The organism is Rhizobium sp. X9 (genome assembly GCF_018873185.1).
In the GTDB taxonomy this organism is placed as follows: Bacteria; Pseudomonadota; Alphaproteobacteria; order Rhizobiales; family Rhizobiaceae; genus Agrobacterium; species Agrobacterium oryzihabitans.
In genome coordinates this window covers 1197672-1252692 of sequence record NZ_CP071312.1, presented here as the reverse complement: position 1 = coordinate 1252692, position 55021 = coordinate 1197672, and the positions used below count along the sequence as shown (strand labels likewise).

Annotated in this window: 58 protein-coding genes and 2 pseudogenes (1 of these 60 running past the window's edge); 18 read left to right on the top strand and 42 right to left on the bottom strand. The window is 64.1% G+C overall.

Annotation, left to right across the window (positions count from 1 at the left end; all coding sequences use genetic code 11):
- From rbbA to ftsH, 3 genes are all read right to left on the bottom strand, one after another.
- Positions 1 to 466, bottom strand: the 5' end (the start) of a protein-coding gene (gene rbbA, locus JZY08_RS20685; RefSeq protein ID WP_112585236.1) for a ribosome-associated ATPase/putative transporter RbbA. Its footprint begins 2303 nt before the window's first position; 466 of the gene's 2769 nt are visible here — the first part of the coding sequence; the start codon lies at positions 464 to 466; the stop codon falls past the left edge of the window.
- Positions 456 to 1442: an HlyD family efflux transporter periplasmic adaptor subunit gene (locus tag JZY08_RS20680; RefSeq protein WP_112585234.1), complete on the bottom strand. Its 987-nt coding sequence runs from the start codon at positions 1440 to 1442 to the stop codon at positions 456 to 458. Before JZY08_RS20680 ends, rbbA begins: the two co-directional genes overlap by 11 nt.
- 63 nt (positions 1443 to 1505) lie before the next feature.
- On the bottom strand, positions 1506 to 3380 hold the full coding sequence (gene ftsH / locus JZY08_RS20675) for an ATP-dependent zinc metalloprotease FtsH (RefSeq protein WP_112585232.1): 1875 nt from the start codon (positions 3378 to 3380) through the stop codon (positions 1506 to 1508).
- A gap of 418 nt (positions 3381 to 3798) precedes the next feature.
- Between ftsH and JZY08_RS20670 the strand changes: the two genes are divergently transcribed.
- The 10 genes from JZY08_RS20670 (at position 3799) to cls (ending at position 18539) form a co-directional block, all read left to right on the top strand.
- On the top strand, positions 3799 to 4830 hold the full coding sequence (locus tag JZY08_RS20670; RefSeq protein WP_235864173.1) for a ribose-phosphate pyrophosphokinase: 1032 nt from the start codon (positions 3799 to 3801) through the stop codon (positions 4828 to 4830).
- A gap of 47 nt (positions 4831 to 4877) precedes the next feature.
- Entirely contained in the window at positions 4878 to 7265 is a 2388-nt protein-coding gene (locus JZY08_RS20665; RefSeq protein WP_216331576.1) for a xylulose 5-phosphate 3-epimerase, read from the top strand.
- Between the two features lie 8 nt (positions 7266 to 7273).
- Entirely contained in the window at positions 7274 to 8632 is a 1359-nt protein-coding gene (locus tag JZY08_RS20660) for an MBL fold metallo-hydrolase RNA specificity domain-containing protein (protein ID WP_112585940.1), read from the top strand.
- Positions 8629 to 10155: a thymidine phosphorylase family protein gene (locus tag JZY08_RS20655; protein WP_112585230.1), complete on the top strand. Its 1527-nt coding sequence runs from the start codon at positions 8629 to 8631 to the stop codon at positions 10153 to 10155. Before JZY08_RS20660 ends, JZY08_RS20655 begins: the two co-directional genes overlap by 4 nt.
- Positions 10152 to 10676 (top strand): cytochrome b/b6 domain-containing protein, encoded by a 525-nt coding sequence (locus tag JZY08_RS20650; protein ID WP_278025777.1) that lies wholly within the window; start codon positions 10152 to 10154, stop codon positions 10674 to 10676. Before JZY08_RS20655 ends, JZY08_RS20650 begins: the two co-directional genes overlap by 4 nt.
- Positions 10677 to 10719: 43 nt before the next feature.
- Positions 10720 to 11991: an MgtC/SapB family protein gene (locus tag JZY08_RS20645; protein WP_077546184.1), complete on the top strand. Its 1272-nt coding sequence runs from the start codon at positions 10720 to 10722 to the stop codon at positions 11989 to 11991.
- Positions 11992 to 12586: 595 nt separating this feature from the next.
- On the top strand, positions 12587 to 14101 hold the full coding sequence (locus tag JZY08_RS20640; protein ID WP_112585228.1) for a multicopper oxidase family protein: 1515 nt from the start codon (positions 12587 to 12589) through the stop codon (positions 14099 to 14101).
- 169 nt (positions 14102 to 14270) lie between these two features.
- Positions 14271 to 15311 carry a type II glyceraldehyde-3-phosphate dehydrogenase gene (locus tag JZY08_RS20635; RefSeq protein WP_077546182.1) on the top strand — a complete coding sequence of 347 codons (1041 nt, stop codon included), beginning with the start codon at positions 14271 to 14273 and terminating at the stop codon, positions 15309 to 15311.
- Positions 15312 to 15350: 39 nt separating this feature from the next.
- Positions 15351 to 16949, top strand: coding sequence for an AarF/UbiB family protein (locus tag JZY08_RS20630; protein WP_112585226.1), 1599 nt, complete (start codon positions 15351 to 15353; stop codon positions 16947 to 16949).
- Positions 16950 to 17102: 153 nt separating this feature from the next.
- Positions 17103 to 18539, top strand: coding sequence for a cardiolipin synthase (gene cls, locus JZY08_RS20625; RefSeq protein WP_112585224.1), 1437 nt, complete (start codon positions 17103 to 17105; stop codon positions 18537 to 18539).
- Between the two features lie 148 nt (positions 18540 to 18687).
- Here cls and JZY08_RS20620 read toward each other — a convergent pair whose 3' ends face one another.
- The 6 genes and pseudogenes from JZY08_RS20620 to JZY08_RS20595 all read right to left on the bottom strand — a co-directional run.
- On the bottom strand, positions 18688 to 19356 hold the full coding sequence (locus JZY08_RS20620; RefSeq protein WP_077546179.1) for a DUF6629 family protein: 669 nt from the start codon (positions 19354 to 19356) through the stop codon (positions 18688 to 18690).
- A 1-nt stretch (position 19357) separates the two neighbouring features.
- Entirely contained in the window at positions 19358 to 20368 is a 1011-nt protein-coding gene (locus JZY08_RS20615; RefSeq protein ID WP_050747022.1) for a hydroxyacid dehydrogenase, read from the bottom strand.
- On the bottom strand, positions 20365 to 21018 hold the full coding sequence (locus JZY08_RS20610; protein ID WP_112585223.1) for a CBS domain-containing protein: 654 nt from the start codon (positions 21016 to 21018) through the stop codon (positions 20365 to 20367). Before JZY08_RS20610 ends, JZY08_RS20615 begins: the two co-directional genes overlap by 4 nt.
- A gap of 12 nt (positions 21019 to 21030) precedes the next feature.
- Positions 21031 to 22725 carry an alpha-glucan family phosphorylase gene (glgP, locus tag JZY08_RS20605; protein ID WP_197284066.1) on the bottom strand — a complete coding sequence of 565 codons (1695 nt, stop codon included), beginning with the start codon at positions 22723 to 22725 and terminating at the stop codon, positions 21031 to 21033.
- 58 nt (positions 22726 to 22783) lie between these two features.
- Positions 22784 to 22987 (bottom strand): DUF2934 domain-containing protein, encoded by a 204-nt coding sequence (locus JZY08_RS20600; RefSeq protein WP_050747024.1) that lies wholly within the window; start codon positions 22985 to 22987, stop codon positions 22784 to 22786.
- A gap of 190 nt (positions 22988 to 23177) precedes the next feature.
- Positions 23178 to 23450: pseudogene (locus tag JZY08_RS20595) on the bottom strand (efflux RND transporter permease subunit); the annotation flags it as partial.
- Positions 23451 to 23723: 273 nt separating this feature from the next.
- On the opposite strand from JZY08_RS20595, the gene JZY08_RS20590 reads away from it, so the two are divergent.
- Together JZY08_RS20590 and JZY08_RS20585 are read left to right on the top strand one after the other, a co-directional pair.
- Positions 23724 to 24182: a DUF2933 domain-containing protein gene (locus JZY08_RS20590; protein WP_112585221.1), complete on the top strand. Its 459-nt coding sequence runs from the start codon at positions 23724 to 23726 to the stop codon at positions 24180 to 24182.
- A 36-nt stretch (positions 24183 to 24218) separates the two neighbouring features.
- Complete coding sequence (locus JZY08_RS20585) at positions 24219 to 25151, top strand: LysR family transcriptional regulator (protein WP_112585219.1); 933 nt, start codon at positions 24219 to 24221, stop codon at positions 25149 to 25151.
- A 70-nt stretch (positions 25152 to 25221) separates the two neighbouring features.
- Here the strand turns inward: JZY08_RS20585 and JZY08_RS20580 are convergent, their stop codons facing one another.
- On the bottom strand, positions 25222 to 25629 hold the full coding sequence (locus JZY08_RS20580; protein ID WP_112585217.1) for a DUF305 domain-containing protein: 408 nt from the start codon (positions 25627 to 25629) through the stop codon (positions 25222 to 25224).
- Between the two features lie 13 nt (positions 25630 to 25642).
- Positions 25643 to 25837: a heavy-metal-associated domain-containing protein gene (locus tag JZY08_RS20575; protein WP_077546174.1), complete on the bottom strand. Its 195-nt coding sequence runs from the start codon at positions 25835 to 25837 to the stop codon at positions 25643 to 25645.
- A 161-nt stretch (positions 25838 to 25998) separates the two neighbouring features.
- Between JZY08_RS20575 and JZY08_RS20570 the strand changes: the two genes are divergently transcribed.
- Together JZY08_RS20570 and cueR are read left to right on the top strand one after the other, a co-directional pair.
- Positions 25999 to 28503, top strand: a complete 2505-nt coding sequence (locus JZY08_RS20570; protein WP_142174936.1) for a heavy metal translocating P-type ATPase — start codon at positions 25999 to 26001, stop codon at positions 28501 to 28503.
- 54 nt (positions 28504 to 28557) lie between these two features.
- A complete protein-coding gene (gene cueR, locus JZY08_RS20565) occupies positions 28558 to 29007 on the top strand; it encodes a Cu(I)-responsive transcriptional regulator (protein WP_112585213.1) in 450 nt (149 codons plus the stop codon).
- 31 nt (positions 29008 to 29038) lie between these two features.
- On the opposite strand, the pseudogene JZY08_RS20560 reads toward cueR, so the two are convergent.
- Positions 29039 to 29692, bottom strand: a pseudogene (locus tag JZY08_RS20560) (type II glyceraldehyde-3-phosphate dehydrogenase); the annotation flags it as partial.
- Between the two features lie 71 nt (positions 29693 to 29763).
- Here JZY08_RS20560 and JZY08_RS20555 point away from each other — a divergent pair.
- Both JZY08_RS20555 and JZY08_RS20550 read left to right on the top strand, forming a co-directional pair.
- Complete coding sequence (locus JZY08_RS20555) at positions 29764 to 30039, top strand: metal-sensitive transcriptional regulator (protein ID WP_097136800.1); 276 nt, start codon at positions 29764 to 29766, stop codon at positions 30037 to 30039.
- A gap of 108 nt (positions 30040 to 30147) precedes the next feature.
- Positions 30148 to 30636, top strand: a complete 489-nt coding sequence (locus JZY08_RS20550; RefSeq protein WP_097136803.1) for a DUF305 domain-containing protein — start codon at positions 30148 to 30150, stop codon at positions 30634 to 30636.
- Between the two features lie 176 nt (positions 30637 to 30812).
- Here the strand turns inward: JZY08_RS20550 and JZY08_RS20545 are convergent, their stop codons facing one another.
- The 11 genes from JZY08_RS20545 to trbB all read right to left on the bottom strand — a co-directional run bounded on the left by JZY08_RS20545 (position 30813) and on the right by trbB (position 40552).
- Entirely contained in the window at positions 30813 to 31097 is a 285-nt protein-coding gene (locus JZY08_RS20545) for a DUF2274 domain-containing protein (protein ID WP_097136805.1), read from the bottom strand.
- Positions 31097 to 32200 carry a TrbI/VirB10 family protein gene (locus JZY08_RS20540; protein ID WP_112585938.1) on the bottom strand — a complete coding sequence of 368 codons (1104 nt, stop codon included), beginning with the start codon at positions 32198 to 32200 and terminating at the stop codon, positions 31097 to 31099. Before JZY08_RS20540 ends, JZY08_RS20545 begins: the two co-directional genes overlap by 1 nt.
- 68 nt (positions 32201 to 32268) lie before the next feature.
- Entirely contained in the window at positions 32269 to 33291 is a 1023-nt protein-coding gene (gene trbG, locus JZY08_RS20535; protein WP_112585211.1) for a P-type conjugative transfer protein TrbG, read from the bottom strand.
- Positions 33288 to 33977 carry a conjugal transfer protein TrbF gene (gene trbF / locus JZY08_RS20530; RefSeq protein WP_112585209.1) on the bottom strand — a complete coding sequence of 230 codons (690 nt, stop codon included), beginning with the start codon at positions 33975 to 33977 and terminating at the stop codon, positions 33288 to 33290. Before trbF ends, trbG begins: the two co-directional genes overlap by 4 nt.
- Positions 33974 to 35332: a P-type conjugative transfer protein TrbL gene (trbL, locus tag JZY08_RS20525; RefSeq protein WP_097136812.1), complete on the bottom strand. Its 1359-nt coding sequence runs from the start codon at positions 35330 to 35332 to the stop codon at positions 33974 to 33976. Before trbL ends, trbF begins: the two co-directional genes overlap by 4 nt.
- A gap of 3 nt (positions 35333 to 35335) precedes the next feature.
- Positions 35336 to 35623, bottom strand: coding sequence for a putative entry exclusion protein TrbK-alt (gene trbK-alt, locus JZY08_RS20520; protein ID WP_112585207.1), 288 nt, complete (start codon positions 35621 to 35623; stop codon positions 35336 to 35338).
- 20 nt (positions 35624 to 35643) lie between these two features.
- The gene (gene trbJ / locus JZY08_RS20515) at positions 35644 to 36420 is read right to left on the bottom strand and encodes a P-type conjugative transfer protein TrbJ (RefSeq protein ID WP_112585205.1); all 777 of its coding nucleotides are present in this window, start codon (positions 36418 to 36420) and stop codon (positions 35644 to 35646) included.
- Positions 36417 to 38936 carry a conjugal transfer protein TrbE gene (gene trbE, locus JZY08_RS20510; RefSeq protein WP_112585203.1) on the bottom strand — a complete coding sequence of 840 codons (2520 nt, stop codon included), beginning with the start codon at positions 38934 to 38936 and terminating at the stop codon, positions 36417 to 36419. The genes trbJ and trbE overlap by 4 nt, the downstream gene beginning before the upstream one ends.
- Before the next feature lie 10 nt (positions 38937 to 38946).
- Positions 38947 to 39228, bottom strand: coding sequence for a VirB3 family type IV secretion system protein (locus tag JZY08_RS20505; RefSeq protein WP_097136820.1), 282 nt, complete (start codon positions 39226 to 39228; stop codon positions 38947 to 38949).
- A complete protein-coding gene (locus JZY08_RS20500; RefSeq protein ID WP_009452106.1) occupies positions 39228 to 39557 on the bottom strand; it encodes a TrbC/VirB2 family protein in 330 nt (109 codons plus the stop codon). Before JZY08_RS20500 ends, JZY08_RS20505 begins: the two co-directional genes overlap by 1 nt.
- Positions 39554 to 40552 carry a P-type conjugative transfer ATPase TrbB gene (trbB, locus tag JZY08_RS20495; protein WP_009452107.1) on the bottom strand — a complete coding sequence of 333 codons (999 nt, stop codon included), beginning with the start codon at positions 40550 to 40552 and terminating at the stop codon, positions 39554 to 39556. Before trbB ends, JZY08_RS20500 begins: the two co-directional genes overlap by 4 nt.
- Positions 40553 to 40907: 355 nt before the next feature.
- Between trbB and JZY08_RS20490 the strand changes: the two genes are divergently transcribed.
- The gene (locus JZY08_RS20490; protein WP_112585201.1) at positions 40908 to 41558 is read left to right on the top strand and encodes a glutathione S-transferase family protein; all 651 of its coding nucleotides are present in this window, start codon (positions 40908 to 40910) and stop codon (positions 41556 to 41558) included.
- Positions 41555 to 41953, top strand: a complete 399-nt coding sequence (locus tag JZY08_RS20485) for a hypothetical protein (RefSeq protein ID WP_216331575.1) — start codon at positions 41555 to 41557, stop codon at positions 41951 to 41953. The genes JZY08_RS20490 and JZY08_RS20485 overlap by 4 nt, the downstream gene beginning before the upstream one ends.
- A gap of 46 nt (positions 41954 to 41999) precedes the next feature.
- Here the strand turns inward: JZY08_RS20485 and JZY08_RS20480 are convergent, their stop codons facing one another.
- The 19 genes from JZY08_RS20480 to JZY08_RS20395 form a co-directional block, all read right to left on the bottom strand.
- Positions 42000 to 42410 (bottom strand): type II toxin-antitoxin system VapC family toxin, encoded by a 411-nt coding sequence (locus JZY08_RS20480; protein ID WP_112585197.1) that lies wholly within the window; start codon positions 42408 to 42410, stop codon positions 42000 to 42002.
- Positions 42407 to 42667 (bottom strand): antitoxin, encoded by a 261-nt coding sequence (locus tag JZY08_RS20475; protein ID WP_112585195.1) that lies wholly within the window; start codon positions 42665 to 42667, stop codon positions 42407 to 42409. Before JZY08_RS20475 ends, JZY08_RS20480 begins: the two co-directional genes overlap by 4 nt.
- Before the next feature lie 61 nt (positions 42668 to 42728).
- Positions 42729 to 43154: a ribbon-helix-helix protein, CopG family gene (locus tag JZY08_RS20470; protein WP_112585193.1), complete on the bottom strand. Its 426-nt coding sequence runs from the start codon at positions 43152 to 43154 to the stop codon at positions 42729 to 42731.
- Between the two features lie 9 nt (positions 43155 to 43163).
- Positions 43164 to 45164 (bottom strand): conjugal transfer protein TraG, encoded by a 2001-nt coding sequence (locus JZY08_RS20465; protein ID WP_112585191.1) that lies wholly within the window; start codon positions 45162 to 45164, stop codon positions 43164 to 43166.
- A gap of 15 nt (positions 45165 to 45179) precedes the next feature.
- Positions 45180 to 46967 (bottom strand): DUF3363 domain-containing protein, encoded by a 1788-nt coding sequence (locus JZY08_RS20460; protein ID WP_112585936.1) that lies wholly within the window; start codon positions 46965 to 46967, stop codon positions 45180 to 45182.
- A 247-nt stretch (positions 46968 to 47214) separates the two neighbouring features.
- Complete coding sequence (locus JZY08_RS20455) at positions 47215 to 47982, bottom strand: lytic transglycosylase domain-containing protein (RefSeq protein ID WP_112585189.1); 768 nt, start codon at positions 47980 to 47982, stop codon at positions 47215 to 47217.
- Positions 47979 to 48320 carry a DUF736 domain-containing protein gene (locus JZY08_RS20450; RefSeq protein ID WP_112585187.1) on the bottom strand — a complete coding sequence of 114 codons (342 nt, stop codon included), beginning with the start codon at positions 48318 to 48320 and terminating at the stop codon, positions 47979 to 47981. The genes JZY08_RS20455 and JZY08_RS20450 overlap by 4 nt, the downstream gene beginning before the upstream one ends.
- A gap of 35 nt (positions 48321 to 48355) precedes the next feature.
- On the bottom strand, positions 48356 to 48916 hold the full coding sequence (locus JZY08_RS20445) for a S26 family signal peptidase (RefSeq protein ID WP_112585185.1): 561 nt from the start codon (positions 48914 to 48916) through the stop codon (positions 48356 to 48358).
- The gene (locus JZY08_RS20440; protein WP_097136836.1) at positions 48913 to 49431 is read right to left on the bottom strand and encodes a DUF2840 domain-containing protein; all 519 of its coding nucleotides are present in this window, start codon (positions 49429 to 49431) and stop codon (positions 48913 to 48915) included. Before JZY08_RS20440 ends, JZY08_RS20445 begins: the two co-directional genes overlap by 4 nt.
- A complete protein-coding gene (locus JZY08_RS20435) occupies positions 49428 to 49682 on the bottom strand; it encodes a hypothetical protein (protein WP_112585183.1) in 255 nt (84 codons plus the stop codon). The genes JZY08_RS20440 and JZY08_RS20435 overlap by 4 nt, the downstream gene beginning before the upstream one ends.
- The gene (locus JZY08_RS20430; RefSeq protein ID WP_112585181.1) at positions 49679 to 50437 is read right to left on the bottom strand and encodes a site-specific DNA-methyltransferase; all 759 of its coding nucleotides are present in this window, start codon (positions 50435 to 50437) and stop codon (positions 49679 to 49681) included. Before JZY08_RS20430 ends, JZY08_RS20435 begins: the two co-directional genes overlap by 4 nt.
- On the bottom strand, positions 50434 to 51087 hold the full coding sequence (gene parA, locus JZY08_RS20425; protein ID WP_112585179.1) for a ParA family partition ATPase: 654 nt from the start codon (positions 51085 to 51087) through the stop codon (positions 50434 to 50436). The genes JZY08_RS20430 and parA overlap by 4 nt, the downstream gene beginning before the upstream one ends.
- Positions 51084 to 52256: a replication initiator protein A gene (locus tag JZY08_RS20420; RefSeq protein WP_216331574.1), complete on the bottom strand. Its 1173-nt coding sequence runs from the start codon at positions 52254 to 52256 to the stop codon at positions 51084 to 51086. Before JZY08_RS20420 ends, parA begins: the two co-directional genes overlap by 4 nt.
- Positions 52257 to 52274: 18 nt before the next feature.
- Positions 52275 to 52556, bottom strand: a complete 282-nt coding sequence (locus JZY08_RS20415; RefSeq protein ID WP_112585175.1) for a helix-turn-helix domain-containing protein — start codon at positions 52554 to 52556, stop codon at positions 52275 to 52277.
- A gap of 141 nt (positions 52557 to 52697) precedes the next feature.
- Positions 52698 to 53204, bottom strand: coding sequence for a DUF2285 domain-containing protein (locus JZY08_RS20410; protein WP_112585173.1), 507 nt, complete (start codon positions 53202 to 53204; stop codon positions 52698 to 52700).
- A complete protein-coding gene (locus JZY08_RS27610; protein WP_112585171.1) occupies positions 53182 to 53469 on the bottom strand; it encodes a DUF6499 domain-containing protein in 288 nt (95 codons plus the stop codon). Before JZY08_RS27610 ends, JZY08_RS20410 begins: the two co-directional genes overlap by 23 nt.
- A gap of 107 nt (positions 53470 to 53576) precedes the next feature.
- A complete protein-coding gene (locus JZY08_RS20405) occupies positions 53577 to 53858 on the bottom strand; it encodes a DUF2285 domain-containing protein (RefSeq protein ID WP_112585169.1) in 282 nt (93 codons plus the stop codon).
- 99 nt (positions 53859 to 53957) lie between these two features.
- A complete protein-coding gene (locus JZY08_RS20400) occupies positions 53958 to 54206 on the bottom strand; it encodes a hypothetical protein (protein WP_112585167.1) in 249 nt (82 codons plus the stop codon).
- 199 nt (positions 54207 to 54405) lie between these two features.
- Complete coding sequence (locus JZY08_RS20395; protein ID WP_112585165.1) at positions 54406 to 54807, bottom strand: single-stranded DNA-binding protein; 402 nt, start codon at positions 54805 to 54807, stop codon at positions 54406 to 54408.
- Between the last annotated feature and the right edge of the window lie 214 nt (positions 54808 to 55021).

Sequence of the window (55021 nt, the reverse complement as noted above, 5' to 3'; positions counted from 1 at the left end):
AGCACAGCCCGAGCTTCTGCTTCATCCCGCCGGAGAGTTTCCCCGCCGGTCGTTCGGCGAAGGGAAACAGCCCCGTGACCCGCATGAGCTCGTCGATCCGTCGACGCCGACCATCGTCCGGCTGGGTGTAGAGCCGGGCGAAAAAGTCGATGTTCTCGTAGACCGACAAGGTCGGATAGAGATTGCGTCCGAGCCCTTGCGGCATATAGGCGATGCGGGGCGCGGCCTCGTTGCGGTGCGCCGCCGAAGCCATGTCGCCGCCCAGCACATTGACCGAACCGCGCTGAATGCGGCGAACCCCCGCGATCAAGCCGAGCAAGGTCGACTTGCCGACCCCATCCGGGCCGACGATGGCGAGCTTGCACCCGGGCAGAACGGTCAGAGCCAGATTGCGAAGAGCGATCACCTTCCCATAGGCATGCTGGACGCCCGACAGGCTGACGGCTGTGGCGGGCTCAGCCTCCATCGGGCAGCCTCGGCGCAAGTTCGGTCGGCCAAAGCGCGTCTGGGGTCACCGGAACATAGGCGTTGCCGGTCATCCCCGCCTTGACATAGCCGCGCTCGGAGGTGACCAGCGCCGGGTCGAGATGCAGCTTGACGCGATACATCAGCTTCTCGCGCTCGTTCGCCGTCTCCACGAATTTCGGTGTGAACTGCGCGTCGGCCGAAACGAACGACACGATCGCCGGCAAGACGTAGCCGCCTGGGCCGTCCAGCACGAGGCGGGCCTGCGAGCCCACCGCCACACGACCGGCGGAGGCCGTCGGAAGATAGATCGTCATATGGGCGTCCGAGAGGTCGAAGACCGTCAATATGCGCCCCCCGGCGCCGACGACCTCGCCGGTTCGGGCGAGACGGTACTCGACGCGGCCGGATACCGGGGCCTTCAACGTCATGTCGGCAATGGCGGCTTCGATCTGGCTGACCTGCGCCTCGGCAACCTCGACCGAGGCCTTGGCGTCCTCAACCGCGGCTTTAGCGGTCTGCAGAGACGCGCTTGAGATGTCGCGTTGCGCCGTGCGGCGATCGAGCTCGGCCTGGGTCGAAGTGTTCGTTCGCATGAGGTTGACGACCCGCTGGAGTTCGATTCGCGCAAGATTGAGTTCAGCCTCGCGCAGGGCAACACTCGCTTGCGCACTGGCGACGCTCTGATGGCTGCGATGGACGGCGGCGCGCGCGGCCGTCAACTGGGCCTGGATCTCGCTCGTATCGAGGCGGGCAAGCACGTCGCCCTTGTTGACGTTCGCGCCCTCGTCGACCAGGACTTCAGCCAGTCGCCCGGCATACTTGCTGGTGATGTCGACCCGCTCGACCTCGATCCTTCCATTCACTCGCGCCAGACCTGCTGGAACCCGGTTCTGCGTACCGAGCCAATAGACATAGCCGCCGGCCACAGCAGTGCCAACCAACACGGCGACGACTACAACGGATGATCTGCGCACCTTAGATTCCCTTAAACAGCGAGCGCCCGTCGAGCAGGCCTATCCGGCGATTTTCGATCCGCATCATTCGACCAGAGCGAGACCTGGCTTTCGCGGTGCCTCGCGCTCGAGACCCGTGGTCAGCTTGGCGAGCTCGTCGGGGCCGAGCGTCTCGCGCGCAAGAAGCTCGCGCGCACTGGTATCGAGCACGGATCGGTTGCGCTCGAGGATCGCGCGTGCCTTCTGGAAGGCGCTGTCAATCAGGTCTTTCACCATGTGATCGATGGCCTCGGCCGTCTCATCACTATAGGTGCGCGGCCGCCAGACCGGGGTCTGTCCGACGAGGAAGCTGCCGGTCTCCGGTTCATATGCGACCTGTCCGAGCTCCTTCGACATGCCGAACCGGACCACCATGTTGCGTGCGATGTCCGTCGCCTTGACGAGATCGTCCGCCGCGCCTGTCGAAATCTCGTCGAACACCAGGCTTTCGGCGGCCCGACCGCCAAGCAGCACCGCCATGCGATCCTGCAATTCGGACTGGCTCATGAGGAAGCGATCCTCGGTCGGCCGCTGGAGCGTGTAGCCGAGCGCAGCAATGCCGCGCGGGATGATCGAGACCTTCTGCACCACGTCGGTCTGGGGAAGCGCCATGGCGACGAGCGCATGCCCCATCTCGTGATTGGCGACGATCTGGCGCTCGCGTGGAATGAGAATCCGGCTTTTCTTCTCCAGGCCGGCGACGATACGTTCCACGGCCTGCGTGAAATCGTCGAGCACGGTGGCGCTCGCGCCGCGGCGCGTGGCCACAAGCGCGGCTTCGTTGACCAGATTGGCGAGATCGGCGCCAGTGAAGCCGGGCGTGAGCGCCGCGACCGCCGCGACGTCGAGTTCGGGCGCCACGCTGATCTTCTTCAGGTGCACGTTCAGTATGTCGATCCGGCCCTGACGATCGGGGCGGTCGACCAGAACCTGGCGATCGAAGCGACCTGCGCGCAGCAACGCGGGATCGAGAATCTCTGGCCGGTTCGTCGCGGCGAGAACGATAATGCCGACGCTCGGGTCGAAGCCGTCCATCTCGGCGAGCAGCTGATTGAGCGTCTGCTCCTTCTCGTCATGTCCACCGCCCGGCATATCGACGCCGCGGGCGCGACCGAGCGCATCGAGTTCGTCGATGAAGACGATGGCCGGGGCCTGCGCGCGCGCCTGCTGGAACAGGTCGCGCACGCGCGAAGCGCCGACGCCGACGAACATCTCGACGAATTCGGAACCGGTAATCGAAAAGAAGCGAACCCCCGATTCCCCGGCGACGGCACGCGCCAGAAGCGTCTTGCCGGTTCCGGGCGGACCGACGAGAAGCAGGCCCTTGGGAATGCGCGCGCCGAGCCGGCCATAGGTTGCCGGGTCCTTTAGGAAGCCGACGACTTCGGCGAGCTCCTGCTTGGCTTCATCGACGCCCGCCACATCGGCGAAGGTCACCTTTACAGACTTCTCGCCATAGACTTTCGCCCGGCTGCGCCCGATGCTCATCAGGCCGCCATGCTGTCCGGCCATCATCGGCCGCAGCAGGAATATCCAGATCAACACGAAAATCGCAGCCGGCATCAGCCAGGAGAGCAGGTTTTCGAAGAGGCCCGGCGCGGGTTTGCCGGAGAAGGAAATGTTGCTCTTGGTTAGCACGTCGGCGATCTGCGGATCGACGCGAACCGTGGAGAAATGCTGGGGCGCATCCTTCTCGATAGGCGGCTTGTAAGCGCCGGTGATCTCCGTCGGTCCGACCACCAGGTCGGCGACGCCGTCCCTTTCGATCAGGCTCTGGAACTCGCTGTACGGAATGACCTCGATGTGGCCTTGGCCGACAAGCAGATCCCGGATCAGCAGAACGGCAAAGAAGACCGCAATAAAATACAAGATGTCGAACTTGAAGACCCGCTTCGCGGGCGCTTTGTTCTCATTCTCCATGGGCCGCATTCCCGTACTTCTCTCGCGCGCGACGGCCAATGCGATTTATGTCATCAGCCAGGCGCGTTATGGATCGCCGCGTCTATTGAGCATCAGGATCGACAAGGTTCTCTGCTAAAAGTCACTTGAAGCCTGCTTGGTCGTCAAAATGCGCGCCTGGGAAGGCCGGAACTTTAACTCAGATCAAGATTGCGTCCGGAAAGGTGCTGGCCGGAGCCTTTATGCATCCCTTCGTGCATGACCGGAAATGCCGTTCGCACGCGAGGCCGAGTTGGCACGCAATGGCAAGAACTTAATCTCGATTAAAGAATCGAGCTTCCGTGCGGGCTTTATCTGAGACCTGTCTTCGCCTTTGGGCAAGAAATCATGAGCTGACCGCGCGTCGTGCTGCACGCCGGAACGAGACTGCGAAAGAACGATGATGGCCCCTGCCACAGCCCAGATGACTTCCGTCCCCGTCATCATTGCTCTCCCCGGCAATGAAGCATTTGCGCAAGCACTTGCGAACGCTGGCGCCGGCGAGCTGGGGGCGATCGAGACGCGCAGTTTCCCGGACGGCGAGAGCTATGTCCGCCTCGCGTGCGACGTCGCAGCAAAATCGGTTCTTCTGGTCTCGACGCTCGCTCGCCCCGATGAGGGCTTCCTCCGGCTCGTCTTTCTCGCTGACGCGGCCCGATCGCTCGGCGCCACCGCGGTGACGTTGATCGCTCCATATCTGGCCTATATGCGGCAGGATCGGCGTTTCCGGTCGGGTGAGGCCATCACCTCCCGAACCTTTGCGCGCCTGATCTCGTCCAGCTTCGACCGGCTCGTCACCGTCGATCCGCACCTGCACCGCTATCCGGCGCTGTCCGCGCTCTATGAAATCCCGGCGCTGACGCTGCATGCGGCGCCGCTCCTGGCGGAGTGGATCGCCGCGTCGGTTGCCGATCCGCTGATCATCGGTCCGGACGAGGAAAGCGAGCAATGGGTGTCGGCCATCGCCGCAAAGATCGGCGCGCCGCATGCGGTGCTGCGTAAGATCCGGCATGGCGACCGCGACGTCGAGATCGCGTTTCCCGACCTCTCCTCATCGAGCGGGCTGCAGCCCGTCCTGGTCGACGACATCGCCTCCTCCGGCAATACGCTCATCGAGGCGGCGCGAAAGCTGCCGCCGCTTGGATTCGCACGACCCGACGTCGCTGTCGTGCACGGCATCTTCGCCGGTGATTCCTATACGCGCCTGGCGCCGCTCTGCGGCAGGATCGTCTCCTCCGATTCGGTCAGTCATCCGAGCAACGCGATCGGGCTCGCCCGACTGGTCACGGATGCGCTGGCCATCGCCGACGCTCCCGATCCTGAACTCGTTCGTCATCGACGCCCGCCCGAGCCGCTCGACGACGTCGAACGCGCCGGCATCGATTCCTTTCCCGCCAGCGATCCTCCGTCGTGGACCGGCGGGGTTGAGTGATGCCATCGGCATCGGAAAGCAGACACATCCAGGAAAGGCAGCAGCGCATGGCCGCGACGACGTCCACAGCCTTCGAACACTCCCCAGCATTCGAACATTGGCGTGCCGGCTACGGCCCGATCACGCATAGCGACGAAACCGTCGAGCGCATTCGCGCTCTTGCGCAGTCGCCGAAGCAGAACCCGGACGCGCTTTACCGCCTGCTTGCCGCTGCCGACCGGCTGACCTCCGCCGCGATGTGGACGGTGGTTCACATGACCTATGCCAAGCGCGTCGACCTCTCCGGCGCGTCGCTGCCGCTAGAAGCCTTCAAAGCAACCCCTGAAGGCCATACCGGCGGTTCCCTGAACATGGTGCCGGCCTTTGTCGGCTACCTTGCCGCGAACACGCTCTCGGCCACCACCCGCTCCTGGGTGATGGGACAGGGCCATTGCGTCGCGGCGATCGAGGCGCTCAACGCGCTGACCGGCGACGTTTCGGATGCGCAGAAAGGGCGCTATGACCGGAGCGAGAAAGGGTTGTCCCGGCTCGCCGCCGACTTCTATTCCTATGCTATCAATGCCGAGGGCCGTCCGGCGGTGCCGATCGGCAGCCATGCCGGACCGAACACGGCCGGCGCCATTTCCGAGGGCGGATATCTCGGCTTCGCCGAGGTCCAGTACGTCCATGCCCCGCTACCCGGAGAGAGCCTGGTCGCTTTCGTGAGCGATGGCGCCTTCGAGGAGCAGCGCGGCTCGGACTGGACGGCGCGCTGGTGGCGAGCTGAGGATAGCGGTCTCGTCGTGCCGATCATGATCCTTAACGGCCGACGCATCGAGGAGCGGGCGCAGATTGCGCAGCAGGGCGGCGCCGATTGGCTCGCTGATCATCTCAGGCTCAACGGATTCGATCCGTTCGAGATCGACGGTCGCGATCCCGCGGCCTTCGTCTGGGCGATCCTGACGGCCGAGGAGCGCCTTGGCCGTTTTGCGGGCGATCCCGCCCGCGTCTATCCCGCTCCCATTCCCTACGCCATTGCCAATACCGTGAAAGGCTTCGGCTTTCCAGGCGCTGGCACGAACGCCGCGCACAATCTCCCGCTTGCCGGAAATCCGTCCCGCGACGAGGCCGCGCGAACTGCGTTCAACGAAGCGGCGCGGGTTCTGTTCGTCCCGCAGGAGGAGATCGCCGAGGCCGTTTCAGCAATTGCGATTCACCAGGAGCAGAAGCGTCCCCCGGAGAGCCGGCATCCGCTGGCGTCGCGCCGGCCGTCTGCGCCGAGCCTGCCGCAGCCGCAATGGACCGACAAAAGCGCGCCGGCCGATTGCGCCATGCATGCGCTCGACCGCTGGTTCGTGAGCCTTGTCAACGCAAATCCGTCGCACAGGGTGCGCGTCGGCAATCCGGACGAACTGCGCTCCAACCACATGGGTGCCACCCTTGACCGCCTCCGCCACCGCGTCAATACGCCCGAAGCCGGCGTCGCCGATGCCGTTGATGGCGCCGTGATCACCGCACTCAACGAGGAAGCGGTCGCCGCCGCGGCCCTTGCGAACAAAGGCGGGATCAACCTCATCGTCAGCTACGAAGCCTTCGCGATGAAGATGCTCGGTGGCCTGCGTCAGGAGATCATCTTCGCGCGCCACCAACGCACGGTGGGCCAGAGCCCGGGCTGGATTTCCGTGCCGCTTGTCGTCACCTCGCATACCTGGGAGAATTCCAAGAACGAGCAGTCGCATCAGGATCCGACCGTCGGCGAGGCGCTGCTCGGCGAGATGTCGGACACCGCGCGTGTGCTGTTTCCGGTAGACGCCAACAGCGCCGTCGCCACCATGGCCTCGGTGTTCGAGGGGCGCGGCCAGGTCGCCTGCGTGATCGTCTCAAAGCGCGACATGCCGCACCGCTTCGACGGCGCTGCCGCCGTCCGTTTCGTCGCCGACGGCGCTGCCCACATCGAGGGACAGGTTGACGGCGCCGAGCTGCAGATCGTTGCGATCGGCGCTTACCAGCTCGAAGAGGCGCTCAAGGCGGCGAACCGCCTGAAAGAGCATGGACGGCGGGTCGTGGTGACGGCGATCAACGAGCCCGGTCGCTTCAGGATCCCCCGCGATCCCATCGAGGCGCGTTTTGTGGCGTCCGACGAGGAGCTCGTGCGCCTCTTCCCGGTCGATGTCCCGCGCCTGATCGTCTCGCACACACGGCCCGAGCCGATGCTCGGCCTGCTGCGACGGCTCGACAGCGGTCCGAAACACACTGTGGCCCGCGGCTATATCAGCCGGGGCGGCACGCTGGATGTCGCGGGCCTGCTGTTCGCCAATCGCTGCAGTTGGGCGCATCTGATCGATGCCGCCGCACCTTTGGCTGGGTGGTCGCGCCGCGACTTCCTGACAGTCGCCGAACGCAATGCCATCGATGGGAAAGGCTCGCCCGCCGATCTCACCACTCCTACCAAATGAAGGACGCCATGCTGACACTTACGTCCCTCGGCGGCGCAGGCACCGTCACCGGCTCGAAACATCTGCTCACCAACGGCGACAAACGCATCCTGATCGACTGCGGTCTGTTTCAGGGCCTCAAGAACCTGCGCGAGTTAAACTGGGAACCGCTGCCGATCGACCCTTCGAGCATCGACGCCGTTATCCTGACGCACGCCCATCTTGACCATTCGGGCTACCTTCCCAAGCTTGTGCGCGACGGCTTCAAGGGAAAGATCTATGCGACGGCGGCAACGCGCGATGTGGCAGAGCTCATCCTCAAGGACAGCGGCCACCTGCAGGAGAAGGACGCCGAATACGCCAACAGAAAAGGCTTCTCGAAACACAAGCCGGCGCTCGCGCTCTACGGCATCCGGGATGCCGAGCGCAGCCTTGAATTCTTCTCGCCCGTGCCCTTCGACAAGCCGGTCAAGCTCCCGTTCGGCGCGACGCTGACTTTCCGTCATGCCGGGCACATCCTGGGCGCCGCCACCGCCGAGATCGAATGGGGCGGACGCCGTGTCGCCTTCTCCGGCGATCTCGGCCGCTATGACGATCCGGTTCTTCCCGATCCGGCCCCTGTACCGGAGGCGGACTATGTGTTGATCGAATCGACCTACGGCAACCGCATGCACGATCCTGCCGATCCCACCGAAGCGCTCGGCGCCGTCGTCGAGCGAACAGTCGCGCGCGGCGGGACGGTCGTCGTTCCCGCCTTCGCCGTGGGTCGCGCGCAATCGCTCCTTTACCATCTCTGGAAGCTCAAAAGTACTGGGCGCCTGGCGAAGGTGCCTGTCTATCTCGACAGCCCGATGGCAATCGACGCCACCGACCTCCTCCACGCCCACCGTGGGGACCACCGCCTGACCCCGGAGCAATGTAAGGAGGTCTGCGCGATTGCGACCTACACCCGCGACGTCGACGGCTCGAAGGGCATCACGGCAAGCCCGTATCCCAAGGTGGTTATCTCGGCGAGTGGCATGGCCACCGGCGGGCGCGTGCTTCATCATCTGAAGGCGTTCGCGCCGCATGCACGCAATACGATCCTGTTCTCCGGTTTCCAGGCGGCCGGCACCCGCGGTCGTGCTATGCTGCAAGGCGCGCAGGAGACCAAGATCCATGGTGAATGGATTCCCGTTCGCGCCGCGGTCGAGGAACTGTCAATGCTGTCGGCGCATGCTGATTCCAGCGAGCTGATGCGGTGGTTGTCGGGCTTCCGCCGACCGCCGTCCCGGGTCTTCATCGTGCACGGCGAAGACGAAGGCTCCGAAGCGCTGCGCGTTCGCATTGACCGGGAGCTCGGATGGGATGCCGTCGTTCCCCGCCAGAACCAGAAGTTCGATCTATGACGTTCGCCGACACGACAATTCCCGCTCAACCGACCCTGCGGGCGAGGCGCATCCGCCTGCACACGCAGCATCAGGCCGTCGTCGTCATGCGCACCGATTGCCACGTCTGCCGGTCGGAGGGTTTGTCGGCGCGCTCACAAGTCCTTGTCTCCAACGGCAGCGGCGAGGTTCAGGCGACGCTGTTCCAGGTCGACGGTGACGGTCTAATCGCCCTCGACGAAGTCGGCCTCTCCGAAACCGCCTGGGAGCGGCTTGGCCTTGCCGACGGTGACGCGGTCAGGGTCAGCCATGCACCCGCGATCGACTCGCTGGCGAGCGTGCGTCAGCGCATCTACGGCAATCGGCTCGATTCGCGCGCCTTCGCAGAAATCCTGCGCGACATGGTCGCCGGGCGTTACACGGAAGTCCACCTAGCCGCTTTCCTCACGGCCAGCGCCGCCCTCCCCCTCGACGAGAACGAAACTGCCGACCTGACCGGCGCCATGGTGGACGTCGGCGAGCGGATGCGCTGGGACGCGCCAATCGTGGTCGACAAGCATTGCGTCGGCGGCCTTCCCGGCAACAGGACAACCCCGATCGTGGTCGCGATCGTCGCCGCGAACGGCTTGCTCATGCCCAAGACCTCGTCACGCGCCATCACCTCTCCGGCCGGCACCGCCGACACGATGGAAACGCTGGCGCCGGTGGAGCTCGACATCGCGACATTGAGGCGCGTCGTCGAACGCGAAGGCGGCTGCATCGCCTGGGGCGGCGCTGTGCATCTGAGCCCCGCCGACGACATTTTCGTCCGCGTCGAGCGCGAGCTCGACGTCGACACCGAAGGCCAGCTGGTCGCCTCCGTGCTGTCCAAAAAGATAGCGGCGGGGTCTACCCACGTCGTGATCGACATTCCCGTCGGGCCGACCGCCAAGGTGCGCGGTGAGAACGCGGCCGCTCAGCTCGGCCTGCGTCTCAACGCTGTTGCCTCACGGTTCGGGCTCGCCACGACTTGCATCCAGACGGACGGCTCGCAGCCCGTCGGTCGCGGCATCGGGCCGGCACTAGAAGCGCTGGACGTGCTCGCCGTATTGCAGAACGCAGCGGACGCCCCTGACGACCTGCGCCGCCGGGCGGCGACGCTGGCCGGTGCCGCACTCGAGATCGGCGGCAAGGCCGAACGGGGAGAAGGCGTCGTCCGCGCGCTCGAAACGCTCTCAAGCGGGAGGGCCTGGTCGAAGTTCGAGGCGATCTGCCGGGCGCAGGGCGGCCCTCGTACGCCACCGCGGGCGCCCAATGTCTATCCCCTGCTCGCGCCGCATACCGGGCGCGTCGTTCACATAAACAACCGCAAACTCTCGCGGCTTGCCAAGCTCGCTGGCGCACCCGAATCGAAGGCGGCGGGCGTTCACATGGAGGTTCGGCTCGGCGACGACATCGATCGGGGCCAGCCCCTGCTTCATGTCCATGCCGAGACGACGGGCGAGCTCGCCTATGCGCTCGATTATGCCGCGCGCGCAGGCGACATCGTCGAGGTCGAGACTTGAGATGGCGGCGCCCGGGAGGACGCCACCGGCGGAGTCCGCCCGAGGAATTCCCACTCGCCCATCGTCTGATGCATTGGACCGTGCTTGTCCTTTGCCTCGTACAGGTGCCGACGGCCTGGGCAATCCAGCGCACGCATATGGCGCACCTGTTCATGAAACCGCGCCCCTTCGACCTGTTCCTGCATCAGGTCCATGCCTGGAGCGGCTGGGCAATCCTTGGTCTTGTACTGGCGCAACTGGTCATGCGCCTTGCCTATGGCAGACCGCCGCCTGCCCGAGGCATGTCGGTCGTCGAGCGCATCATTGCCGCCGTTATGCATGTCGCGCTCTACGCCGTCTTGATCGCGCTGCCGGTCACCGGCACGATCGCCATGTATGTCACGTTCCGGATTGCGCCGGTTCACAGCCTGCTGAGCTGGACGTTGCTCGTTCTTGTCCTCCTTCATGCCGCAGCGGCGCTCTGGCATCATTTCTGGCGCCGCGACGACGTCCTTTGGCGCATGATCCGGAAGCCGCGATGATGCCGACTTCGTTTCATGGCCGTCAGCCCGCGGGAAGCTGACAGTGGACCCGTTGATCGCCAGGTTGGGCTTGGCGCTCGCCATTGGCCTGCTGGTAGGTCTCGAGCGTGGCTGGCGCGAGCGCGACGCCCCGGATGGCGCGAGAACGGCCGGTATCCGCACCTATGCCATTACCGGTCTTCTTGGCGGCCTGTTCGCCGCGCTCGCCAAGAGCGTCGCGGCACCATCGGTGCTGATCGCAGGGCTGCTGGCCTTCACCGCGGTCTTTGCCTGGTACAAGAGCCGCGAAGCCATTCAGGATGCGGATTTCAGCGTGACCGGTGTTGTCGCGGCCCTGGGCGTGTTCGTGCTCGGAGCACTGGCGGTTGCGGGGGATCACCGCGCCGCTGCCGCCGGAGGCACCGCACTTGCCGTCCTCCTCGCCAGTCGCGATCTGCTGCATGGTCTTCTCAGGCGCCTCTCCTGGATCGAGTTGCGCGCCGCGCTGGTGCTGGCGGTGATGACGGCGATCATCCTGCCGCTCCTCCCTGCGCAGGCGATCGATCCGTGGGGCGGCTTCAATCCGCAACAGATCTGGCTCTTCACAGTGCTGACTGCTGCAATCTCGTTCCTCGGCTATATTGCCGTCCGCCTGTTCGGAACCACACGTGGAGTGCTGGTGGGCGGATTGGCGGGGGCAGTGGTATCATCGACGGCGGTGACGCTGGCGCTCGCGCGTACGGCAACCGCAGGCGGCAATCCTTGGCCGCTGGCCGGAGCCGCCACGCTCGCCGCCGCCGTCTCGGTGCTCCGTGTTGCCGGCATCGTCGCGATCGTCTCACCATCAGTGCTCGGCGTCGCAGGACTTGCCATTCTTGCCGCGGTTCTGACTTTCGTGATGTGCGGCGGGGTGTTTCTGTCGCGCGGTGCAGTTCCAACCGACGCTGGACAAATGCCACGCAACCCCTTCGAATTGTGGGCACTGCTGGCCTTTGCGATCCTGTTTGCTGTGGTTTCGACCATAAGTGCTGCAGTTTCGGTCGGGAACACTGGTGGCATGGTGGTCACGTCGGCGATCACCGGCACCTTCGATATCGACGTTGCCGTGCTGAGCGCATTGCGGCTCCTTGGTGTCTCGGCAGACAGAGAGACTGTGGGGCACGCCGTGCTGCTCGCCCTGACAACGAACGCGGCTGGACGGTTGGTTGTCGCGGCCGGGACGGGGCCGGTGCGTTTTTGGCTCCCGATCGCGGTCGCCACCATTACGGCAGTCGGCTTGGGCTTCCTCGTCTTCGCGACACTTCCGCATTTCGACTGGCCTGGTACGCCGTCGTGATTGGTCTCATCATGACGACAACACTATCTGGCTGGAACGGCTTTACAGCATCGGATTGGCATTGATCCCGATCAAACAGGAAAACTTCCTGATGCGCTAGAGTTGAATCGAGGTGATTTGAGGTGGCTCTGGTGGCGAACATTTGCGAACGATTGAGAACGGCTGTCGTGGCCGCGTTGGTATTCGCCTTTCTGACGGCGTCCTTGACGACTGCCCACACCTTGCCGTGTCCAGACCCGGCCAATACTCAAACCGTTTCGGCAAGCGCCAACGTGGACGGCGTTCTCGTGCATGCAGGTTATCATGGTAGCGGCAAGAGGACCGACAGAAGCCTCGATCAGTGCTGCCAAAAATACTGCCTCAAGTGCTTCAGCCTTGTGCCGCCTGCCGCCCTCTTCGATGGTGCCCCCGTGGTGAGGGATCATGCATTGCCGATCGAGACCCAATCGGCCGGCATTTCTGTCCATCCTTCCCACGGGCCTCCCCGAAGCTGATCTGACCGAAACGACCCGATCGCGCATTGGGTCGCCGACCAGCGTCCGAAAGACGCACCGATCAGCTTGCCTGCCGATGCAGGCCACATCAGGAGTGAACCATGAACAGACGTCGTTTTCTCACAACGATCATGACCGGGACCGCCGCCGTCGGCGCGGCTTCCGTCATCCGCCCCTTCGGCGCCCTGCCTCAGGCCTCGGCCGCCGCGCCACCGCTCAGGCTCGGAATTGCCAGCCGCACGATCGAGGTCAACGGCAAGGCAGCACGCGTGTTCGGATTGATGCAGCCTGACGGCAAGCAAGGGATCCAACTGGACGCTGGATCGAGTTTCGATGTCGAGCTTGCAAACGTGATCGATGAACCGACCATGATCCACTGGCACGGCCTGACGCCGCCCTGGAAGATGGACGGCGTGCCGGACAATCCGATGGCCCTAATCAAGGCAGGCGAGGTCGTGCGCTATACCTTCCCTGTCGGTGCCGGCGGCACGCACTGGATGCACGCGCACACGCTTCAGGAGCAGAACCTGCTTGCCGCGCCACTTGTCGTCCGCACCGCGGCCGACAGGGAACGGGATGAACAGAACGTCGTCATCCTCCTGCACGACTTTTCCTTTACGCCGGCCGAGGAACTGCTGGCCAGGCTCAAGAGCGGACAAGCCCACGACGCCCGGTCGAGTGTACCTGCGACAGGGCAAGGGAAAATGGCCGGAATGCCGATGATGGATCATTCCGCCATGGGGCACGGCAATATGGAGATGGATGGCATGAACAAGGGCGGCATGCCCGGAATGGACATGGGCACAATGGGGGCCATGGACCTCAACGACATCGATTATGATGCCTACCTGGCCAACGATCGAACGCTCGACGATCCCGAAGTCGTGCAAGTGGAAAAAGGCGGCCGCGTCCGCCTGCGCATTATCAATGGCGCGACTGCCACAGCCTTCACCATCGACACCGGCGTCGTGCAGGGAACGCTCGTTGCTGTCGACGGCCAGGAGGTCGAACCGGTCGACGGCAAAACATTCCCGATCAGCATGGGTCAACGCCTCGATATCCGCTTGGAACTGCCTCAAGGAGCCGGAACCTATCCTGTTCTGGCCCTGCGGGAAGGGGCAATGGAACGCACGGGCGTGATCCTCGCCACAGCCGGAGCCCCCATCCAGCGTATCGCTCCCATTGCCGAGGCCGACGGTCCGATCGTGGGCAATTCCCTCGAGCAGCGCCTGCGGGCCGTAAGGCCGCTGGCCGTTCGTCCGGCAGACAGACGTTTCGAGATCGCCCTGACCGGCCAGATGCAAAGCTATGTATGGGGCATGGACGGCGCCTCGGATATGCGCACGCGTCAAGGGGAGCGGATAGAGATCACGATGCGCAACGCATCCATGATGGCGCATCCGATGCACCTGCACGGTCATCATTTCCAGGTAACCAACGTGAACGGCACCGCAATCTCCGGGGCCGTGCGCGATACGGCGCTAGTGCCACCCGGCGAAACCCTGACCTTCGTCTTCGATGCCAGCAATCCGGGCAAGTGGCCGCTGCACTGCCATCACCTCTACCACATGGCGACCGGCATGATGGCCTACGTCACCTATGAGGATCTTGGCTAGAACCTGTCGTTGCCTGGTGCCGGAATCCGAGCCGGCACCACGACGACTGTGCATCCTTAACCTCGATCAAAGATGCAGCCGCCGAGCGCTGGCATACAAAATGGTGCTCTTTCCTCTTAAGGCGGCGGGAAGCGGCGCGATCGAACTTTCGTTTCTAAGGATTTCTGGAATGACACAGCACAGTTCCATCCGGGTTGCCGTGAACGGCTATGGCGTAATCGGCAAGCGGGTGGCCGACGCCGTGCGTCTTCAGGCTGATATGGAACTCGTCGGTGTCTGCGACATCGCGAGCGACTGGCGCCTGCGCCCGCTTGAAGAGAAGGCGATTCCGCTCTACGCGGCGTCCGATGAGACGGCTGGCCCGATGAGGGCATCCGGCTTGTCGGTCGCCGGTACGCTCGATGCGCTGCTCCAGACCGCGGACATCGTCGTCGACTGCACACCCAAGCGCGTCGCCGCAACCAACGTCGAGCGGTACCGGGCCCGCGGCATCAAGTTCATCGTCCATGGCGGCGAGAAACACGCCGTGACCGGACACTCTTTCGTCGCAGAAAGCTCCTTTGCGAGCGCGATCGGCCGCCAGTCGACGCGCGTTGTGTCCTGCAACACGACCTCCATCGTTCGCACGCTTTCCGTCTTGAAGCGGGCCGGCCTGCTCAAACGCGCGCGCGGCACGCTGCTGAGGCGCGCCACCGATCCGTGGGAAAGCCATGAAGGCGGGATCATGAACACGCTCGTGCCCGAGCCCGAGATCCCGAGTCATCAGGGACCAGACGCCCAGAGCGTCGACCCCGACCTCGACGTGGTGACCATGGCCGTCAAGGTTCCCGAGACGCTGGCGCATCTCCATTATTGGTCCGTCCAGATGACCCGGGCGGCCGAGAAGGAGGAGGTGCTCGGGGCTTTCGGCGCTTCGTCGCGGATCGCGCTGATCCGAACCACGGACGGGCTCACCGCGATCAATACCGTGAAGGAGCTGATGGCCGACCTCGGCCGACCGCACGACAATCTCTACGAGGTGGCGCTCTGGGAAGACATGCTGCGCACGGAAGGCGACGAGCTGTTCTACGCCTACATGGTCGACAACCAGGCGATCGTCATTCCCGAGACGATCGATGCCATCCGTGCCTTGACCGGCCTCGCATCGGGTGCCGACTCTTCAATCGCGCTGACGAACGCGTCGCTCGGCATCCGGCAGCGGTTGTTCTAACGCGATGCGCGGCGGCCGCCTATAACCGGGGTAAAGCGCGTGAGCTCGCGGTTTTTCAGGATCGTCGCCGCCGCAGTCTCATTGACTCTGCTCTATCTAGCCGAGCGGCGCCGCGGCGTCGCCGCCGATGCCTCGGCCCTGCCAGTTCGCCTACGCCAGACGCTCGATGAGCTCGGCGGAACCTTCATCAAGATCGGTCAGGCCCTCAGCATGCGGCCCGACCTGTTCCCGGAGGACTATCTCAGGCAACTGCGCGACCTGCGCGAGCGTGCCCGGCCATTTTCCTCGACAGAGGCCAGGGCGGAACTTGAGCGCGCCTTGCGCCGGCCGGTCGAACAGGTGTTCCAGACATTCGACAGCGAACCTTTCGCAGCCGCTTCGATCGCCCAGGTCCATCGCGCCACCCTGCCCGACGGCCAGGAGGTGATCGTCAAGATAAGGCGCCCGCACATGCGGGAGCGGATCGACAGCGACATGCGGATACTCGTTGCCGTTGCCCGGATCGCCGGCGCGGCGATCCCGAGCTTCCGCCGCCTGCAGCCCGAGCGCCTCGCCCGCGAAATGTGGGCCAATCTCCGGCGCGAGACTGACCTTCTCCAGGAAGCGCGAAACATTCGACGATTTTCTGATGCCTACAGGCAGCGCACCGACGTCTACGTGCCGGAAGCATTCGAAACGCTATCAAGCGAAGCAATCCTCGTCCAGGTCATGAGCCATGGCCGATCGATCGAGGATTCGGCCATATCGCAGGACGGTTCGCGGATCGCGGGCGTCCTGGTCGATTTCTATCTTGAGCAACTGCTGACGACCGGTCTGTTTCATGGCGATCCGCATCCCGGCAATCTCTTCGTTATGGAGGACGGCCGGATCTGCTTTCACGATTTCGGGCTCGTGGGCCATCTTGACCACACGACACGGCGCAATCTCGGGATCTTTCTCCAGGCGTTCGTTCACCAGGACGCCGGATGGATGCTCGACGCGGCCATCGCTCTTTCGCTGATCGACCGGCAGGCGGAACGCACGGCATTCGTGCAGGGTATCGAAGAAATCCTCAGCGACTATTCCTCGCTGCCGCTGAAGGACTGGTCTATCGCCGATGCTTTCCTCAGGGTGATGCGGCTCGGTGACGGCGCCCGCGTCGTCGTTCCCTATAACCTCATGGTTTTCGTCAGGGCGCTTTTTCTGATTGAGGGCTGCCTGCGCCGGCTCGATCCCAACTTCAATGTGCTGGATACGATCATTGCCAAAGGCGAGGCCGCGTTGGCGCACACGCTGGGCGGCAGGCCTGACCCGGCAGCCATGGCGCGTCTCAAAACCGAGCTGGCGCTCTCCGCAGAGGACCTGCCCTCGCTGTTGGCCTCCTGGCTTCATCGCGCCCATCAGGACGGCGGAGACCTAGCCCTTGGTGTGCGTGTCCATCAATCGGACGAAACCGAGCGGCGGCTCGACCGCCGGGCGGCTCTCGCGGCGCTGGCGCTTCTGTCGGCTGGAATGCTGGTCACGTCCGCGCTGTTGGCGCAAGCGCATATTGGACCTGAGGTGATAGGGCTGCCCGTCACGGCCCTGATCGGATTTATCGTGGCGATCTGGATCTGCATGCGCGTCCTGCGGTGGATTAACATACTGTGGCGACGATGAGCGCTGCGTCGGTGCGGGCGCACCTGCACCGCCGCGCGCAGCGGACGGGCGGAGATCACAGGACCGTGGAAGCCGAAGATCCTGGGATCGAACGAACGCTGCTACTCCACTCCTCAACCTTCGCGGAAAACATAGGCACACGGGACGACGGCGATGGCGCTTATTGGGAACGAAGCCTGGGCGATCGCCTACTTGGTAGTGGAATGGACAATCCGCATTGTCATGGTTTTTGTCGTGCCCTTTCGACGTTCGCCCGACGCCGCGCGCAGCTGGCTGCTGCTAATATTTTTCCTGCCCCTTCCTGCACTTGCGGTCTATCTTGTTATCGGCAGACCGACCTATCCCCGCTGGCGCAGGGAACGCTTCGCCAGATTGCCGGAGGTCCTGGTCGCGGCATCGAAAGAGATTGCCCATTCTCACTTCTGCCGCCGTCCCGACTTGCCAGGCTCGCTGGCGGGACCGGCGCTCCTGATTGAAACCCTCGGCCAGTTCCCCGCGCTTTCTGGCAACAACGTCGAACTTCTTTCCAATTATGAGGGTGTTATCGACCGCATGGTCGTCGACATCGATCATGCGGAACGAACTGTCCATCTCCTGTTCTACATATTCGCAGACGACCGGACGGGTCTGCGCGTAATAGAAGCATTGGAACGGGCGGTCCTGCGAGGTGTCACATGCAGGGTACTGATTGATGCCATCGGGTCCCGGCAATGGCGGCACCAGGTGACGAGGCTGCTAACCCGAGCAGGTGTGGACGTTCAATTCGCTCTGAAGGTGGGGATCTTTCGGCGCAGATCGGCGCGTGCCGACCTGCGTAATCACCGTAAGGTTGCCGTCATAGACAGCCGCATCGGCTATATCGGCTCCCAGAACATAACAAACGCCCTATCTGCCTCCAACATCGCAAACGAGGAGTTGGTCGCACGAGTTGTCGGCCCGATCACGACAGAGCTGCAAGCCGTCTTTGTCGCCGACTGGTTCATGGAAACGGAGGAGGAACTGGCGGTATCCGCCCTTTTTCCACACCATCATCCCGATGCCGGGGCCGTTGCACAGGTCCTTCCAAGCGGTCCTGACTACCCGAACGCAGGGATTGGCAATGTAATTGCGGCTCTGGTTCACGGCGCAAGCAAGCGTGTCGTGATCACGACGCCCTACTTCGTCCCGGACGAACCTCTCCTTCAAGCACTCAAAACCGCCGTGCTGCGTGGGGTGGAGGTGCGTTTGCTGGTCTCGCGTCTCACGGATCACATCCTGGTGAAATTGGCGCAGCAATCCTACTACTCCGAACTCCTCCAGGCCGGTGTCCAAGTGCATCTCTATGAGGAGGTCTTTCTGCACGCCAAGCATATGACGTTTGATGATGAGATCTCGCTGCTGGGTTCCAGCAATGTCGACATCCGCTCTTTTGTCCTAAACGCCGAGGTAAGCCTTATCGTTTTTGACAAGGGTGTCACGGAACAGTTGCGCCGTGAGCAAGTGCGCTGCTTCGACAACACCGCGACGCTCACGCTCGACGGTTGGGAAAAACGTCCAATGATCCACAAGATTGGCGAGAACCTGGCGCGGCTGGCGAGCCCTCTCCTGTGAACAGCATCAGCGGCTTCCAAATGGAGCAATCGAACGCAACGCGATGCCCCACTTCGGCTGCGGGTGCATATGGGCGTATTCGTCGTGCGGATCTTGCTCTACGCTCGCACTTGGCACGGCAAACGCCGGCAATGCGACCGTACAGCGATCACGCCAGTGCGGGCCTGGCTCGCCTGCGCCACATCAGCGCCAGGAGATAGAGGGAGATCACCGCACCGCCGAAGCAGAACACCGAGATATAGGCGTAGGAGAAGAACGCATAGGTGATGACGAGGACGCCGGCGACGAGCAGGCCGAAAATCTTGATCTCCCAGCCTCGCACCAGCAGGAAGGGCACGATGACGACAGCAACGTAGATCGCGTAGGTCACGGTCCGGGAGACGAGCCCGTCGAGCAGATTGATGTCCTGATAGCGAACTGCCCAACGCAGGAAGGTCGTTGCCAGCCAGCCGTCATGGACAAAGTACGGAATGAACTGCAGGCCGCCCAGCATCGCGCCCGCGATGACGAACAAAAGGATGAGGTTCCGGCGCCCACCGCCCTCCAGGAAGTAGGCCGACAGAGGTACCCAGATCGGCCAGGCAATCCAGGTGAAGAACATGTAGAGCAAGGAATACTGGCCGACGCGATGCGTGTTGCCTGCGTGGCCCTCGATCCAGATCAAACCCTCCACCAGTTGCTGCAGACCGAACAGAAGCGGAAGGGTTGCGATCATCAGATAGCGGCGATCTGCCCGCCAGGCCGACGCGCCCGCCACCGCGCCGCCCGGGATGAGGACGGCGGCGGCACCCAGACTGACCTCCGCGGAAAGGCACATCTCAGGCTACCCCTACCAGATTGACCGGGCGACCGGCCGCAAAGCCTTCGATGTTGGCAAGGGTGGTGTCGATGATACGTCGCAGCGCCGCGTCGGTGTTGTAGGCGTTGTGCGGCGTGACCAGAACGTTCGGAAAGCGCAGCAGCACGTGGTTGGCGACAAGCGCCTTGAGATCGACCGTATCGACCGCCATGTTCTGGCGGAAGATCTCGGCCTCCTCACGGATCAGCGGCTCCTGCGGCAGCACGTCGAGACCGGCCGCGCGCAACTTGCCGCTTGCCAGCGCCCGCACCAGCGCCTCCGTGTCGACCACATTGCCGCGCGCGGTATTGATGAGGATGGCGCCGTCCTTCATAACGTCGAACTGCCGTTCGCCGATCATCCCGACGGTGTCCGGTGATGATGGTACATGCAACGTCACCACATCGGCCTGCGCCAGGACCTCGTCGAGCGCGCCATAGGTGAAGCCCAGCCGTGTCGCGGCGGCAGCGTCCTCGACCTGATCGAAGGCGAGGACCTTCATGCCGAAGCCATGCGCGATCTCGATCGTGCGGCGGCCGATGCGCCCTGTTCCAACAACCGCAATGACCTTGTCCCGCAACTCAAGACCACGCATGCCGGCCATCGAGAAACCGCCGCGGCGGGTCAGCGCGACACTCTCGACGATGTTGCGCGCAAGCGCCAGCAGCAGCGCGAAGGCGTGCTCGGCGACCGTCGCATCCCCGTAATCCGGCACATTGGCAACGGCGATACTTCGCTCTCGACAGGCGGTCAGGTCGATATGATCGTATCCCGCCGAACGGGTCGCGATGAGTTTCAGATCGGGCAATCGATCGATGATGCCGGAATCAAGGCGGGACGCCACGAAAGGGCTGATCACCTCCGCGTCCTCGAATTCGCCGACCGTGGTGATATTCAGCGGAGCCGTCGTGCAGCGGACGTCGTGCCGGCGCATCAGTTTTGCGCAGGCTTTCTTCTCCCAATCCTCCGCTTCGAACAGAACAACCCTCATCGAGGCTCCTTCTCCACTGTCAAATCATCCTTAAACCCCGATCCCACGACACTGTCGACCACCATCCGCACGACGTCGATTTCCTCCTGCGAGCGCATGGTCCCTGCGACGTGCACCCGACCCGCGGCGACATGGAGTTCCGGCTGTCGGCGCAGCACGGCGCCCGCCTCCTCGAGGCGGGCGCGCAGAGCCCGCGAGACCGCCGCATCGCCCCTGATCTCCGCATCCGGTCCGCCCGCCGAAATGACCTTGAGCAGGTCCGCCCTGCTGACGATGCCCACCAGCCGTGCGTCGCGCAGCACCGGCAGACGCTTGATCCGGTTGAGGCCGAGCAGCATCGCCACTTGCGACAGCGGGGCATCCTCGTCGATGGACAAAACCGGGGCCGACATCAGCGCACCGACCTTCCAGCTGCGGCTCTTGACGTAGGCCCGCGCACGCTCTTGCACTCCGCCGTCACCGAGAGGTGTGCCGAGCTCGGAGCGCCGCAGCAGGTCGCCTTCCGTGACCATGCCGATCAAGGCTTGTGCGTCGTCGAGCACCGGCAGGCCGCTGACATGTTCGGTGAGCATGATCTGCGCGGCGTGCCAGACGCTGTGCTCCGGGCTGATGGTGACCAATCGCGTCGACATCACATCTTGCACACGCATCCTCGTCCCTCGTCAACGCAAATAGGCTTCGGTGACGTAGCGGCGCATCATCCGATGAGAATTGAAGGACGACCCGATCTTGCTGATGGCTTGCTTCATCATCCAGATCCAGCGTCCCCGGTCACCGTGATAGAGGGGAAGCACCACAGCCCGCAGCTTGTCATAGAGCGCTCCCGCATCGCTCGCCTCGGCACCATTGCTGGGGATCGACCAGCCCGTCACACTCTCGACACAGCCCTCGATCCACCAACCATCGAGGACGCTCAGGTTGAGCGCGCCGTTGAGGGCGGCCTTCATGCCGCTCGTGCCGGATGCTTCGAGCGGCGGCAGCGGCGTGTTCAACCAGACATCGCAACCGGCGACCAACGCGGCGGCAACGTCGAGATTGTACCCAGGCATGAATACCGCCGGGATCGTGCCTTCAAGTGCATCGATATGCGCCCCCAGCGCGCGTATCGCTTCCTGCCCGCCGCCATCGTTCGGATGCGCAAGGCCGGCCAGGACGATCTGGAAAGGTTGAGCGTTCGCGATCTCGCGCAAGCGCTCCATGTCGGAGAAGATGAGCTCGGGCCGCTTATAGGCGGTCATGCGCCGCGCATATCCGATCAGCGGCAGGTCGGGACGCAATTGCCTCCCCGTCGCCTGCGCGATCCGTGCCAGCAGATCATGCTTTGCGTCCCCGTGTGCCGACCACAAGGCGTTGTCGCCGATCTGATCGGCGAAGGCGAGGACCTCGGGCTCGTGCGCCCAGTTTGAGAATTGCTGCTCGAACAGTCTGGCAATGGCGCCATGCGTCCATCGATGGACATGAACGCCATTGGTGATCGAGGCGATCGTATAGCCTGGGAAGAGTTTGCGCGTCGTCTCCGCGTGCCGGCGGGCGACACCGTTGACATAGCCGCTGAGATTCAGCGCCAGATGCGTCATATTGAGCTGATCGGCGCCGGCGAGGTGCGCCAGGATATCGCGTTCAATGTAGTCGCCGAGCACGCGCTCAACGAGGTCATAGTCGAATTTGTCGAACCCGGCTTCCACAGGCGTGTGCGTCGTGAACACGCAGCGCTCGCGAACCGCCGAGACGTCGTAGCTGTCGATCGGATCGGACGCGTGAACGCCGTCTGGCCGCCGCGTTCCTTTTAGAAGGGGCAGGGTTAGCAGCGCTGCATGGCCTTCGTTGAGGTGATATTTCTCGATGCGGAAGCCGAGCGCACGCAGCACGCTCTGGCCGCCGACGCCGAGCACGATCTCCTGCTTCAGCCGATAGGCCTGGTCCCCACCATAAAGCGCATCGGTGATCCGGCGATCCTCCACGGCGTTCTCCGCGAGATCCGTGTCGAGCAGCAGCACCGGGATGACATGCCCCAGCTGGCATTCCAGCGCATAGAGCCAGGGGCGCACCCACACCGCACGTCCCTCGATTGACACAGCTACCATCTGCGGCAAGGCGGTCGCAAAGTCTTGGGGCGACCACGGATCAGCATGGCTGACCTGCGCATGACTGTTGTCGATCTCCTGCCGCGCATAACCCTGGCGGCTCACGAGCGTAACGAACACCATTGGTAGATCGAGATCAGCCGCCGAGCGCGCCGAGTCCCCGGCGAGCACACCCAGCCCGCCGCTGTAAGTATGCATCTCGGCGCGAAGCGCGATCTCCATCGAGAAATACGCAAAGCGCGTCCGCTGAACAGCCCGATCCAGAAAATCCAAGAGTACCCTCCCGGTGTGAGGAAGCCCGCTTGTCGGCGTCACTCGCGCGATCGACGGATTATTTCTTCTTCTTGGCAGAATCTGCGACCTCATCCGTCGCTTCGGGCTCGGCGCCCTCCCCCACGATCTCGGCTTCGGCGCGCAGCCAGTGCTCTAGGTCGTGACCTTTCGGACAACCCTCACGCACCCAGATTTCATAAGCTCGCAGCTCGATCTTGGGTCGAACAACGTCCTTCTCCAGAGTGGCCTGCGCTTCTGACATGATAGTGCTCCTTCTTCGATGTCGGACTTCTTTTTGCGCATGGCAGTGTGAGCCCGAGTTGGACAGCAATCGTTGATGGAGGTTAAAGATGACGTACTGGCCCCCCAACTCCTTAACTCCAATGCTGTGTTATTCACTGAAGGTATGAAATTAGGCTTGGACATCGGGAGCGCCATGCATAGAGCAGCTAGAAGATGATGATTAGTGTAACCGGCACGACGATCTTGATGCGTGCTTCGGCACGTTGCAGATATTCGAACTGGCCGTTCCACCCGATGGTGTAGCCGGGCGGCAGTGTCACCTGCTCCGCAACAGCCCTTCGGGCATCGGCGACATAGCCGCCGAGATCACGGCCTCTGACGTCGACGCAGACATAGTTCGCAAGCTGGCCGTTCTCGGTGCTGATCGAGGTGGCACCGCGCCTGAGCTCGACCTTGCTCCGAACTGTGTCGATCGGGAGCGACATGTCCGTTCCCGATCAAAGCGGTGATGGCGTAGCTCCTCTGGCCACCGAAGCCCTCCACATTGATGGGCGAGAAGTCGAACCGGACCCGTCCAGGCTGGCCTTTTGGCGAACCGCGCAGGGTAGCCTCGTCGTTCCCGACACCTTAATCGAGATTAAAGACTCCGCCAGACGGGCATTGCTATCTCAACAACAGTTGCCTCGCGGTCGGCTTACGGGCGGTGGCGCAAACCATGCACCTACCGAGCCCACGCGCGATACTGGAGGAGCAATATGACCAGAACTCAGATAGGCAAACGCGGTAACGCTCGCCGTTCAAAGCTTACAGCGAGCAGCGCCGCCCTCTACGGCTTTCGCGCTATCGCCGCCTTTTACCTGATCACGGAGCGTCGTGCTCACACTCTGGGCTGGTTGCCTTGGCTTCTCATTTTGAGTTGTCCGGTACTCCATATCTTTATGCATCGGAAGCATGGCGCATATGGACATAATCATCACGAAAGGCGTGCCGACCAAGACAGCCGCTGGCCTCCAATGGATCAGCTTCAGGTAGCGAGAGCGAAGCATGACCAACGGCACTTCGAATCGCGACATGCCAGATCCGAAACCCGTTACTCGCTGCGCGGCTCGTCGCTGCACGGATACGAGCGAACGAGGGGCGAGGGTGATCGACGCGGGTATCGGACAGCTTGGACCCGAACAGTGGCGCGAGCCGTTGGATTTGGCATCTCCTGAATTTAACGGCCTAGCGCCTCGTAGGAGGCTGCTGTCATGGCTAGGCGACCACCTGCAATAGAGCTGCGTCACCTTAACACCTTCGTGGTCGTGGCCGAGCATGGCAGCTTCCGCAAAGCCGGGGCGGCCATCGGGCTATCGCAATCAGCGGTCAGTCGATGTATTGCTGACCTTGAGGATCAAATCGGCGCCTCGCTGTTTCACCGGCACACCTGGGGGATTTCGCTGACCCATGCAGGGCAACGGTTCCTTGGGCGGGCAAGACAAATTCTCAGAAACGTCGACGACGGAGCCGAAGATATTGCTGCCATAGGGCGTTCTGAAGACGGCTTCGTGAGGATCGGAATATTCTCATCGATTGCCTCGGGGTTTCTTGCAGAACTATTGCGTGCATATCATCGCGCGCATCCGAGGGTTCAGGTTGAACTCATCGATGGCAATCATTCAGAGCATGTGGCGGCGATCCGCCAGTTTTCTCTTGACGTCGCCTTCCTTACCGGCACCCGCCTCTGGTCTGATTGCGACACCTCGTATTTTTGGTCTGAGCGCGTCTTTGCGGTTCTACCGGAAGATCATTCGTTAGCCGGGCGCGACGAGGTCGATTGGACCGACCTTGTTGACGAAACTTTCGTCGTGAACGACGTGGCCCCCGGCCAAGAAATTCACGACTACCTGGTTCAGCGCTTGGCTGGTCTGGGTCAGCACCCTGAGATCACCGTCCATTTTGTCGGACGAGAGAACCTGCTCCCACTCGTGGCTCTGGGCCGCGGATTGACGGTCGTTAGCGAGGCGATGACTGCGGCTCAGTTCCCCGGCGTGTGCTATCGGGCGATTCTCGGGGAAATCTTGCCATTTAGCGCCGTATGGTCTCCACGTAATGACAACCCGGCCTTCCGAAGGTTGCTTAGCATGGCGCGTTCTATGGCAACGTCGTGGTCTCCGGGCTCGACAGGGTCAAACGCGCAATAGCGCGCCCTCTCCTGAGCCTGTGTAAGATGCAGGGATTGGTCGGGCGGCTCAAGAAGCCGCCCGACCGGCGTTATTTGCCACGATCGGCGAGCCACTTCTTCATCATGGCGATCTCGCCTTCCTGGGCTTTGATCACGTCTTCTGCGAGCTTGCGGACCTCAGGGGCGCGACCGTACTCGAGAACGACCTTTGCCATGTCGATAGCGCCCTGATGATGGGGAACCATGCCGCGCATGAAGTCGACATCGGCATCGCCTGAATAGTCCATCAGCATGTTCTTCTGCATGCTTTCCATGACGGCCATGTAAGCCTTGGTCGAGGGTTCGTCCGCGGCGGACATGTCCATGCCCTGCATGTTCATGCCGGGCATATTGTGCCCCTGCATAGCGCCATTGTTTTCCATCTGGGTTTGAGCGAGTGCCAGGCCCACGCTGATGGCGATTGCGCCACCTATGAAAATCGGGGTTAGCCTGTTCATCGTTTCATCCTCATCAGGTTGCGACCGCAGGATAGCCGGCTTCTTCCAGAACGCGCTCGATATCGGCGACGGTTGCCGCCGTCTCGACCTTGACCGTGCGAGCGGCGGGGTCCGGCTTGACCGTAGCGTTCGGGTCGACGGACTGGATCGCCTTTGTCACCGACCTTGCGCAGCCCCCGCAGGTCATGTTTTCGATCTTGAGCAGCATGAGAAATCTCCTTTGTTCGGCTCTCATGCTGAACAAGATGGGCCTTCCAACGATGGTAAGGTCAAGGGTCACATGCAAGGATTTATTCTATTGACCTTCCTATCGTTGGAAGCCTGATCCTCCTCCAGAATTTGATTCTTCGAATAAGAAAGGAAGAGGCGATGAATGCCCCCGTCCGCACCAATGAGATGTCTGAAGCTATATCGCTGCCGATAGAGGGCATGACCTGCGCGTCGTGCGTTGGCCGAGTCGAACGAGCCCTGAAGGCTGTTCCCGGTGTCGAGGCCGCATCGGTCAATCTGGCTACGGAACGCGCGAATGTCACCACCAGATCATATGTTGACAAGGCAATTCTGATCGAGGCGATCGAGAAGGTCGGCTATTCGGTACCGTCCCAAGCCGCAGGGCCGACCGGCCTCGTAGAGCTGTCGATCCAAGGCATGACATGCGCGTCGTGTGTCGGGCGGGTCGAGCGCGCCTTGAAGGCTGTTTCAGGGGTTACCGAGGCAGTGGTCAATCTGGCCACGGAACGGGCCACGGTGCGCGGCGGCGCCAACACGGCTGAGTTGATCGCCGCCATCGCAGATGCTGGCTACGAAGCCGAGGTAGTGCGCGCAAATGCCGGCCCTGACCACGAGGATGCAAATGCCGAGCAAGCGGAGAGAAAGGAAGCGGAGCGGCGCGAACTGGCCCGTGATTTCACGATGGCTGCGGTGCTTACAGCTCCAGTCTTTCTCATGGAAATGGGATCCCATGTCATCCCAGGCGGTCGTGCATTGATCGAATCGACAATCGGCATGCAGTGGAGCTGGTACATCCAGTTCGTGCTGACGACCCTCGTGCTCTTCGTTCCGGGCATTCGCTTCTATGACAAGGGAATTCCAGCCCTCTGGCGGATGGCGCCCGACATGAATTCACTGGTGGCGGTCGGTTCGCTTGCTGCCTACGGCTACTCCTTGGTTGCAACCTTCGCACCGGGCTTCCTCCCGCCTGGAACGATCAACGTTTATTTCGAAGCTGCGGCAGTCATAGTCACTCTCATCCTGCTTGGCCGCTTGCTGGAAGCCCGTGCCAAAGGGCGCACGTCCGAGGCGATCAAGCGGCTGGTCGGCCTTCAGGCAAAGACTGCGCGGGTTCGCAGGGATGGCAAGACGGTCGACTTGCCGATCGGTTCGGTGACTTCCGACGACATCGTTGAGGTTCGCCCCGGCGAACGCATTCCCGTCGATGGTGAAGTGGTCGAAGGTGATAGCTATGTCGATGAGTCGATGATTACCGGAGAACCTGTTCCGGTCTCGAAGGCGATCGGTAGCGTGGTCGTGGGCGGCACTGTCAACCAGAAGGGCGCCTTCGCTTTCCGGGCGACGGCGGTCGGCGGGGATACGGTTCTGTCGCAGATCATCCGTATGGTGGAGGAGGCACAGGGTTCCAAACTTCCCATCCAGGCGCTGGTCGACAAGGTAACCATGTGGTTTGTGCCAGCGGTCTTTGTGGTAGCGGCGTTCACTTTTGCTTCCTGGCTGTATTTCGGGCCGTCGCCCGCCCTCACCTTCGCGCTGGTCAACGCTGTCGCCGTCCTGATCATCGCCTGCCCCTGCGCCATGGGTCTGGCTACGCCGACGTCCATTATGGTCGGCACAGGTCGCGGTGCGGAGCTGGGGGTCCTCTTTCGCAAAGGCGAGGCGCTCCAGTTGCTGAAAGACGCCAGTGTGGTCGCCGTGGACAAGACGGGTACGCTAACCGAAGGAAAGCCGGCCTTGACCGATCTGGAACTTGCCGCAGGCTTCGACCGACCCGAGGTTCTGGGTACGGTGGCTGCTGTCGAGGCGAAATCGGAACATCCAATCGCGCGGGCGATCGTGGATGCGGCCGCTGCGGAAGGCGTTCGGATGCCGGCGGTGTCTGACTTTGAATCGGTAACAGGCTTCGGTGTGAAAGCTTTGGTCGAGGGTCGGCGCGTCGAAATCGGCGCTGATCGATACATGGTCGAGCTCGGTCATGACGTTGCGCAGTTTAGCGAGACGGCCGAACGTCTCGGTAACGAGGGTAAGTCGCCGCTCTATGCTGCGATAGAGGGAAAGATCGCGGCGATCATCGCAGTGGCCGACCCGATCAAGGAGACCACGCCCGCCGCAATCAAGGCGTTGCACGGTCTTGGCCTGAAGGTTGCGATGATCACCGGGGACAACATGCGCACCGCCAAGGCCATCGCCGCTCAACTCGGGATCGATGACGTGGCGGCGGAGGTGTTGCCGGACGGCAAGGTTGATGCGGTTCGCCGTCTCAAGGAACAATATGGCAAGGTGGCCTTCGTCGGCGACGGAATCAACGACGCCCCGGCCTTGGCGGAGGCGGATGTAGGTCTCGCCATTGGGACGGGCACGGACATAGCAATCGAAGCCGCCGACGTCGTACTGATGTCAGGCAGCCTGCAAGGCGTGCCCAACGCGATAGCGTTGTCGAAGGCGACAATCGGCAACATTCGACAGAACCTATTCTGGGCATTCGCTTACAATACGGCGCTCATCCCTGTGGCGGCGGGCGCGCTTTTCCCCGGATTCGGTATCCTTCTCTCGCCCGTGTTCGCGGCGGGCGCGATGGCCTTGTCGAGTGTGTTCGTGCTGGGCAATGCCCTGCGGCTTCGTCGCTTTCGGGCTGCTCATTAATGAAGGGTGACGCCGCCTGCCAAGGACGGCGTCCACTACGAAGGGAAATCGCTCATGAACATTGGACAAGCATCCAGAGCATCCGGCGTTTCGGCCAAGATGATCCGCTACTACGAGCAGACCGGCTTGATACCACGGGCAGATCGTACAGGGTCCGGCTATCGGGACTACTCAGATACAGACGTGCATATGCTGCGTTTCATCCGTCGCGCACGCGACCTTGGCTTCTCCGTCGCTGAGATCAACGGACTTCTGGAACTGTGGCGGGACGAGTCGCGCCAGAGTGCGGAGGTCAAGCGGTTGGCCGAGGGTCATATCGCGGAACTTGAGAGAAAGATCCAAGCCTTGCAGGAAATGGCACAAACACTGAAGATGTTGGTCAACGCCTGCCGTGGCGACCATCGCCCTCACTGTCCAATTCTCACGCGCCTGGAGACCGATGAGGAGGACGAGGATGTGTCGATTAGGCCGCGCAAAGGCGCAGTCGCGGGCATTTCCGAATGAGTGCCGCTTTTGGGCGGCACTCGCTTGCGGGTTAATAGAACCGTTGCGTGACGCCGAGGGCGGTGTTGGTCCGTGCAATGGAAAACTCGGCATTCTGTGTCAGGCCAGACAATGCGCGAATGGCGTCGATCGTATCAGGAATAACGATCGCTTGATTGTCCACCATGTAGGCGTAGAAGAGCTCATCCCGCTCGGTGCGCAGCATGTCCTCCCATAGCGCGACTTCATATAGGTTGCCGAACGGCCTATCGAGGTCAGCCATCAGTTCCTTGATCGTGTTGATAGCGGTGAGGCCGTCGGCCGTTCGTACTAGAGCTATCCGGGACGACGCGCGGAATGCGTCAAGGACTTCCTCCTTCTCCGCATTTCGCGTGAGCTGCACCGACCAGTAGTGCAGATGTGCAATTGTCTCCGGCACCTTCACGGCCATGGTCACGACATCCAGATCCGGGTCGACTTTCTGGGCATCTGGACCCTGATGGCTAGGTATCTCGGGCTCGGGAACGAGCGTATTCATTATGCCGCCAAGGTGGCTTTCCCAAGGGTCCGTTGCCCGTCTCAGCAAGGTGCCTTGAGCGCGCTTCAGAGCGGTCAGCGTTCGGACGATAGACATGGTGTTGCACGACACGACACGGGTCGCATCACGTCCGACCGCACTGGCGAAGGAGTTTTGCGCGGCAAAGGAGAAGTTGCACGCCCTTTGGAACCGACCAGCGTTTCAAGAGTTCAGTACCCATACCATGTAGGGGTATTGGCATGTGCGACAAAGACAGGAGCAGTATTCTGACCTCTCTTAACCGAATTGCCGGACAGGTCCGCGGCGTCGGTCAGATGGTGGAGGATGAGCGCTATTGCATCGAAATCCTTCATCAGCTTCATGCAGTAAAAGCCGCTCTCTCGAAGGTCGAAACTCAAGTGCTGAAGGCCCATGCGGCTTGTTGCGTTGAAGAAGCGATCATCTCGGGCAATGCGGAGGTTCAGCGACGAAAGTTTGATGAATTGGTCGACGTTTTCGCGAAGGCCAAGCTCTAGGCGTGCAAGCGATTTACGGGTTCGGAGTAAGCACGCCGGGCCATATCGCATGACAACGTCAAAGTGATTGAGCGTACCCCGGTACTATACATGCAAAAGGAGACACCGATGTCAGAAATCCATCAAGCGCATGGCGGTCACTCCGATGGTTCCCACGGCCGACCATATCTCATGTTTTGGATCAATATGATCCTGGGTCTCATCGTTATGTATGTCGTGATGTTCTCGATGATCGACGGTTGGGGTGATTTTCGCAACAACTTCAATATGTTCTACATGGCCATCACCATGTGGGCTCCAATGGGTATCTTCATGCTGGCAACAATGCCCGGCATGTTTCGCCACCGCAGCGTGAATATAGTACTCTACCTCCTTTTCGTTTTGCTAACCGCCGGTTCGTTCTGGGCCACGCGGAGTCAGGCGCTGATCGACGATCGGCAATTCGTCGACTCGATGATTCCCCACCATTCGGGAGCAATCCTGATGTGTCGGGAAGCGGACCTTCGCGATGCCGAACTGAAAACTTTGTGCGAGTCGATCACAAAGGCGCAACGCGAGGAGATTCAGCAAATGGAGCAAATTAGGCAGCGTCTATAGCTCGTAACTCGAAGATTGGAGACTTTGCCGCTCGCCCGGGTCTGCCAATGTTTGCCACCTGTTGGCCGCGCCGGATGAGATTCCCCTAAGTTGCGGTGCAGTCTCCGCCATGCGGCCTTTGGCGGCGCTCTGCTTTCCGAGTTGAGCGAAGGAAGGCCGGGGATGCTTCTCGATCGCTATTCACTTTCGGTCAAGTTTGGCTTAGCACCTCCCTCGGGCCGGGCCGAAGCCGCCACGCGGCTCTTCCCGCCGAGCTTCGATTTGCGGCTGCGCCAACCGCGATCCGAGCGTAGGAATGCTTCCAGCATATGCGGAATCAGCGTGGCAGCATCGACCTCGCCATAGAGGCGACCGTATTCGGCGGCATAGAGGTCGAGTTCTTCTTTCAGCGGCTCTGGCATTGGCACGGTTATGCGCACAATGCCGAGCTTGGGCAGCGGGCCGAGCTTGAGATTGCTCATCAGTGGGCTCCGTAAGGTTCGAGGACAAGGTCGCGGGCAACGATGACCCTGACCGGGAAGCCTGGTCGGATGGTCAGCGTGGGGGCGACCTGCAATTGGCGCTGCACGATCTGCTGCCCAGCCTGGTTCACCGTATCCTGCGCTCCGTCGCGGATGGCGCGGATCAGACGATCTTCATCGCTTGTCGCCAACTCCGCGCCGACGGCGAGAAGCGTCGAGAGGCCCGCGGCCTTCATCAGGTCCCACCAGTGGTAGTCGACGCCGTCTTCAAGACCGGCATAGCCCGATGCATCGGCGCCACGCTGGCGCTCCAGCACGATCGAGCGGCCGTTTGGAAGAATGAGACGATTCCACACCAAGAGGACGCGGCGCTGCCCGAACGTCACGCCTGCATCGTATTCGCCGATCAGGCGGCTTCCCTGCGGAATGAGGAGGAGCGCGCCGGTCGGGCTGTCATAGACGTTCTGCGTTACCTGGGCGGTGATCTGTCCGGGCAGATCCGAACGGATGCCGGTTATCAGCGCGGCCGGGATCACTGCGCCGGCCTGAAGAATATAGGGCGACGCCGGCGCCATGACGCGATCCGGCGCGACGGTGCGGCGGTCCACCTCGGCGTTGAGGAAGGCCGTGTGCCGATCCTGCGCACCGGCGCCCGTCAGCCCGGCCATGCTGGGAACCGTGGGGATCGAGGGCGAGGCCGTGGTCTGGCCCGCCCTGATCTGGAAGAATATCTCGCTGGTGCGGGCGGCTTCCATCTCGGCGAGGCGGCGCTGCTCCTCGGGGTCGGTTGCGGGAACCGGCATGGGGGTAGCCGGGATCGGCTGACCTTCCTCGCGGGCGCGCAGCACGGGTCCACCGAGATCGCCCGGCAATGGCGGGCCGAGGACCGGCACGTCACCGTAGCTGCCGGGCAAACCCTGCAATCCGTCCGCCGTCTGACGGCGATCGGTCGAAATCAGCTCCTCGGGATTGCCGCCGCGTTCGACGACCTGAAGCGCGTAGATCAACGCTCCGCCGATGCCAATGCCGGCGACCAGGCCAGCGCCCATCAGAACTTTGCGCGAAATGCGCGTAACGCGCGGCGCGTCGGCGCGCAGGCGCATAGACCCTGCCGTTTGCCCTGCCGCTCCGGCCGGTTCAATCCCTTCCTCCTTCCGGTCATCATTCCCGCTCATGACGGCGCTCCCACGATCTTGGTGGTTCGGCCGGAAGCGGCCGCGGCGGTTTGTCCGGGCTGGACGCGCACGATGCGGACGGTCTCTTGCTGCTTGCCCGAGCCAAGACGCAGCTCGGCCGCGCCGAACAGCCGATCGACGATGAGCACGTTCTGGTGGATGCGGCTGTTGACGATCTCCGGTTCGCCGCCCGAACCGATGACGAACAGCGGCGGCATCTCGCCCTGGACGATGCCGCGCGGGAACACCACGTAAACGCGGCGGCCGTCGTCGAAGACGGTAATCGGGCGCCAGGGCGGATTGCCGCCGGTGAGACCGTAGCGATAATTGCGGGCGGATTCGGCCGGTATGATCGGCGTGGCCGGCGCGGTGACGCGCTGGCTCGCCGGAGGCGCGGGATAGGCCCAGGCGACTGCCGGCATCCACGTCTCTTCGTTCGCGCGCAGCTCGACGAGGTAGGTGCGGCGATCGGTGGTGATAACGAGGTTGGTCGAAATGCCGGCGCGGGTCGGCTTGACGAGCACATGGACGCGGCGCGTCGTGCCGGAGCCGCTTTCGGTGTCGCCGATAATCCACCTTGTCGTATCGCCCGCCGCGATCGGACCGGCGCCGGTCAGGCTTTCGCCGGGTTCGAGCGCAATGGTCGTGATCTGGCCGACGGCGGCATAGACCTGAAACAGCGCACCTTCCGACCAGGGATAGATCTGGATCGCGTTATAGTAACCCTCCCGGCGCGGCTCGACGCGAGCTGCCGCATTGGCGTTAGCAACACGGCCCTCCGGGGTGGTGGCAGCCGTGCCGCCGCGTGCGACGGTCCAGCCTGGCGGCGTGTGTAGCGGCCGGGGCGTGCTGTCGGTCACGGCCGTCCGGACGACTGGAAGCGCCGGCACGTCGGCATCGTAACTGAACTGCGGCGTGCGGTTGGTGGCGCAGCCGGCGAGCATCGTGGTGGCCAGCAAAGCCGCCGAGACGGATTTACGGAAAGCCGTGAGTCCGGTTTTGTGGGGATTGCGGATCATTGGCTCATCTCCCGCGACCATGAGATCGCGTTCACATAAATTCCGAGGGGATTGGCGCGCAGGCGCTCCGCGGTGCGCGGCTGCTGAAGGAAAATGGTGAGGATCGCGGTCCAGCGTTCGGTGCGGGAGAGCTGACCGTTCTCGTAGTGCTGTTCCGTCCAAGCCACGCGGAACGAGTCCGGCGATGCCCGGATCACGCTGGAGACCTCGACCGAAACCTGCTCTTTGCCGACACGGGTGAAAGGATCATTTGACCGCGCGTATTCGTTGAGCGCCACGGCGCCCCGGTCCGTGGTGAACTCGTAGGCGCGCAGCCACGCCTGCCGCAGAACAATCGGATCGGAGGGCAGCCCCCGGACCTGTTCGATGAATCTGGCCAAGTGCCAGGCCACTTGCGGGTCGGTCGGGCGATAGTCGGCGACGGCGGGCTCGACAGCGCGGGACTCGCCATGGCGGTCGATCTCGACCACCCAGGGGACGACGGTGCCGCGCGCAGATTGCCAGACCAGCGCCGAGGCGAATCCGGCGGAGAGGAAAAGGCAGCCGAAGGCCATGAAGCGCCAGTTGCGCGCCTGCACGCGGGCGGACCCTATGCGCTCGTCCCAGACCTGGGCGGCCTTCTGATAGGGCGTGACGGGTTCCGGCGTCTTGCCGAAATGGGTGGTGGGTCGTTTGAACAGATTCATGTGCGGTCGCTTTCGGAAAGGCTGATAGAGGAGCCGCCGCCGTGGCTGTCACCGGAGCGGACTGCATGGGCGGCGGCCGTGACGCCGTGGCTGAGGGCCTGGCTGCGGCGCATGCGCTGCGCCCAGGCGGGCGGGCCGTCGGCAGCGGGTGCGCTTGCCGGGGCCGGTGAGGCTCCCCCGCCGACCGTTCCCATGGTGGAAGTGCCGCCGGTCGTCTCGAAGCCGCCCTTGACGCCTCCGGTGTGGCTGGACTTGAGGCTGTCGGCCGCGCGGGATACGGCGCGCTTCAGCGGCGAGACCGCGGCGGCGCCACCGGCGCGAGCAACACCGCCGAGACCGGCCGCGACGCCCGACGCACCGGATTCGCCCATGGAAGCGAGCGTGTATGCGGTCGAGGCCGCGCCAGCGGTCGATGCGCCGCCGCGAGCCAGGGCGGCTCCGCTGGATAGCGCGGCCGCGCCACCGCGCGCTGCGAGCATGGTCGCGCCTCCAGCTGCGATCGCCGCGCCGCCGACGGCGAGGCCGGTGCCGACGGCAGCGCCGGCACCAAGCTGCGGGCCGCCGGAGACGAGGCCGGCCGCAATGCCGGGGCCAAAGATACCGAGTCCGAGAAGGGAGAGAGCGGCAAGAACGACGGCCATTGCGTCGTCGATCGTCGGGGTTGCGCCGCCGAAGCCGGTTGTGAACTGGCCGAACAAGGTCGAGCCGATGCCGATGATGACCGCGAGGACCAGCACCTTGATGCCGGACGAGACGACGTTGCCAAGAACACGCTCGGCCATGAAGGCGGACTTGCCCCAGAGCCCGAATGGAATGAGGACGAAGCCGGCCAGCGTGGTCAGCTTGAATTCAATCAAAGTGACAAACAATTGGATCGCCAGAATGAAGAAGGCGAGAATCACAAGCGCCCAGGCGAAGAACAGGCACAGGATCTGCACGAGGTTCTCGAAGACCGCGATCCACCCCATGAGGTCGGAAATGGATTCAAGCAGCGGGCGGCCGGCATCGAGGCCGGTCTGCGCGACGCGGCCGGGGCGCAGGAGATCGGCGGTCGAGAAGCCGGTGCCGGAGGCCATCAGGCCGAGGCCAGCAAACGACTCGAAGACGATGCGGGCGAGATTGTTCCAGTTGGAGATGATGTAGGCGAAGACGCCGACAAACAGCGTCTTCTTCACCAGACGGGCGATGATATCGTCGTCGGCGCCCCACGCCCAGAACAGGGCGGCGAGCGTCACGTCGATGACGATCAAGGTGGTGGCAATGAAGGCTACTTCACCGCCGAGCAGGCCAAAGCCCGAATCGATGTAGCTGGTGAAGATGCCGAGAAAGTTGTCAATGACGCCGGTGCCGCCCATGGCTCACCGCCCCCCGCTTTCGGCCGGAGCTTCCGGCGCGGGTGAGCGGCCAAGGAAACGGTCGCGGGTCTCGGCCCAGACGCGTAGGCACGTGGCGTCATTGGCGGCGGCCTCGCCCATCTCCTGGCAACGCCGCTGCTCCAGCCGCAGCGGATCGGCCGCTGGCTGGAGTCCCGGAGCGGCCGGCGCTGGCCCGGCCTTTTCCTCGCGGGTCATTTCGATGATCGCCGCCGTGATGGCGACGGCGACGAATATGATGGCCGCGATCCGGGCCAGCACCTTGCCGTCCATGATGTCCCCCTTTCGGCCCGTCAGTTGTTGAACATGCGCGCGTTGCCGGGCTGATACCCGGAGCCGGGCGTCAGGAACCGCTCGCGCTGGATGCGGCCCTGCTCGGCGGCCGTGGTGCGCTCGGCTTCCGAGAGAGCGTCCGCCCGGCCGTTGGCCGAGATCACGGCAATGAGGTCGGAGAGCTGCTGGCTTTGCAGGGCGAGGAGCTGGTTGCCGGCCTGGGTCGCCTGAAGTGCGCCGGTTGCGCCTTGGCTCTCGCCGACCAGGGCTGACATCTCGGCGCGGTTCGTGTCGATATTGCCGACGACGCCGGCCTGGACACGCATCGCGTCCTGCAAACCGCCCACGGTATTTTCCCATCGGCCGCGCGCGTCCGCGATGAGCTGCTGGTCAGTGGCGTTGAGGGAGAGATTGCCGTAGTCCTGCTGGAACATGCTGTCGATCGACTGCACGTCGAAGGCGATGTTCTGCGCCTGGGCGAGAAGCTGCTGGGTGCGCTGCACGTTCTGCTGGAGCGCCTGGAGCGAGCTGTAGGGCAGGCTCGCGAGGTTCTTCGCCTGGTTGATGAGCATCTGCGCTTCGTTCTGAAGCGAGGTGATCTGGTTGTTGATCTGCTCAAGGGTGCGCGCCGCCGTCAAAAGATTCTCGGCGTGGTTGGTCGGGTCGTAAACGATCCGGCCGAAGCCAAAGAGGGCGTGGGCCGGCGTGGTGAAGGCCGGCGAAAGCGCCAGCGGCGCGGCGAGCGTGAGTGCAAGCAGGGAAGCGCCGGCGAAACGGGGGAAGCGGTGTCGGGTCATGGCATGATCTCCTTTGGGTCGAGTTCAAGGGCATCGGTGAGGTCGAGGACCGGCGCCTGTGGCGCGGGCGCCTGCCGGTCAGGCGCGACAGCGATGTTGGTGAGGTTGGGAATGAGGTCGGCCGCCCATTCGACGCCGCGCGCCGTCAGCCAAGCGGCGAGGAAGCCGCCGCGGCCATGTTCGGCTAGGATGTCGGCGATCAATGCCTGGTCGGACTTGGAGGACGCCGCGCAGAGCGCGAGGCCGACTTCGGACAGACCCAGCTCGAACAGCCGGTTTCCCCGCCGGCTCTGGCAGTAGTAGTCCCGCTTGGGGATGGCGCGGGCGAGGATCTCGATCTGCCGGTCGTTCAGGCCGAAGCGCCTGTAGATCGCGGTGATCTGCGGTTCGACGGCGCGATCGTTGGGCAGGAGCAGCCGGGTCGGGCAGCTTTCGATGATTGCAGGCGCGATCGTGCTCTTTTCGAGCTGGGCGAGCGACTGCGTGGCGAAAACGACGGATGCGTTCTTTTTCCTGAGCGTGACCAGCCATTCGGCCAGTTGCTTGGAAAAAGCCGGATCACCGAGCGCCAGCCAGCCCTCGTCGATGACGATCATCGTCGGGCGTCCGTCGAGGCGGTCGGCGATCCGGTGGAACAGGTAGGCGAGGACGGCGGGAGCCGCGCCGGTGTCGAGAAGCCCTTCGGTCTCGAAGGCCACGACGGAAGCATCGCCGAGGTTTTCGGACTCGGCGTCGAGCAGCCGTCCATAGGGACCGCCGACGCAATAGGGCTGGATGGCGAGCTTGAGGTCGTTGGACTGGAGCAGCACCGACAGGCCGGTGATCGTGCGCTCCTCGATCGGGGCCGAAGCGAGCGAGGACAGCGCCGTCCAGATATGCTCCTTGGCTTCAGGGGTGATCGTGACGCCTTCGCGCTGGAGGATCGCCACGATCCAGTCCGCCGCCCAAGCGCGGTCCTGCGTCTGCTCGATGCGGGAGAGCGGCTGGAGCGAGACCGAAGTATCCGCGCTTTCGGTCAGCCGGCCGCCGAGGTCGTGCCAATCGCCACCCATGGCCAAAGTGGCGGCCCTGATGGAGCCGCCGAAATCGAAGGCGAAGATCTGCGATCCCGCATAGCGGCGGAATTGCAGCGCCATGAGCGCCAGCAGCACGCTCTTGCCGGCGCCGGTCGGGCCGACCATGAGCGTGTGGCCGACATCGCCGACATGAAGGGAGAGCCGGAAAGGGGTCGATCCTTCGGTCCTGCCATAGAGCAGCGGGGGTGCGCCAAAGTGATCGTCCCTTTCCGGCCCCGCCCACACGGCGGACGAAGGGACCGTGTGGGCAAGGTTGAGCGTCGAGATCGGAGGCTGACGCACATTGGCGTAAGCATGGCCGGGCAGCGAGCCGAGCCAGGCGTCGACGGCGTTGACCGTCTCGACCATGACGCTGAAATCGCGGGACTGGACGACCTTCTCGACCAGCCGCAGCTTCTCGTCGGCGCGGCGGGCGTCCTCGTCCCAGACCGTGACGGTCGCGGTGACATAGGCGATGCCGGCCACGTCCGCGCCGAGTTCCTGCAAGGCCATGTCGGCATCGAGCGCCTTGTTTGCGGCATCGGTGTCGACGAGCGCCGATTGCTCGTTCGTCATCACCTCTTTCAGAATGGCGGCGATGCTCTTGCGCTTCGCAAACCACTGGCGACGGATTTTCGTGAGCAGCTTGGTCGCGTCCGTCTTGTCCAGCAGGATGGCGCGGGTGGACCAGCGATATTGGAAGGCGAGCCGGTTGAGATCGTCGAGCAGGCCGGGCGTGGTCACGCTCGGGAACCCGGTGATGGTGAGGATGCGCAGATGCGCGGAGCCGAGGCGCGGTTCGAGCCCGCCGGTGAGCGCCTCATCGGCGAGCAGGGCGTCGAGATAGATCGGCGTCTCCGGCACGCGGACGCGGTGCCGTTTGGTCGAGACGGTCGAATGAAGATAAGTCAGCGTCTCGCCGTCGGTGAGCCAACGGCACTCGGGCATGAAGCCGTCGAGCAGCGCCAGCACGCGGTCGGTGCGATCCACGAAGCCGCGCACCAGTTCCCAGGGATTGACGCCGGAGGTCTCGCGGCCCTCGTAGAGCCAGCTTTCGGCGCGGGCGGCGTCCTCGGCCGGCGGCAACCACAGGAAGGTCAGATAGTAGTCCGAGACGAAATGGCTGCCCTCCTCCTCGAAGTCGGCCTTGCGCTCGGCATCGACCAGCGCGGAGGCCGCGTCGGGAAAGACGTCATTCGGATAGGTCGCGGCCTCGGATCGCTGGGCTTCAACGAAGATCGCCCAGCCGGAGCCGAGGCGGCGGAAGGAATTGTTGAGCCGCGCGGCGACGCCGACCAGCTCGGCCGCGACCGCGGAGTCGAGATCCGGCCCACGAAATTTCGCGCTGCGCTGGAAGCTGCCATCCTTGTTCAGCACGACGCCCTGGCCGACCAGCGCCACCCAGGGGAGGTAGTCGGCAAGGCGCGAAGCGGTGCGGCGATATTCTGCGAGGTTCATCATGGCGCGGTCCTCACACAGACAAGTGGCCAGGCACGCGCAGATGCCGACGCGCGACCTCGACGAAGAGGGGATCGCGCTTCGCCGCCCAGACGGCTGCGAGATGTCCGATCGCCCAGATCAGGATGCCGGCGAGCCAGAGTTGGAGACCGAGCCCCACGGCCCCGGCCACGGTGCCGTTGAGGATCGCCACGGAACGCGGCGCACCACCCAGCAGGATGGGTTCGCTGAGAGCGCGGTGAACCGGGGCGGTGAACCCCGGCACGGCGTCGAGCTGTTCGAGGAACGCCGCCATCAGATCACCGCCCCGCCGCCGAACGAGAAGAACGACAGGAAGAAGGAGCTGGCGGCGAAGGCGATCGAAATGCCGAAGACGATCTGGATCAGCCTGCGAAACCCACCGCCGGTATCGCCGAAGGCCAGCGTCAGGCCGGTGACAATGATGATGATGACGGCCACGATTTTCGCCACCGGCCCCTCGATGGATTCGAGGATCGACTGAAGCGGGGCCTCCCAGGGCATGGAGGAGCCCGAGGCCAGTGCCGGCGAGGTCAGGAGCGCGACCCAGGTGAAGGCGGCGGCGGTTGCGATATGGCGGCGGACGCGGAAGGCACGACGGATCATGCGGGGTCTCCTGTTTGGTCGGTGGGGATGGGGTCTGGAAAGGCGGGGGCGAGCCGGTAATCGCCGTCCGCGCCGAGGCCCTCGACGCGCGCAAGCTCGGCAAGCCGGCGCGCGGAGCCGCGGCCGGAGAGGACGGCAACGAGGTCGATGGTTTCGGCGATCATCGCGCGCGGGACCGTGACAACGGCCTCCTGGATGAGCTGCTCGAGACGGCGCAGCGCGCCGATGGCCGAGCCGGCATGAATCGTTCCGACGCCGCCGGGGTGGCCGGTTCCCCATGCTTTCAGGAGGTCGAGCGCCTCAGCGCCGCGAACCTCGCCGATCGGGATGCGATCGGGACGCAGGCGCAGCGAAGATCGGACGAGATCCGAAAGTGTCGCCACTCCGTCCTTGGTGCGCATTGCGACGAGGTTCGGCGCCGCGCATTGCAGCTCGCGCGTGTCCTCGATGATGACCACGCGGTCCTGCGTCTTGGCGACTTCCGCCAGCAGCGCATTGGTGAGCGTGGTCTTGCCGGTGGAGGTGCCACCCGCCACCAAGATATTGGCGCGGGAGGCGACGGCCTCGCGCAGCGCCGCAGCCTGGGCGTCGGCCATGATCCCGGCGGCGACGTAATCGTCGAGGGTGAATACCGCGACCGCCGGCTTGCGGATGGCGAAGGTCGGCGACGTGACAACGGGAGGAAGGAGGCCCTCGAACCGTTCGCCGCTCTCCGGCAACTCCGCCGAGACGCGCGGCGCGCGGGCGTGGACTTCGGCCCCGACATGATGGGCGACAAGACGAACGATGCGCTCGCCGTCCTCTGCGGTCAGCCGCTCGCCGGTGTCTTCCAGTCCTCCGGCGAGGCGATCGACCCAGATGCGCCCGTCGGGGTTCAGCATCACCTCGACGATGGAGGGATCGCGCAACAGGTCCGAGATGGCAGGCCCGAGCGCGGTGCGGAGCATGCGCGCGCCACGTTCGATCGTTGCCTGTTTGCGATTTTGGCCAGCCATCTCGTCCCCGTTTCCGGGGAGGAGGGCGAAGGCGGTCCCCGGATGGGGATGACTAAAAGAACGGCAAAACGGGCCGATTCAACAAGTTTCGGTCGTAGTAGTAGTGCAGCGTGCAAATACAGGAGAACGGCGGTGGTGCCTTCCTGATCGAAGCCTCGGGCGGTCACTCCTGCTCATCAGGCGAATCGCCCGAGGTAGTAATGCCGACTGTTTCCCTTGATGGGAGCCGACAGAAGCTCGCCCTCTGCGCATCAGAGGCCGGAAGTTTTCCGCGTGTTTTGTCGGATTCGGATTGGATGGTTCGTCGTTACAGTGAAGACAGGGAAACCGGCCCGCCACAACAGAGGGAAACGCGATGACTATTACGATTACGGCCTTTGATGAAAGCTCGCCGGATCGCGGCCAGGGACTGGCGAGGGACATGCGCGTGCGCTGGGCGCTGGAGGAAGTGGACCAGCCTTACGAGGTGCGGCTCGCTCCGTGGAGCACATTCAGGGAGCCCGCGCATTTGGCGCGCAATCCGTTCGGGCAGATACCGACTTATGAGGAAGGTGATCTCACGCTGTTCGAGTCCGGCGCGATCGTGCTTCATATCGCAGAGCGCTTTCCGGGCCTGCTGCCGGCGGATGCGAATGCGCGGGCGCGTGCGATCATGTGGATGTTCGCTGCGCTCGATACGGTGGAGCCGCCGATCGTCGATCGCGACGTCGTCGAGAACTTCGAGGAAGGCAAGAGTTGGCAGGGCGAGCGCTTCGAGATGGTCGATGAACGCATTCGCGAACGGTTAAATCAACTTTCTGCGCGCCTGGACGACAGCGAGTGGCTCGACGGCGATTTCAGCGCTGGCGACCTTCTGATGGTGCATGTGCTGCAAAGGTTGCAGGGGTCGGAAATATTGCAGGAATTTCCGAACCTCTCCGCCTATGTCGCCCGTGCAGAAGCGCGGCCGTCGTACAAGCGCGCTTTTGCCGCCCAATTGGCGGTGTTCACGGCTGCGTCGCGATGAAAGTTCTGAGCATTCTTCGCGTCCTGCCTTTTACGGCCCTCGCATTGGCCAGCATTTGGGCTGCCAACCGGGCTCCTGATGGTTGCCGTCCCCCACAGATGGACTTCACGGTTACGTTCGAGGCAATCGCCAATGCCCTGACCAAGGTGCCGCACATAGCCTCGATGGCTATGCTGTTCGTTCTCGCCGTACTCGCAACCGGCTACTCTCGCATGTGGCTTGCTGTCGTACTGACTTTTCTCGTGGGCGTAAGCTGGGAACTGGTTCAGACCACGGTAATCGGCCACAATCCCCGTGTTGTCGACATCTTCCCCAACCTTGTTGGCATTGCCGTTGCCTGGATCACCGTAGCCGTGTCGGTTTTCCTCTGGCGCGCAGCTCGTTCGCGCTTGTAGCGCAAATCCCGAAGCCCGCGACCCATTCTGTCGATGGGCCTTGAGCCTATCGGTTTGTAGTCCAGTCCTCGATCCGCAATCCGGCTATTCGCGAAAACTCGCCGGTATTGTTGGTGACGAGGGTGAGGCCCCGCGCCTTGGCCTGACCGGCGATCAACGTATCGTATGGGCCGATCGGCGTTCCGCGTCGTTTCAGCTCGGCCCGGATCTCGCCCGCCACTCGGGCATCCTCCCGATCGAAGTCGAGGATGGCGAGATCGGTGAAGAGGAGCCGAAGGGTCTCCAGATTGTAGGCGACCCTCTCGCTGCGATAGGCGCCAAAGTAGAGTTCGTGCGCGACCACGGACGAAACCGCGAGCGAACCCGGCTCGCTGGTCTCGACCCGTTGCAGCAACGGTTCGGAGCGTCGCGCGACCAGCGAGATCACTGCATTGGTGTCGAGCAGGCGGAAGGTCACTGGAACGCCTGATCGAGTTCGGGCCGGTCCTGTTCTTTCGGCTGGTCGCGGCCTTCGGCCATGAAATCGGCGCTGAAGCCGCGCTCGACGGCGGCGTGCAGCGAGGCCCACCGCCGGGTCGTATCCGGCCTGGGGCGTAGAATCACGGCGTCGCCTTCTCGCGACACCTCGACCTCTTCGACGTCGAAGCGGAAATCCTTCGGGAGCCGGACGGCCTGCGAGTTGCCGGACTGGAAAATCTTGGCGATATGGGGCATGGCGGCCTCTTGTATGTACGTCGAAGTATATACGCGCACGGCACAGATTCCGCAAGCTCAGTCAGTCATCGGATTCCTCCCTGCGCGACGGAATGTCATCGGGGATCTCGCTGAGAAAGCTGCTTCCCTGCTGGAGCCGCATGGCGAGGGTCTGTACGAAGCCCTCGAAACGCTCCTTGCCCTTGGCCTGGGCGGTCGCGTGAGCCTCTGAGGGAAGCGGCGGCGTGACAGTCAGCCAGTGGCAGACGAACAGCGCCAGCGTATCGGCGGTGAGACGCATGTCGCGTTCCAGCCGCGCCGTCTGGCGCGACATGCGGTCGAGCCGGCGGGTAAAGGCAGCCTCCCGCATGTCCTGGGCGTCGGGTGACAGGAAGGAAGCAATGGCCGCTTCCGCGACGGCCGATCGCGACAGCTTGCGGCGGTCCGCGAGGTCGTTGAGCTTGGCGAGCAGGTCGGACGGAAGGGTCAGGCAAAGGCGTTCGCGCATGGTCGATCCTCACATATCAATACCGTCATTCGGGTCCATGGGCGCTTGCCGGGCGAGACCGCGCATCTGGCGGCGCATGACCTGACGCTGCCGGGCGCTGTCTTCCTGATCGTCGCCGAGCAGGTGCTTGAACTCGTCTTCTGGCGTCGGCTCCTTCTTCTCGCGGACGATCTCGACATGTTCGGGCAGTTCGGGTTCACGGCGCAGGCTCGAATTGGCCGTGTCCTCCTTCCCCTTCTCGCCCCGTTCGGCGGCCGCGACCAGATCGGCGTCGGGCTTGAGCGGCTTGAGGTCCGACCAGCCATCGGGCCGCACCGATTTGGCGATCTTCGCCGGATCGGGCGGCGGCAGGATGCGTTCGGTGAGGCGGGGGTCGAGGAAATAGCGGGCCTTCTTCGCCCGGATCGGTGGGGTGCCTGCCACCATGACGATCTCGTCGTCCGGGGGGAGTTGCATGATCTCGCCGGGGGTGAGGAGCTGGCGGGCGGTCTCGGAGCGCGACACCATGATGTGTCCCAGCCACGGCGCCAGGCGGCTCCCGGCATAGTTCTGCATCGCCTTCATCTCGGTCGCCGTGCCAAGGGCGTCGGACACGCGCTTGGCGGTCCTCTCGTCGTTGGTGGCAAAGCTGACCCTGACATGGCAATTGTCGAGCACGCTATTGTGCTGGCCATAGGCTTTCTCGATCTGATTGAGGCTTTGGGCGATGAGGAACGATTTGATCCCGTAGCCCGCGAGAAACGCCAACGACGACTCGAAGAAGTCCAATCTCCCCAAGGCGGGAAACTCATCGAGCAGCAACAGCACGCGATGCCGGCGGTCCTTGGCGTGGAGATCTTCCGTAAGCCTGCGGCCGATCTGGTTCAGCACGAGGCGGATCAAGGGCTTTGTCCGCGAGATGTCCGAAGGCGGCACCACGAGGTAGAGCGTCGAGGGTTGCGGGTCGGCGATCAGGTCGGCGATGCGCCAGTCGCAGCGGCTCGTCACGGCCGCGACGACGGGATCGCGATATAAGCCCAAGAAGGACATGGCGGTAGACAGCACGCCCGAACGCTCATTGTCGCTTTTGTTGAGCAGCTCGCGCGCCGACGACGCCACGACAGGGTGCGGTCCGGCCTCTCCTAGATGCCGCGTGGCCATCATGGCGTCCAGCGTGGCCTCGATCGTGCGGCGTGGATCGGAGAGGAACGCGGCAACGCCCGCCAGGGTTTTGTCCGGCTCGGCATAGAGCACATGCAGGATCGCGCCGACCAGCAGCGAGTGGCTGGTCTTTTCCCAATGCGACCTTTTCTCAAGGCTCCCTTCGGGATCGACCAGCACGTCCGAGATATTCTGGACGTCGCGCACCTCCCATTCGCCGCGCCGGACCTCGAGCAAGGGGTTGTAGGCGGCAGAGGCGACGTTGGTCGGATCGAAGAGAAGAACGCGGCCGTGCTTCGCCCTGAAGCCGGCGGTGAGCTGCCAGTTCTCCCCCTTGATGTCGTGGACGATGCAGCTCCCCGGCCAGGTCAGCAAACTCGGCACCACGAGCCCGACGCCTTTGCCCGACCGCGTCGGCGCGAAGCAGAGCACATGCTCCGGCCCGTCGTGCCGCAGGTAGTCGCGCTCGTATCGGCCGAGCACCACGCCGTCCTGGCCGAGCAGGCCGGCGCCCTCGATCTCAGCCCGCTCGGCCCATCGTGCCGAACCGTAGGTGTCGATGTCGGACGCCTCGCGGGCGCGCATTACCGACATGGTGATGGCGACGGCGATGGACAGGAAGCCGCCCGAAGCCGCGATGATGCCGCCCTCGGCGAAGATGCGCGGGGCATAGGCTTCGTAGAAATACCACCACCAGAACAGCGCGGGCGGATAATAGACAGGCCAGCCGGCGACCTCGAACCACGCCGGCCCGAGTTGGGGCTGGAAGCCGAGCCGGAAGGCGACCCATTGCGTGCCGCCCCAGACCGAGGCGAGCACGATCAGGAAGACGATGCTGATCTGGCCCCAGAGGATTTTCGTGCCGGACATGGGAGGTTCCTTTCATCAGAGGCTGAGGTCACGCTTGCGACCGAGCGACCAGTCGATGCCGCCCCCGCCGCGCGCGACGCCGGAGATGTGCTGGCCGAGCTTGTGTTCGATCTCGCGGGACCAGGGGACGAGCTGGAAGCCGCGCCCGCCATCGGGGGCGAAGCCCTCGATCACGGCGAAGCGGCCGGAGGAAAGCGCGAGCTGGCGGCGATAGGTGCCGGCGACATATTCGCCGGCCTGCGACTTCACATGCGCAAGCCCGGTCTCGGCCGAGAGCTGCTCGCCCACGGCGTCGAGTTCGCGCCGGCGCAGAGTCGCCAGCAGATTGCGTTGCAGGACGATCCGCTGGCCCTCGCGCCGGGCGAGTCCTTCATCGGCCAGATGCTCGGCCCGCGCGTCCATCGCCTCGCTCACCTCGCGGCCGAAGCCGCTGGCGCCGAGCGGCATGGGCTCACGTTCGACGAGCCGGTGATCGAGCCAGGTCGCGCCGGGCGCGGTGATCTGGCTCTGGAGATCGAGGTCGGATCGGTTGGCGAGGACGATGGTGGGCCGGGGATCGTCCGGACCGCCGAAGCGGCGGACCTCGACGATGCCGCCGATCGGCGGCGCGTGCTCGAACGCCTCGATGCCGCGCAGCCGGACATGATGGGCGCGGCCGTCCGTGCCGTCGATCACGGCATAGGCTTCGCCGGTCAGCTCGTCATGGAGGCCCTTGTCGACCAGCCGGCCGATGACAGGCGGGCCGTCCTTGGTGGCGTCGATCGTGAAGTCGGCAACGCCGCGTTCCTCGCCCAGCCCCGCGAAGGCGCGGTGCATGGTCTTGATGATGTCGCCGCGCGAACCGAGATCGCGCAGCGTTCGCTCCGCTCCTGGCTCGACGAACCATTCGTTGACACCGGCATCGGCGGCGAGGCCGAGCTTTTCGAGATGGCGCAGACGCGCGACCAGCAGGCGGCGGATTTCGGGATCGTCCGGCCCCTTCGCCTCGGGCCGCAGGTCGATATAGCCCAGCTCGTTGGCCTGGCGTGCGATCTCCCGATCGAGGCGCGTCCAGCGTTCGGCATCGACTTCGCGCGTGAGGCTGGAGCGGATCTCGTGTTCCGGTTTGGGGCCGAGTTCGGCATCGACCAGTTCCTCGGCGCGTCCGCGCAGGCCGTGGCTGATATAGTCGCGCGAGATGACAAGATCGGCCCCGGTCTCGTCCACGCCGCGCACCAGCAGATGCACATGCGGATTGTCCGTGTTCCAATGATCGACAGCGATCCAGTCGAGCCGGGTGCCAAGGTCGGCCTCCATTTGCTTGGCGAGATCGCGGGCGAAGGCGCGCAGGTCTTCCATCTCGCCCGCGTCTTCCGGGGAGATGATGAAGCGGAAATGGTGCCGGTCGTCCTGGCAGCGATCGGCGAAGGCGAGATCGTCGGCGCGGTCGGTCTCGGCGTCGAACATGACGCCCTTCTCGCCGTCGCGGCTGACGCCCTCGCGCTTCAGATAGGAGAGGTGCGCGGAGATCGGCGCGGAGCGGAAGGCGCGGCCCCGGTGGCGCGCGATGCGCACTTGGGCGACGACGCGGCGATGCGAGCCGAGCAGGTGGCTACGCGATACGACATTGCGGCCGCGGCCGAAAGTCGAGCGGCCCGAGCCGCCGCCTCTGCGCCCCGATCCAGATGCCGAGCCGCTGGCGGGCGCATTGCTCGCCTGCTTGGCGGCGCGCAGCACCTGGTTGATGAAGGTCTTGGTGCGCGGCGCGCGGCTCGAGCGCGGCTTGCCGGGGCGGATGCGAAACTCGTTGTCGTCGCCGCTCATGCGCGCCTCCACCGAGGCACGGCGAAGCCGCCCATACGAAGTGACTTTGATTTTGCTTGCAAAATCGCCCATGCGTATGCACGACCGACCGCCATATGCGCAAAACACCAAGCCATTCCAATGGCTTGACGGTGGTTTGCGCAGGCGCTTTTATCTTGCCGTATTCCAGTCGCCGTGCCCCTTCCGGCGCGCGACCCTTCCTTTCCTTTCCGGCACTCCGCTACAGCGCGAAACCGTGCGATCCAGCTCACGGCGCACCTCCCGAGGGCGGACGCGCGACGAATAGCGCCTCGGCGGGAGCCGGCGCGAGCGAAGCAGGCGACGCGGCGGGCGCATCCGAAGGTGCGCCACCGCTGCGTTCGCCGTGCCGTCCGAACGCCGATTCCGAGCCGCCCTGAGCCGTGACGAAGAGCGGAGCATCGCGCCAGTCGGTGACGCGCGGTGCGCCAGCCAGAGCGCCGGGCGCGAGCGGCTCGCCGCCGAGAAGGGGAACGAGCGTGGCGACGTATTCGCGCGTTTCCCGAGGTAGCTCCCGAACACCCGCGAGATACTCGTCGTAGCGGCCGGGTCCGGCATTGTAGGCCGCGAGCATGCCGCCGATGGTGCGGTAGCGGTCCCACATCGCGCGCAGATAGGCCGTGCCTGCGACTATATTGTCGCGCGGCTGGAAGGGATCGCCGCCGAGCCGGTAAAGGGCGCGCTGTTCCTCCCAAGTGGCGGGCATGAGTTGCATCAACCCCATCGCCCCGGCCGGCGAGACGGCGACGGGATCGCCGCTGCTTTCGGCGGCGAGAACGGCGACGATCCAGCCAACCGGGATGCTGAAGCGTTGCGCGGCGTCGGCAATATTGGCGGCATAGGGACCACCGATCTCCGGCCGTCCGGCCTGCACGGTCTCTGCCAGAGCCGGAGGCGCTGGCGAGAGGCCGAGAGCGAGGCCGGAAAGGAGAAAGAGGAGCGCCGGGTGTCGGACGGCGGGAAACCGCCCGACGTTGGAAAGACGTTGAACCGTCACTTGTCGGCCCCTTCGGACCGCTTCGTCCTCTGGTCGTTGGTGTGCAGGCTCCAGGCGGTGTCGTCGTCGCCGTCGCGGAACAGGTTGGCGCGCAGCCAACCGAACAGCGGGCTGTAGATCTCGACGGAGACGAACTCGCCGGCCTTTTCACCGACATGCGACCAGCCCGCCCCGATGTCGCGGCCGTCTTCGCCGCCGAGCAGGATGCGGTAGGCGGGCGCGTTCTCGGCCTCCGAAGGTTTGGCCGGGACGAAGGTGAGCGGGGCGTCGATTCCGAGCGCCTCGACGCGGCCGGTGAAGCCGGTTTCCGTGCGGGTGAAACTGCCAATATCAGCCATGATTTTGTCTCCTGTGGTTGATGGTTGGGGGTAGCTCACGGCTCCAGGGCCGGATCGGTGAAGCGCCAGCGGAAGCGGCCGTCGCCGTATTCGTCTGTCCAGATCGGCGTCGCGCGGGCGATGACGGCGGAGGCCGGAAGCGCACCGAAGTAGCGGCCGTCGAGGCTGTCGGCGGCGTCCCAATTCATCAGGAACAGCTCGCCCTCGGCGACTGTTCGGCAGCCCTGCCATTGCGGCAGATCGCGGCCGAAGCGGTCGCGCGGCTGCGCGTCGCCATAAGCGTGATCGTAGGCGATGACGGTCGCGCCACGGCGGCAGACCTCGGCGCCGGGCAGAGCCAGCACTCGCTTGATGAGCGGCACGCCGCGCGGCAGGTAACCGCGCGCGTCGAGGAAGGCGGCGAGGTCATCGGGCGGCAGCATGGCGAGCAGATCGCCGACCTCGATCGTCGTGACCGGAGCAAGCGAATAGAGGCCGACCGCGACGCTTCCCGATGCGTTCCAGATGAAGCGCGGCGCATGGCCGGTGACGATCGGCGCAGCGACCAGCGCGGCGCCGGCCAGCATGGCGAGCAGCGTGAAACTGCGCGGGCTCATGGCATGATGCTCCTGCGCGCAAGCCAGGCATTGTGCTGGTCGCCTGAATAAAGGCGCGGTTCCACACCGGCGGTCAGCCGGTTGTGGACGTGCCGCCAATAGGCGGGCGCGGCGTCGGCCGGGTCGATGCCAAGGGCTTCGATCGTGTCTGTGAGCTGAAGCACGCGCTCGACCTTCGGCCAGCCGTGGAGCTTCAGGAGAAGATCGCCGCCGGGGCGGACGAAGGGCAGCGTTTGGCAAGGCTCGCCGCGACCGATGGCGCGCAGGATGTCGATGCGGGAAACCACGGTGCCGTAGTCGTTGGACGCCCAGCGGACGAAGGCGAAGACGCTGTTCGGCGCGAAGCCGACGACGCGGCTGCGCCGGTCGATCGTCCGCTGGTAGATCGGATGGCCGAAGCGGATGCGGTGCTCGATCCGGCCTTCCTCCCATGTGAGATGAACCAGCGTGGTGAAGGGCGGCGCGTCCTTCGGCAGCGCATGGCCACCCATGCGGCGGTTGTCGAAGCCGGTCATGGCGTGCCCCCATCGGCAGGCGGGAACTCCCGCGCGAGGAGGTCGCGCAGCATGTCGGCAACCGTGACGCCGCGCTGGAAGGCCGCGATCTTGATGCGGCCGCGCAGCGCCGGCGTGATGTCCACGGTCAGCCGCGCCGAGTAGGCGTCGGCGGCATCCGTGCGCGGCGGCGGCGCGTCGGCGGCCTTGATCCAGCTATCGGGATCGGCCGGGCGGATGGCGAAGCCGCGCTTGTCCGTGCCGGCCGTCATGACGGGCCTCCGTCATGGAACGGCAGCACGCTGGCGATGCGGTCGCGTGCGCGGTCGGCCATCGTCGGGTCGATCTCGCAGCCGATATAGCGCCGGCCGGAGAGCCGGCAGGCTTCCCCGGCCGCGCCGGAGCCGGCGAACCAATCGCCGACCAGGCCACCTTCCGGGCAGCTTGTGCGGATGAGGATTTCGAGAAGCGCGGACGGCTTTTCAGTCGGGTGGATCGCGCGGCCGTGGCAGTTGCGCAGATAGATGACCGACCGCATGAGGCGCGGCCCGCCGTCGTGGCTGACATAGTGGCCAGCATCAATCTGGCCGGTATGGGGCGGACGCTGCTTGCGTCGCACGGTCCGGGCTGTCGCGTCGGGCGTGGTCTGGACGTCGTTGTAGATGTCGCGCCAGGGCGTCTCGGCCGGATAGAACTGGACGGCCAGCTCATGCACGCGCTTGAAGCGGTCCGCATGGAAACCGGTGCCGTTCTGCTTCTCCCAGACGATCTCCTGGGCGAGCCGTAGGCCCGCGTCCGCGAAGCGGTCGGCGGTCGCCATGAAGCTGCGCAGCGAACCGAAGACCCACATCGAGCCGGTCGGCGCAAGCGCCCCGCGCGCGAGCGACAGCCAGCCCTCGACGCGGCGATCCCAGGCGAGCGATGTGTCGCCGTAAGGGGGATCGGCGAGGATCATGTCGTAGGGGCCGTGCGCCGGCATGCGGTCGCGGCAGTCGCCGGACAGGATAATCTCGGGGAGCACCATCATGGCGCGGTCCTCCCGATGCAGAGGCGCCCGACTTCGGCCGCCAGCGCCGCGATCTCGCGCGCGGCCGGCGACTGGCGGTCGATGTCCGAGACGAGCCGTCCGGTCTGGGCAGCGTCGGCGAAGACGACACGCTGGCCGACCATGGCGGCGAGCAGGGGCGGATCGTGGTCGGCCAGCGTCTCGGCCGTCTCGCGGGCGATGACAGTTCGTGCGCCGCAGCGATTGAGCACGAAACGGGCGACGAGCTGCGGCCGGTAGATCCGGGCCTCGGCGAGCAGCGCCAGCATCTCGGCCGAGGCCCAGCCGTCGAGCGGTGACGGCTGCACCGGGATCAGCACGAGGTCGGCGGCGAGCAGCGCGGAGCGCATGAGGCCGGCGACACGCGGCGGGCCGTCTATGACGACGTGATCGACGTCGCGCGCGAGTTCGGGTGCCTCGCGATGCAGCGTATCGCGTGCCAGGCCGACGACGCCGAACAGGCGCGGTAGGCTCTCGCGCGAACGCTGCTGTGACCAGTCGAGGGCTGAGCCCTGCGGGTCGGCGTCGACCAAGGTGACGCGGCTCCCGCGCATCGCCAACTCGCCGGCGAGATGTAGGGCGAGCGTCGTCTTACCGACGCCGCCTTTCTGGTTGAGAAGCGCGACGATCATCGGCGTCCTCCCGGTGGATCGAGAGGAAGACGGGGCGTATCGGGATCAGTGGATGGAGAGGCCCCACCGCGGCGGCTTGTAGCCGTCTGTGGCGGCTCGGCCGGCGCGCTCTTCCTGGCGGTAACGCTGAGGCTTCTGGCGGCGTCGCGGATGAGGTTTTCCACATCGCGCGCGCGCTCTTCAAGGTTAGAGTCTATGTTAGACTCTAAGTTAAGGGCGCGATTTCGTGTGGAGTTTCCGTGCGTTAGACCCTGTTTGGGTTCCTGATAGCACGAGCCTCGGGTTCCCGATAGCACGATAGTCCGGGTTCCCGATAGCACGAGGCTATCCACAGCTTGTCCACAGGCCGGAGACGGCTCGAAGGCGAGCAGCGCGCGCCCGCCGATTTCGGTTTCGAGGAACAGGGTGTAGCCGGGCAGCGGCTGGCGCCGGATGATGTCGCGCAGCTCGTAGGCGAAGCGTTTGAACGGCGACAGGCTGCCCGACTTCTGGTGAAGGTGGTGGAAGTCGAAGCGCCAGCCGGCGCGCTGGCGGCCGCCGTGCTTGCGCACCAGGCGGTAGAGCCAGCGATCGAGACCCCCCGTCAGGTCGAAATAGGTCCGGTCGATAGTGAGCACGAGCGCATCGTCGAGGACGGCCTGGTAGAACCAGTCCGGTACGATCAGTTCGATGCCCTCGGGGCGGCCGTTGCGGTCGGTGCGTTCCTGCCACTCGTTGATCCACGAGAAGCGATGACGGCGGCCTTCGGCAGGTTGCCGGATCGAGGTGGAAACGGTGGTCGATTGCAGGCGGTCGAGCGCGGCTTTCAGGCGCTGATAGTCGCGTGCGCTCGTGCCCCGGCCGACATAGGTGAGGATTTCATAGGGCGTGGCGGCCATCAGCCGCGAAGTGCGAAGCCCGTTATCGCGGGCTTCGACGATCTGGCTCGCTGCCCAGATCAGGATGTCGGCGTCCCAGATCGTAGCCATGCCATGATCCGGGACCGCCTCGACCCGAATTGTCACGTTGCCCGCAACGAAATCGATCGGGGCGACGCGATGGGTCTTGGAAAGGGAGAAGAAGGGATAGGCCATGAGATCCTGCGCGTCTCGTGGCGCGAAGTCGCCGGGAAGCGCCCGGAACAGATCGAGCTGCCCGCGCTCCGAAAGGGATCGACGCCGCACCGCCATGAAGGAAGCCGGCCGCGCTCAGCGTGCGTAGCGGCCGAGCCGCGGCCCGGAGGGAATGACGTGGCGCTTCGCCGGCAGCACGGAGCCGCGAGGATCGGACGTCGACGTCACCGCGCCGCGAGCGGCCCAGGTTTCGAGATCGTCGATGGCGTAGACGACGCGGCCACCGAGCTTGCGATAGGCGGGACCTGTCCCATAGGTGCGATGCTTTTCGAGGGTTCGGGCCGAGAGGCTGAGAAATTCGGCGGCCTCCTTCGTGCGCAGAAAGCGCGGCGGCAAAACGACGGGTTCGTGTGGCATGGATCGGGCCTCCGTGGTGTTGCGGACGGCCGCTTCGTTTCAGCGGCGGACAACGACCACGGTGGCGGAGGAGAGCCGGCAAGTTGCAGGGCAAAGTTGGGGGGTATCGAATTCGCCCACCATGAACAGGGCGAGGCCGCGCTAGGATTGGCGGCGATGACGAAGGAGTTTTCGATAGCCGCCCGCTATCATGGCGCGGGCATCGCGCAGGAGCGTCTTGATGGCGTGGCGGATGGAAGACGCCTGCCAAGCGTCACGGTCGAGATGGTCGATGCGAAAAATGATCTCGGCGATTTCCTGCTGCGTGGCGCCGGCGCGATAGCCGTCGAAGGCGCGCAGCATCCGGCGCTGGCGGGCGCGCTGCTGACGCGTCAGGCGCGTGTCCGGGGGAATGGCGCGGCCATGCAAGGCTGAAAGGAAGCGATAGACGGCTTCGATCCGGTCGAAGCCGTCTATGCCGAGAGGAATGACCGCAACGGCATTTTCTTTTCCGTCGATGGCGTGGTCAATGATCTGGAGGGACTGACCGTTCGCGAGGGCTAAACGAAATGCAGCGTCATCATCGCCCATCGGCGACCCCTGCCGCCACAGCGCGGGAGCATCGCTCGTGATACCGGAGCCGAGGTCAACGGGCGCCTCGGCGAGCATTACAACGCTTGTGTCCTCCTGCGGAAGCCAGAAGACTGGCGCTTCCGGCGGAGGTGTCAGGGGATCGACCGGGAAATCGCAACCCCCACTGTTGTCGAATTCGCACGGTCAGTGGTTCATGCATTCCGCGAGCGGAGGCCGAAGCCTCAAAATCCGCGTCATAGGCGTCGTTGCGGCGGAGCCATTCCCAGGCGAGATCGGACGCGGTCAGGCCGTCCAGATGATCATATTCCGAGGAACGCCAGATCGATGCGTCGGGTGTCATCGCTGATCCTCCCAAGTATTTGTCTAAGTCTTTGGGAGAATCACGATTCCCGTTTGGGTTGATCTGCGAAAGTCAGTTGAGCCTCAACAGGTGATGCGTCCGACGCATCACGATGGCGACCCGCGCTGGCTCTCACGAACCAGCTCGCGATAGCCGCGCTCCATCATCCACCGGGCGCGCGCCAGATGCGCATCGTGGATAGAGCGGCAGCGTCTGGGGTCTTGATCGGGATCGAGGCCAAACAGGATATGCACCGCCTCGCGCCAGTCTGCGCCGTCGCGGTTGGCGTCGACCAGCCGCATGTAGAGCTTCATATGTGTGCGGTCATAAGTCGTGATCGTTTCGCTGAACGGTGGTTCGTCCAGAAATGTTTGCGTCTCCTGTCCCATCGAGCCACCATATTCACGCGCGCTAAGTCCGTTAACCATCTCGCTCAGGAGATAGCCCCTTTTTTTGACAAGGGTTTGGTAGCTTGGTGCCCGGCGTGACTACCGGGACGAATCGATCCTGTCATGCAGGAGCAGAACTCCTTCGCCCTTGTCTGTCGAAAGGAGAACAATCCCGGCCGATTCGAGGGCCCGGCGCACCTGATCGCGCGTCGATTCGAACACTTCGAGACCGCTTTCGGATTCGAGGCGTTTCAGTGCGGTCAGTGCTACTCGGGCCTTGTCAGCGAGCGTCTCCTGTGTCCAACCCAGCAACGCGCGCGCGGCCCGTGATTGTCGGGCGGTGATCATGCATGATCACCTCCCATTCGGACCTGTGCGCACTCCAGAACTACGACTAAACTAGTCGTTCTTGGCTCACTTCGCCAGCATGAAATGCCTGATCGACATTGCAAACAGCTTTCCTTTGATAGCTGATTCGGTCGTCTCGGCGCATGGCCTGCCATGAAAGAACCCGGCGGCTTGCGCCGCCGGGCTTCGCGGTTCCCGCTCAGAACGGGATGTCATCGTCGTCGATGAACTTGCCGTCCTCGCTTTCGGTCTGCTTCGCCGGGCTCAGGAAGTCGACCGTCTCGGCGATGATCTCGCATCCGTAGCGGTCGTTGCCCTGCTGGTCCGTCCACTTCGTGTAGTGGATGCGGCCGCGAACCAGAACCTTCATGCCCTTCTCGCAATACTCCTGGATCGTCTTGCCGAGGCCGTTGAAGGCGGTGATGCGGTGCCATTCCGTATCCTGGATCCGGTAGCCCCTCTCGTCCCGGACAACCTTGCCGACCGAGTAGCGGGGGCGCGAGGTGGCAAGCGTGAAGTGGGTGATCCGGGTACCGCCCTCAGTGGTGCGGGTTTCGGGGGTCTGACCGATGTTGCCGGCGAGAATGACGATGTTCTGCATTGTAAGTCTCCGTTGCTTCTCGGAGGGACCATCCCTCCGACGAGACCCGGCCAAGGCCGTCGGGAGACTCCCGCAACTGCCGAACCTATCGGCAGCTTGCCCCTAAGGCCCCAGGTGGGGCGGGCAGCCGCGCTTGCGCGGCAACACGGCTGGGAGCCGCCGGGGTTGCTGGAGGAAACAGAACGAACTTAGGGGATCAGTCAGTCGGAGGGAT

Excerpts from the sequence above, each read along its gene's own strand:
- ftsH (WP_112585232.1), bottom strand. The coding sequence starts at position 3,380 with ATGGAGAATGAGAACAAAGCGCCCGCGAAGCGGGTCTTCAAGTTCGAC.
- JZY08_RS20670 (WP_235864173.1), top strand. The coding sequence starts at position 3,799 with ATGATGGCCCCTGCCACAGCCCAGATGACTTCCGTCCCCGTCATCATT.
- JZY08_RS20665 (WP_216331576.1), top strand. The coding sequence starts at position 4,878 with ATGGCCGCGACGACGTCCACAGCCTTCGAACACTCCCCAGCATTCGAA.
- JZY08_RS20660 (WP_112585940.1), top strand. The coding sequence starts at position 7,274 with ATGCTGACACTTACGTCCCTCGGCGGCGCAGGCACCGTCACCGGCTCG.
- JZY08_RS20655 (WP_112585230.1), top strand. The coding sequence starts at position 8,629 with ATGACGTTCGCCGACACGACAATTCCCGCTCAACCGACCCTGCGGGCG.
- JZY08_RS20640 (WP_112585228.1), top strand. The coding sequence starts at position 12,587 with ATGAACAGACGTCGTTTTCTCACAACGATCATGACCGGGACCGCCGCC.
- JZY08_RS20635 (WP_077546182.1), top strand. The coding sequence starts at position 14,271 with ATGACACAGCACAGTTCCATCCGGGTTGCCGTGAACGGCTATGGCGTA.
- cls (WP_112585224.1), top strand. The coding sequence starts at position 17,103 with ATGGCGCTTATTGGGAACGAAGCCTGGGCGATCGCCTACTTGGTAGTG.
- JZY08_RS20620 (WP_077546179.1), bottom strand. The coding sequence starts at position 19,356 with ATGTGCCTTTCCGCGGAGGTCAGTCTGGGTGCCGCCGCCGTCCTCATC.
- JZY08_RS20615 (WP_050747022.1), bottom strand. The coding sequence starts at position 20,368 with ATGAGGGTTGTTCTGTTCGAAGCGGAGGATTGGGAGAAGAAAGCCTGC.
- JZY08_RS20610 (WP_112585223.1), bottom strand. The coding sequence starts at position 21,018 with ATGCGTGTGCAAGATGTGATGTCGACGCGATTGGTCACCATCAGCCCG.
- JZY08_RS20600 (WP_050747024.1), bottom strand. The coding sequence starts at position 22,987 with ATGTCAGAAGCGCAGGCCACTCTGGAGAAGGACGTTGTTCGACCCAAG.
- JZY08_RS20590 (WP_112585221.1), top strand. The coding sequence starts at position 23,724 with ATGACCAGAACTCAGATAGGCAAACGCGGTAACGCTCGCCGTTCAAAG.
- JZY08_RS20585 (WP_112585219.1), top strand. The coding sequence starts at position 24,219 with ATGGCTAGGCGACCACCTGCAATAGAGCTGCGTCACCTTAACACCTTC.
- JZY08_RS20580 (WP_112585217.1), bottom strand. The coding sequence starts at position 25,629 with ATGAACAGGCTAACCCCGATTTTCATAGGTGGCGCAATCGCCATCAGC.
- JZY08_RS20575 (WP_077546174.1), bottom strand. The coding sequence starts at position 25,837 with ATGCTGCTCAAGATCGAAAACATGACCTGCGGGGGCTGCGCAAGGTCG.
- JZY08_RS20570 (WP_142174936.1), top strand. The coding sequence starts at position 25,999 with ATGAATGCCCCCGTCCGCACCAATGAGATGTCTGAAGCTATATCGCTG.
- cueR (WP_112585213.1), top strand. The coding sequence starts at position 28,558 with ATGAACATTGGACAAGCATCCAGAGCATCCGGCGTTTCGGCCAAGATG.
- JZY08_RS20555 (WP_097136800.1), top strand. The coding sequence starts at position 29,764 with ATGTGCGACAAAGACAGGAGCAGTATTCTGACCTCTCTTAACCGAATT.
- JZY08_RS20550 (WP_097136803.1), top strand. The coding sequence starts at position 30,148 with ATGTCAGAAATCCATCAAGCGCATGGCGGTCACTCCGATGGTTCCCAC.
- JZY08_RS20545 (WP_097136805.1), bottom strand. The coding sequence starts at position 31,097 with ATGAGCAATCTCAAGCTCGGCCCGCTGCCCAAGCTCGGCATTGTGCGC.
- JZY08_RS20540 (WP_112585938.1), bottom strand. The coding sequence starts at position 32,200 with ATGCGCCTGCGCGCCGACGCGCCGCGCGTTACGCGCATTTCGCGCAAA.
- trbG (WP_112585211.1), bottom strand. The coding sequence starts at position 33,291 with ATGATCCGCAATCCCCACAAAACCGGACTCACGGCTTTCCGTAAATCC.
- trbF (WP_112585209.1), bottom strand. The coding sequence starts at position 33,977 with ATGAATCTGTTCAAACGACCCACCACCCATTTCGGCAAGACGCCGGAA.
- trbL (WP_097136812.1), bottom strand. The coding sequence starts at position 35,332 with ATGGGCGGCACCGGCGTCATTGACAACTTTCTCGGCATCTTCACCAGC.
- trbK-alt (WP_112585207.1), bottom strand. The coding sequence starts at position 35,623 with ATGGACGGCAAGGTGCTGGCCCGGATCGCGGCCATCATATTCGTCGCC.
- trbJ (WP_112585205.1), bottom strand. The coding sequence starts at position 36,420 with ATGACCCGACACCGCTTCCCCCGTTTCGCCGGCGCTTCCCTGCTTGCA.
- trbE (WP_112585203.1), bottom strand. The coding sequence starts at position 38,936 with ATGATGAACCTCGCAGAATATCGCCGCACCGCTTCGCGCCTTGCCGAC.
- JZY08_RS20505 (WP_097136820.1), bottom strand. The coding sequence starts at position 39,228 with ATGGCGGCGTTCCTCGAACAGCTCGACGCCGTGCCGGGGTTCACCGCC.
- JZY08_RS20500 (WP_009452106.1), bottom strand. The coding sequence starts at position 39,557 with ATGATCCGTCGTGCCTTCCGCGTCCGCCGCCATATCGCAACCGCCGCC.
- trbB (WP_009452107.1), bottom strand. The coding sequence starts at position 40,552 with ATGGCTGGCCAAAATCGCAAACAGGCAACGATCGAACGTGGCGCGCGC.
- JZY08_RS20490 (WP_112585201.1), top strand. The coding sequence starts at position 40,908 with ATGACTATTACGATTACGGCCTTTGATGAAAGCTCGCCGGATCGCGGC.
- JZY08_RS20485 (WP_216331575.1), top strand. The coding sequence starts at position 41,555 with ATGAAAGTTCTGAGCATTCTTCGCGTCCTGCCTTTTACGGCCCTCGCA.
- JZY08_RS20475 (WP_112585195.1), bottom strand. The coding sequence starts at position 42,667 with ATGCCCCATATCGCCAAGATTTTCCAGTCCGGCAACTCGCAGGCCGTC.
- JZY08_RS20470 (WP_112585193.1), bottom strand. The coding sequence starts at position 43,154 with ATGCGCGAACGCCTTTGCCTGACCCTTCCGTCCGACCTGCTCGCCAAG.
- JZY08_RS20465 (WP_112585191.1), bottom strand. The coding sequence starts at position 45,164 with ATGTCCGGCACGAAAATCCTCTGGGGCCAGATCAGCATCGTCTTCCTG.
- JZY08_RS20460 (WP_112585936.1), bottom strand. The coding sequence starts at position 46,967 with ATGAGCGGCGACGACAACGAGTTTCGCATCCGCCCCGGCAAGCCGCGC.
- JZY08_RS20450 (WP_112585187.1), bottom strand. The coding sequence starts at position 48,320 with ATGGCTGATATTGGCAGTTTCACCCGCACGGAAACCGGCTTCACCGGC.
- JZY08_RS20445 (WP_112585185.1), bottom strand. The coding sequence starts at position 48,916 with ATGAGCCCGCGCAGTTTCACGCTGCTCGCCATGCTGGCCGGCGCCGCG.
- JZY08_RS20440 (WP_097136836.1), bottom strand. The coding sequence starts at position 49,431 with ATGACCGGCTTCGACAACCGCCGCATGGGTGGCCATGCGCTGCCGAAG.
- JZY08_RS20435 (WP_112585183.1), bottom strand. The coding sequence starts at position 49,682 with ATGACGGCCGGCACGGACAAGCGCGGCTTCGCCATCCGCCCGGCCGAT.
- JZY08_RS20430 (WP_112585181.1), bottom strand. The coding sequence starts at position 50,437 with ATGATGGTGCTCCCCGAGATTATCCTGTCCGGCGACTGCCGCGACCGC.
- parA (WP_112585179.1), bottom strand. The coding sequence starts at position 51,087 with ATGATCGTCGCGCTTCTCAACCAGAAAGGCGGCGTCGGTAAGACGACG.
- JZY08_RS20420 (WP_216331574.1), bottom strand. The coding sequence starts at position 52,256 with ATGGCGGTGCGGCGTCGATCCCTTTCGGAGCGCGGGCAGCTCGATCTG.
- JZY08_RS20415 (WP_112585175.1), bottom strand. The coding sequence starts at position 52,556 with ATGCCACACGAACCCGTCGTTTTGCCGCCGCGCTTTCTGCGCACGAAG.
- JZY08_RS20410 (WP_112585173.1), bottom strand. The coding sequence starts at position 53,204 with ATGCTCGCCGAGGCGCCCGTTGACCTCGGCTCCGGTATCACGAGCGAT.
- JZY08_RS27610 (WP_112585171.1), bottom strand. The coding sequence starts at position 53,469 with ATGACACCCGACGCATCGATCTGGCGTTCCTCGGAATATGATCATCTG.
- JZY08_RS20405 (WP_112585169.1), bottom strand. The coding sequence starts at position 53,858 with ATGGGACAGGAGACGCAAACATTTCTGGACGAACCACCGTTCAGCGAA.
- JZY08_RS20400 (WP_112585167.1), bottom strand. The coding sequence starts at position 54,206 with ATGATCACCGCCCGACAATCACGGGCCGCGCGCGCGTTGCTGGGTTGG.
- JZY08_RS20395 (WP_112585165.1), bottom strand. The coding sequence starts at position 54,807 with ATGCAGAACATCGTCATTCTCGCCGGCAACATCGGTCAGACCCCCGAA.